We start from the raw sequence: 57,671 nt of genomic DNA on the forward strand, positions 1-57,671 counted from the left end.
ACAGATTTTTATTCCCATAATATCCTCAAAAAATTCAGAAATCCTTTCATAGGGGATAAAATGGTGATTTTTACAGTAAATAGCTGAAGCTAAAATATTTGGACCATACTGAACTGGATATTTTACTGATTCAGGAAAAACAGCTTTATTTATTCTTCCACAGTAAGGACAGGTCTTAATCTGACTTTTGTGTTCTGTAACAATTAGATTTACAGGAGGAATATCAAAGACCTGTCTTTTCTCTTGGGCTTCAACTTCAACATTCTCAAGAGTATGGCCACATTCTTTGCAGCAACTCAAAGAATGTTCTATTACCTACTCAGGATCATCAACCATATCAAGAGTTGTCCCTGGGTGACCATCTTGACCTCCAGGTTTCTTCCCGCTCTTTTTACGGAGACTCTTAGGATTAGGTTTCTCCTTGACAAAAAAATCAGTAGAAGGAGGACGACTGCTGTTACGACTATTTTGGTTTAAACGAGATTCTAAGGCTATCAACCTTTCAGTAAGTTCTTTAATTTGAGTTTCAAGACTCACAATGTAAGCAATAACTTCAGGGTTTGAAGCACACAAAGCAAGAATCTCTTCACGTGTAAGCATGATAACGAAACAAAATAGAATTCAATTTATATCCAATTTTTCCTCGAAAAGAGGAAAAATTGTAGCCTTTAAAAGGCTGCCTGAATAGTTACAAATTTTTTTAAGAAAACCGGGAGCAAAGAGACCGTGAGAGCCACGGGTTAAGAAAAACTGGAAGAGAGACCAAAAAATAAGCACGGAAATTACGGAAACTTATTCCTTATTGTGGATGATCTCGTAGCTTACCTTTCCCCTGTTAATGCACTCCTTCACAAGCTTTTCTCTCTGGGAAAGGGCGCCGGTTTTTACGGACTTGACCTCTGCAAAGACAACCCTGTTCATTTCTCCTTCGGAAAGCCCGTCAAAGATAATAAAATCTACAGGAGTTCCGAGGAATCTAGCGTCTTTGGGGTTATATTCGAAGTCAGGGAAATAAGGGATAAGGTGTTCCGTGACCTTGCCTCGGATTATGGCTTCACTTTTTTCACTGCATCCTGGCGGATTTTTTCTCCTCATCAAGTTTCCATGTCCTGAAGAGGGTATCAGCTTTGTCGGAAACCTGGCGATCCATTTCTCTCGTTTGCCAGGCTTCATGCAGGTCTCTGGCACGGGATTCGACCCTGCCTTTCAGTTTGATGTATTTGACGAGCAGGTAAACTATAAGGAGGGGAAGAAAAAGGATAAGGGTTGAAATCATCCAGTCATCCACAACTATTTCTCCGAGAAGGGTTGGTTTTTTCAATGAGTAATTAAGGACTAAATCAAGGACTAAATCAAGGAATACATCTTGAATAAATCTCGAATAAATCTCAAGGAATAAATCTCAAAGAATAAATCCCAGACTCTATAAATGGCTATAAATATTTAAAAGTTGCAGCAGGGTTTTTCTTTTCTGCTAAACTAACACCTTAAAGTTTCTGCTCTTGAAAATAAATTAATCCCAGTGAAAAATTATCGAATAATTATAGGTATCTATCAGGCATATATTAAGTACAATACACGAAATATAATACAGGAATATGACGGGGATTCATAGTAACGGCTCCGAGGGAAAGGTCCTGGGTGAGGTTCTCGGACTTCGGGACAGCATAGGAGAAATCCAGGCAGCAATTGCTGACTTTGAGGTTGGGAAAAGACTGAATGTAGCCATTATAGCCGAACCCCTTGGGGGAAAGACTACCCTGCTTAATGAAATTGAGAAACTTAATTTAAGCAGAGTGACAAAAATCACTTTTTCCAAGATCGTCCGGGACAAAAAGGAGATTTCCCTTCCCGAAGATACAAAAAGAGTAGTGCTTTTAGATAACTGTCAATTTCTATATATGAGAAGGTCGGGTGGTTTTGAGGTATTTTATGAGTTCCTGCATATGATTAGCTCTCAAAACAGTATATTTATCACCACCTGGAACACTTATGCCTGGAAATACTTAAACGAAGTCTTCAGGCTTGAGAAGTACTTCCCGGTGCAGGTCTTTATTCCTGCTCTCGAAAAAGAGGATCTCAAAGACCTTATTCTAGGAAGGTACGAAGAAGGAGAGATCATATTTGATAGCGGTAATAAGGTAAAAGAAAAAGCTCTCATTTATATAGAAGATTATCCGCTTGAACTGGCCTCGCTGGGCAGGAAAGTTTACATCCCGGTTCTGAAAATAAATATCTCTTACCTTAAGAAACGCCTTCTAAATGAGAAGGAAAAAGAAAGAGAGGAAGAAAAAGAGACTGCCGAAGATCGGGTATTTGGAGAAATCTACCGGGAATCAAAAGGTAACCCTGGTATCGCACTCAGGATCTGGGAACTTGAGATTGATTATCCTCATATAGAACCTGAAGGCGTACGCCATTTTTCATATGACATAGAACTTGAACAGGAAGAGGCTTTTGTTCTGGAACTGATCCTTTCATACCAGGGCCTGAGAAAAAGTGAAATCGTCGACATAGTAGGCTCTATGTTGAGGACGGATGAAATTCTTTTCCAGCTCCTGAACCAGGAACTAATTTTTGAGCATGAGAACGGATCCATTCGCGTCAGACCCGAAGCCCTGCGCAGCGTCATTGCATATCTGGAAAAATTAAGGTTGGTGTGGTAAATGGTAAATGGAGAGGGCGCTGTAGAGACGGGTAGAGAGCAACTTCTTGAAAGCATAAGATCAATAGAGATGCAAACGCTCATAGATATGGTTTTGATTTTATTCGCCGCATACATACTTGGCAGAATAGTCACTATCGCACTTTCCAAATTTTCAGAGAAAATGAGCCGAAGCGGCAGCGTAAAAGTCAAAATGATTATCCCTGCTATAAAATTTGGAATTTATATCATCGCTTTTTTTTATATCCTCAGGGAAATATTCTCAATGTTCGGACCTGAACTGTTTCTCCTGACAGGGCTTGTGGGTGCAGCGATCGGTTTTGGAGTAAAAGACCTTTTTGCAGACTTTGTCGGAGGAGTTGTAGTTACATTTGAAAGACCATACCAGGTTGGGGACAAAATTACAATTGGCAACTATTATGGTGAGGTCACTGATATCGGACTGAGGGCAACAAAACTTGTCACACCGGATGATGATACCGTTACGGTTCCTAACAGCCTGATTTTTAGTGAAGCCGTTGCCAGTGGAAATTACGGGGAATCGGAGATGATGGTTGTAATAGATCTGTACATTGCCTCCGAGTCAGATGTTGAGACTGCAATGAAGATTTTTAGGGAAGTAGTTGTGAGCTCCAGATACGTTTACATCTCCAGAAGTAGCCCTATTACCCTGTTACATAAAGCTCTCCCGTTTTATACAAGGTTAAGAGCCAGAACATATGTAAATGACCTGAGAGATGAATTCGAGTTTGAATCCGATGTACACACAAGAGCCTGGATCGAATTTCAGAAGAACGGTATAAGGGCTCCACAGCTTCATATCCTGAGTATTCCTCCAATAGAGGAAGAGCGCGAATCAAGTGATACAAATCAGAGAAATGTTCGGTTAAACAGGAGAAACAGGGGAGATTCCGAATTCGACACCGGGTCTCAGAGAAATTCCGAACTCTAAGCCTGTTTTATCTAAGAAGGCGGGAAGACCCCCTTCCTCGGTAGATCCGGTAAACCGGATCGAAGCGGGAGGGGATGAAAGCCGTCAAATTACTAATATTCTACAGATGGTGACTCTGTAAATCTTAATATAGTTTCGAGTTGTATTATATACTATGATTTGTGGCTACCGTTATAGGATTTGTCCAGATTAAGACCAGAAAATTCTTTTAGAAAAACATATCTGTAGCTGTAGATTTGTCTATAACAAACTTCTTCACATTAAACAAACATGTATGAAAAATTTAAAATAAGTATATCAGAATTTGACTTGAATAATCACCTCACCGTTCTAAAAAATATCTACCCTTTTTTGAAAGAAGTTAATTCTCAATCTCTGCAACAAGCAAGTAAAAATCTGAATTCAGCATACAACAAATTCTTCAAAGGAAGTGCAGGATTTCCGAAGAAAAAGAGTAAAAAGAATCCTGTTCAGTCATTTCAAATACCTCAACATTACAGGATTGAGGGTAAAAAGATATGGATTCCTAAAGTTGGATGGACGAAAATTAAACTTCATAGAGATATGATACAAGGAAATATGAAAACTGCGACCATATCTCGCACTCCAACAGGGAAATACTATATCGGTATAATTGTAGAAAACGATTTGGAATATCCTGAAAAACAAGAATTCACTCATGCTACTATGATTGGGGTAGATGTAGGAAATATTACTTTTGCTACTCTTTCTACTGGAGAAAAAATAGATCATCCGAAATTCTTGAAATCCTCTTTGCAGATATTAAAATGTTTGCAAAAAAGAGTTTCAAGAAAAGTGATTGGGTCAAATAATAGAAGAAAAGTGGTAAAGAGATTAGCTAAAGTTCATGAATTAATTTCCAATCAAAGAAACGATTTTCAACACAAAGTTTCAAAAAAGCTAGTCAGCGAAAATCAAGCAATAGCTGTTGAAACTTTGAATATTAAAGGAATGATGAGTAATCATCATAGAGCGCAAAGTACCGGAGATTCAGCATGGTATTCTTTCGTACTGAAATTAATATATAAAGCCGAATTGTTTGGAAAGACTATTTTCAAAATCAATCAATGGTTACCATTATCAAAAATCTGTAATATTTGCGGTTATAAGCATCCAAATCTTACTGAAAGTATAAGAGAATGGCAATGTCCAGATTGTAAAACTATACATGATCGGGACGTAAATGCCGCTATTAATATAAAAAATTTGTATTTTCACCGCCGGAACGGCGGGTAGAGCCTGTGGACTCGTTGGCACAAGTCAGGGGAATGAAACAGGAAGCTTCGCCCTCAAAAGCTTGAACCGTCAGGTTCAAGTGATAGGGCGAGGTATTCACCCAGTTGTTTAAATTTCTTATTCAGCCGTCTAAGTTTTTTATTTCTTCCCTTAAGCTTTTAACCCGGCAATATCAAGTTCTTTCCCTTCTTTCTCTGACTGGCTTATGATTGAGAAGCTGCCATCAGTCTCAAGGATAACAGCCCCTACATGTTCCAGATTGGCGTATCCTTGATTCCGTACAGACTGCTCAATCTCGTCTTCGACAACTCTGGAGCGTTTCATAGAGTTTTTAATATACTCGCCATTGTAATACACAAGGGAGGGCTCATTTCTTATTACTCTTTTTAAAGTATTCGATCTTATGGTCAGCCAGGTAATTACATGCTGCATACCTATCAGGACTGTAAAAGCCATTATTCCATCTGCGAGTGCAACATTTTTATTCAGAATAAGTGCTCCGAACGAAGATCCAAGAGCAATTGTAATTACAAAATCAAACGCATTTAGTTTGGAAAGTGTACGGTTTCCGGAAATCCTTAATAAAAGTACAAGTGCAATATATCCCATTACTCCGAGAACCAAAACTCTTCCGAGATCGTTCCAGCTATTGAAAAACACGCCCACTGCTGCAATCTCCTTTTAACTGAGTAAGTTTACAGATGTTGGTTAGGTAATATGTTTCTTTATTGACAGATATTTTTATTTATGTAAATAAATTGTATTGTATCATTGTCTATCCTGGATTTCTGGGAGGTAAGAGAATCTTAAAAATCTGAAAAAAGTCTTATGTTTGGGAAAAAATTGAGGGAAGCTGCAGAAACGGGCTGCATACATCACCCCTCGTCCTGAGCTTTTATAAGATCAATACCTACTGCGGTTCCTACCATAATATCTTCTTCTTTCTCGAGAGCTTCGAGAATACTTGAGATTAAAAGATGGCTGACTGCTCGCCTTTTTCTGGGTTCCACTACATATCTTAACCGCATTTCGATCCAGTTTTCTTCCAATCTCATAAAGAGTTTTGTCTGCACCTCATAGGTTGTAGTAAAATATTTTTCTCCCATGAGAAGGAGCTCAGTTCGCGCCAGGCTTTCGAACTCTCCCACAATCGGGCCTGCAGCTTTGAGGGCAATCTTTTCGGCTTTTTTCCAGTTGCTTCCGTAGATTAATAAAATCCTGACCTCATCCCAGATAAAGGAATAATCCCTGGTATAGTTTTTTATTGTCTGGTTCAGGACAAAGCTGTTCGGGATGTGAAGAATCCTGCCAGTGTATTGGTCTGCATCCACCCATTCCCTGATCTCCATAATTGAGGTACTGAAACTCCCTATGTCCAGTACATCGCCAGTACTGTCCCCGACCTGAATCCTATCTCCGGCTTTAAAGGGGCGGGTCATAATTATCAGAACCCCTCCGGCTATGCTGCGGAGAAGATCCTGAAGAGCAATTGCAACTCCAGCACTCAAAATCCCATAGGCGATAAGCAGGGTGGTTGTTCTCTCAATCCAGATTGCAAAAAGAGCGGCAAAAACAAGAACTGTGACAAGAACAGATACCGTTTTCCTCAGAGTATATCTATCTTTGGCAGTCGAAACTCTTCTAAGGATGAGGCTTCCAGCAAGGGAATTTATTATATAAGCTAGAAAAATTACAATTAAAGACACAAGAAGAGCATCCAATAGGGACCGATCCTCAAAGATATAAAAGCCGGTAAGATACCGGATATATGCAATAAAAAATATCAAAAGCAACAGGATAATAACATTCAGCCGATGGAGAACTCTCATGTAATTAAATATGATGTATTTTATATATCAATATAGTTAGACTTATTAGCTAATTCTATTCAAAACCGTCCCGATAGCCCTGGAACATATTAACCTCAGATTAACAATAGACCACCAGTGTTTTCAATCTTTATCTGATCACACTTTTTGAGTAACCTTTCAAATTAGTAGATAAATCATAAATTTTTAACATAATGTTGTAAGCATTGCTATATTTATTCTAATTACTATATTTATTCATTACCTTTAAATATAATAAATGCAATTTCTGTTTTTCATTCCTCAAGAAAAATTACGACAAAAAGGTAACAGAAGAGATAGTATGACTGATATGGAGGTAAAAAAGCACGAAATAGGGGAAAGGAATACAGACCTTTTCGTGAATGCCCTCAAGACAACAATTCCTGTATTTCTCGGATACATACCTCTCGGAATGGCTTTTGGGTTCCTGCTTGATGGCGCCGGGTACCACTGGATTTATGCTTTCCTTATGAGCCTGCTCGTTTATGCGGGTTCGGGTCAGTTTCTGGCAGTGGCTTTACTTGCTGCAGGAGCGGGGCTTACGGAGTTTCTTGTAGCTACTCTGCTCCTCAACCTCAGGCACGCATTTTATGGATTATCCTTGCTGGAAAAGTTCTCCGGTGCCGGGAAGGTCAAGCCTTACCTTATCTTTGCATTAACTGACGAGACCTATGCCCTTCTGACTACAACCGAAGTCCCAGCAGGCGGGTCAAAGTCAAGGTTTTACTTTTACATTGCAGCTCTCGATCACCTCTACTGGATCACAGGGTCAGTACTCGGGGCAGTGCTTGGCTCCATGCTGGATCTCAACCTTGAGGGTATGACTTTTGTGTTGACTGCTCTCTTTGTGGTGCTGACCATAGAGCAATACTTCAATTCCAGCGTGCGATTCCCCTTTGTAGCTGCGGTGGGGGCAGGAGCCACCTCCCTTATACTTTTCAGCCCTGACAATATGCTGCTGGCTTCAATCATTCTGGGGACTCTCATTCTGATGTGTAGGGAAAAACTGATGCAGGGAAATATACATGTAAATAAAAGAACCAGGAAGCTCCATGCAGTGACAGTACAGCCAGTTATACAGCCTGTTATACAGCCTGTTCAGGACAGTTCACAGGAGGAAAGCTGATGACCGATACCCTGCAAATGCTCGTAACCATTGCGGTAATAGCCCTTGCGACCTTCACTACAAGGGTTCTCCCGTTCCTGTGTTTTGGCTCAAGAGAGCCGCCAGCAATACTTTCAACTATTGAAAAGAACCTGCCTCCAATGATTCTCCTGCTGCTGGTCATCTATTGCCTGAAAGATGTGCAGTGGCTTGTAACTCCTTACGGGGCTCCGGAACTGTTTACAATAGGGGTTGTTGCAGGGCTGCACTTCTGGAAACGAAACGCCATGCTTAGCATCTTTACAGGCACAAGCCTTTACATGGCACTTGTACAGTTCAATGTCTTTTCTTTTCTTTGATTTCCGATCAGGAGGAAAGCCAGGACCGGTCAGAAGTCCCAATCATCACAATTCTTATATGCATCAATTATAATGCCTCTTAAAGCGAAGTGACTTTATATGGCTGAGAAAAAAGTTGACCTGTCTTCAATAAAAAGTAAAGGTTTTCTGCCCCAGAGGCAGGAAAATATGTTTTCAATGCGGCTAAAAGTAGTGAGCGGGAATCTGGACGCCGAAAAACTGCGGGCAATTGCAGACGCAGCCGAGAAATATGGCTCTGGCTATGTTCACATAACTTCAAGGCAGCAGATTGAGGTTCCTTTTGTCAAACTTGAAGACGTGGAAGCAGCAATCAATGAACTTGAAAAACAGGGCATTTCAGGAGGCTCTGCCGGAAAAAAGGTTAGAGCCATAGTAGCCTGTCAAGGGAATAGGGTCTGCAGACACGGGTTGATCGACTGCCAGAACCTGGCACACATGATCGATGAAAAATATTTCGGGGAGGCCGTCCCGAAGAAACTCAAGATTGCAGTAACAGGTTGCCCTTCGGCATGTATGAGGCCTCAGGACAACGATTTCGGGATAATGGGCACGGTAAGACCTGAAATCCGCGAAGAGAACTGCGTCGGCTGCAAGCTGTGTGAAAAGGCGTGTAAGATGGGGGCAATAACAGTCCTTGAAGATAAAGCCCATATAGATACTGGAAAATGTATCCTGTGCGGAGCATGTATTGCAGCCTGCCGGAAAGATGCCCTGAAGGCGGAAAAAACCGGATGCACAATCTTTGTTGGAGGCAGAGCGGGACGCCAGCCCAGGCAAGGGATAAAACTTCTTGAACTTGCGGACGAGAAGCAGCTTTTTTCAATTCTTGAAAAAACCTTTGAATATTACAGGAAAGAGGGACTTGACGGAGAGAGGCTAGGAGAACTCATTGACAGGCTGGGAATTGAAAAATACTTAGATTCAATCGGCTGCGTGTCACACACTGACTATTCATCTTGAAATTCGAATGTTATCAACGTTTTCAGCGCTTCTGTGCAGTCTTCGCATACTCGTTGAATAAGATACGTATAGACAGCGGACTAGATATGCAATGCCAAAAAAGACAGTCAAACTATAAGAAAAAAGCTTATCTCTCTAATATTTAAACAGTATACGACAATTAAATAATAAAAATTATATTTTTACAAGAAGGATTCATGAGAAAAGTAAGTTATGCTCTTGAGAGCATTCCACTTGATTCCTTTCTATCCTGGAGCACTTCTTCAACAACCCTTCGGAAATCTTCATGATCCTCAAATGTAAGATATGCTTCATTTTCCATGTTTAAACCTCGTCAGTATTTCAAAGCTTTTCGTTTCATTCAATTACTTATTTGAACAGTTTTTGGAATATTTCAGAATATTAGCTCAGAAGTAGTAGTAGGGTTTTGAGTCCCTATTCTCAAGTCCCTACCTGCGATCCAACCCATAGATTAAGAGGAAACCCTTTTACCCTTAATCTGTATATCTAAGACAGCATCAATATATATATCATAATTGATGCGAAAGATTGTTTCTAATTTGAAGTTTTGATACAATTGAATAATTGTATTATACCAGAAGTTTTAACGACATTAAAATAAGCCACGTTAAACTATTTTTTGCTTGAAAACAATTTTTGATATAATTTATTTAATATAATTTATGTTATTTGTATATGCTGGAGTTGGGAAGTAATAAGTTGGGAAGTAAAATGGGGTATCTACCAACATAATCTACCACATAAAGAATTTCCTGGGGTCGCTGATCTTTTCTTCGAATTTAATATGTTTGGGGAAGCATAACATTCGAAGAGACTGTATTGGGGGATACAGTAGATACAGCGCCTCTGGACTTCTTCTTATATCGCTTCTTTTTCTGCTTTTTCACTATTTTTACAGGCTCGTTGAGCCTCTCTACGTACCGCTCAATAAACTCCTAGCGTGCAGTCTAATCTGGAAATATTCAGACTATGGATCGATGCTCAATGCTGCTTAAAAAGGTGCTTCTCCGTAGAACTCAATCCCCTGGAATTTGACAGGTGCTACGCAGGTAGGCATCCTTTTCAGGGCTGCGAGAAAGCCAAAGACATAACACTGCATCTTTGTTATAAAGCTGTGCGGCAAAGTCGCCTGAAAAAGAACCTGGTATTTGGGCTCAAATCTATTCTATGTTTTCATTTTTTACAGGAAAATGTTGTCAAACTTTTTTGTGCTGTTTTCACAGTACATCGTCTTTTTTTGTAAAATAATTGGAAAATTCAGGGAAGAAGTTCTTCCCTAAAGCCCTTAAGCTCGCGTAATAACTGCCCTCCGAAATCAGGTAATCTGCAGACTACTCAGTTACCTTTTTGATCACTTTTTCGATTACCTTTCGTATTACTTTTCTAATTTTTAAATTATATTTTCCTATTAACTTTCAGGTTTGGCCTTCCCCGCAAACCAGATCCCTATCGCTCCCAACCCTATCAGCAGTGCAACAAACTGTATGAGCCAGCCAAGGAAAGGAATCTGATATACTATTGCAAATATGACCGCTCCGATAAGGTAATATACCATTTTCCCTGCTTCTTTTTTGAATATCTTATTGTAAATCACTGCGCCCGCAAGCAGTTTGACAGGGACAGTAGCAATGAGTAATGCGAGCGAAAAAAGCAGGATCAGCAAGACAGACAGACTCCATCCGAAAACTGTAATTAGCAGGATTATAGAGAGCACCGGGACAAAAATGAGGAGCAGAAAGCCAACAAGTCCGGCTTTTAACGTTGAGAACCTTACAACTTTCGCAAGTTCTGTTACAAAAACCGGGAATGTATAGATAAGGATAAAGCCCAGGGCAAGAGCTGCCAGTAGTCCCAGAATGAAAGAAAATATGCTGAAACCTTCAGATGCGCCTGTATACTGATCCTGTGCTCTGGTAGTTGTAATATTCAGATTTCCCCCTACATCATCCTCAAGGTCAGAAGGATAGTTTTCGGCTTCAAGTCCGAGATCTCCTCTAAGCTCAAAGTTCTCTCCTGTTTGGAGGGTTCCGGCAGAAACTGACCCATCTCCATTGACGACCCCGTTAAGGGTTATTTCCCCTCCAGCCAGCAAAATATCTCCTTCAACCGTGCTGTCCTGCGAGAGAATAATCTGCCCTCCGGCCACTACCAGGTCTCCACCGACATCCCCATTTACCCGGATAATACCTCCGGCTGCTAGAATGTTTCCTGAAATGTCTCCGTTGACAATCAGTTCTCCGCCGGCGCCGATGAAATCATCCATAACATTTCCGTTTATCTCAAGCCTTGAACCTCCAAGCACAAGGTCCCCCTGGATATCCTGATCAATCCGAAGATTGTCTCCGCCACCGAAAGTGTTCCCTGAACTCGTGTGGATGAGGGAATTTTCTTCATCAATAGCTCCTGCCGAAAAAGGCAGTACAGCAAAAAAAATTATAAGTAAAACAAGTACTGATGACAGCTTCTTTTCCATAAACTCACCTTCTATAGTATATAATAGAATATTTCCAGTATGCCCGGATAGATATCAGGGTATTCTGGCTAACCTGGATAGATATCAGGGTATTCTGGCTAGTATATCCTGGTTTAATGTGTAAAGAGATAGGGATAAAGGGATATGAAAATTCGCTGGAAAAACTAAAAGGTGCTTAAAGGGAAAGAATATAGAAAAAGCCTCCAATCCGCTCCCTGATCCTTATTGACAGAAGCTTTACCAGGAATTATCATGAACTCTTGAGACTTCGTATCTGGATCTTCCTGTTTTTTCTTCTGCCGGATAGCCAATTGCAATTGCCGAAAAAGGGATCATATGCTCAGGAATCTTAAGCAGCTCCCTAATTCCGGTGACAAGTTTTTCAGCCGGATAAATTCCTATCCATACAGCTCCGAGACCCTGGTCGTGGGCAGCGAGCAACATGTTTTCGCTTGCAGCCGAGCAGTCCTGGACCCAGAAATCTTTAAATTTCGGAGCGTTCGGGTCTGCACAGATCAGTAATGCAGCTGGAGCGCCCTTCAACATCATTGCATAAGGGTGCATTTCCGAGATCCTTTCAAGCAGATCACGCCTGTCCATTATGATAAAATGCCAGGGCTGTTCATCCCCTGCTGACGGTGCACTCATACCCGCTTTTAGAATATTCTCAATCATATCCCTGCTGACCGGATCCGGCAAATATTTCCGGATGCTCCTTCTGGTGAAAATCGCTTCCATTGTTTCCATAAATATTGCCCCCATTCGTTAATGTTGCATTATAATGGATAAAACTATTGATAACTAATTTATACCAAATTAATATATAAATTCGATAATATATATTATGATGCAGCAACCGAAATCAGGGATAAAGCTTTGATTTTACTCTTTACAAGTCTGGTGCTAGGGTTGGCGAGATTGAAAGATGCAGGCTAAAGAGCATCAAATCAACGTAATAGATTCACAATAACCTCTGACCTGCAAAGAGATTGTAGATAAAGGAGATCTCTAGCTAAAAAAGCGGCAGATGCTTTAAATCATTATACTGCAGGTAATTACTCTTACGTTACGAGGCTAAAGAAGAAATCTAGCAACGGAAAGTACAGGTACAAAACCGACAGCAGACCCTAGCCAATTAGGTCTTCAACATATTATCAGGCTCTGGACTACTTAAATTTTATCATTGAGAAGGAGACGCGTTGTTACAACCTTTAGTTTAAAATTCTTATAGAGTTAAGCTAGAGGACATTGTTAAGGATACACTCTTAAACCCGCTAAGAGCGATATATGATAAAAGCTACCTGAATAGTTACACAGCTCTGTTTGTTTGCGTATCTTCATAAACTATAAGGTGCAATAATATCTTGGGGTGAATAACTATGAATAAACTTATGGAAATAGTAGTTTATATCTTAGCAGTAATAGGACTTACTTGTGTTGTAAAGCATATACGCATAATGCCTTGCGGAGAAGGTTGCTGTATGTGCGGCTGGCATAAAACAAAAGTAGAGGGGTCTAAAACGAAAGTAGAAGGACTTAAAACAAAAGTAGAAGGGCTTAAAACAAAAGTAGAAGAATTTAAAACAAAAATACACGGCGAAAAAAGAACTGGTTCAAGGTATGGTTCTGATCCGGTACGTTATTGAACCCGACAGCCATATTTGAAGAGTTATTCCAGGCTCCTGGATATGATAATATTTTTGTGATGGGCTCTGCGGAGCCCTTTATAATTTTGCAAAAGAGCAAAAATTATAACAACAATTATTGAGTCAGTATACCAATATTGTAGCCAAAAATATAGAAATTAAATTTTAATGTGAGCAATAGAGCCTTTAGATCTTTAATTTTCAAAATCTGCTCTTTAACAAAACCTTGAATTCTAAATTTCCTGCCGAATGATTCGGTAAAATCTAGCAGCGGAAAGTACAGTACAAAACCAATAGCAGACCCCAGCCAATTGGGTCTTCAATATATTATCGGGCTTCTGACTATTAAAATTTTATCATTGATATAAAGATGGGTTGTTACAGTATTCAGTTTAAAAGTCTTCTAGATTTAAGCCAGGACATTGTTAAAAATACTCTTTTTAACCTGCTAAGAGCGCTATACGATGACAGCTCTATTTGTTTGCGTATCTTCATAAATGATAAGGTACAATAATATCTCGGGGTGAATAATTGTGCATCAATTTATGAAAGCAGCAGGTTATACCGTAGCAGCATTAGGTGTCGCTTATGTTGTAAAACACATGAAGCATCGCAAAGAAGGTTCGCGTGGGTGGCATAAAATAAAAGTAGAAGATGAGAAAAAGACTGGTTCAAGATATGGTTCTGATCCGGTCCGTTATTAAGCCCAGCAGCCATATTTAGAAGGATTATTCCAGGCTTCCAGGATATGATGGATATTTTTGTAGTGGGCTCTACGGAGCCCTTCAATATTTTGCAAAAGAGCAAAAATTACAACGACAATTGTTGGGTCAGCATACTAATATCGTAGCCAAATAATTTAAGAAAATAAAAATTAAGGAATTTTCTAAGCAGGTCTTAATAAAGGTGACTACGAAAAATTTATAGAGGCTGTTTTTCTAAGTCTGGATAACTACCACTTAACCTGCTCAATTACAGTGGTGCGATCTATAGTTTCCTGGGGAGCAGGGATTGAGATCATTTTCGTAGCTGAAAATACCATTCCATCTGATCCTTTATTGCTTATTTTTTTAGCAGGAACCCCTGCAATTGAAATCCCTTTTTCATAGAATGATTTGTTTACTACAGAATTTGCCCCAATTGCAATATTATCAGCAATTTCTATGTTTCCAAAGATTTTGGCACCCGGGCCAACATATACGTCGTTTCCTATTTTTGGCGCCAAAATAATGCTATCTCTACCAGATCCTATATTAGTACAGGCATGTATTCTGCAGTTCTCTCCAACTCTGGCAGCCTTATTTACAACGATAGTTCCTCTATGGGCTATGCATAATCCAGGACCAAAAACATTTATTGGGATACTGAACCCGAGGTGGATGCTTATTCTGTGCAACCTGAAAAATATATATTTTGAATACAGTTTATGAATTAAGGACTTTTGACAGTTATTGTAATATTCAGCCTTTCTTAATAATCTCTGAAACTTCCATATATCATCACCGATTAGTTTAGGCCTTTTATAATTCTTGCCTAAAGATAATCTGTCTGCTTCAATGTATAAATCGTAATCCCTTTTTGATTTAATAATAGATATCCCCTCACCACATTATTATTTCTACAGTTTGAAGTCTCATACCTGGTTTCTCAGTTTAAGCGTACAAGTTCAAAAGTAAAAACCCAAAAATACTGAAGCCCGCTTTAATCTCACCCATTGAGAATTTCAAAATCGCTTTCGCGATCAGAAACTCATTGATCAATTAATACAAAATTCAATGTTTTACCTCTTTGAATTTTAAATACTTTTTATGATATTAACGTTTAACATTATTTAGAGTTGCTCAGTTTATAGAAACTTACGAATTAGATACTGATTTAAACACAAATTAAGCTCGTAAATTGAGATTGTAAACTAAGCTCGTAAATTCAGTTTGGAGGCGTTAAATATTATTGTGAAATTTTTCCTTCTTTGTCCGGATATGAGAATCATCTCTTTGAAAACTATCCAAATTTGTAGCTTCTCGTAGCTGACCCTAAAGACTATATATCATAATATTTGAATATCTTTTGTAGTTAATTGTAAAATATGGTGACAAATGTTATTAAATATTTCCTCTTCACAATATTTATTATAAAACTTTATTTTAAATAATAGATTGATTAATAATAGTGCTAATAAATAGATATTTTTCATCCTGATGCCTTAATTAAAGCCAGAAAAATATTAAAGATAGATGATAAGAAGGCAAAAAACATCAGAAAACTCTGATTATCAGTATGCTACCTGAGGCAAGCATCCCATGGACTTAGTTTGCGTATTAATTTTTGAGCCCCTAAAACAGAACAACAATCTTTTTTCTCTGTCATCGCGGAGAATTTAATAAATTTCGTATTAAATCTCCTGTAACACTAACCAAAACTCCAGAGCCTGCTTCACAGGCACCTATCAATTAAATAACTCAGGAGAAACCAGTTATTGCATTATATTAAAAAATAAAAACGAATTTCATGCAGTATATTACATGAACCGTTCGAATCTTTCTTTCCTTGCCTTACAAATAGGACAGACTCCCGGAGCCTCGTCCATGGCACAGAGATATCCGCAAACCTTACATCTCCATACCGGTTTTGAAAGTTCCCCTGAAAATTCCATAGTATCCATCATCTCCTCTCTTGCAGCTTCCTCAGCTCTCATGGCTTCTCTTTCTTCACGAGGAGGGCGCCTCTCAGGAATTGATTCAACCCTTCTTTCTCCTCGGATGACATCGTCAGACACATAAAGTGCACAGTAACAGGCTCCGTAATCGTTCAGATCCGGATCCCGGTAATAACAGGGACAGATAATATCCAGATCCTCTTCTTTGTTGTTAGCAGACAGCCTGCATGGGCAGGACCAGTAACCGTAACGCGCCTCGTTGCCGAGCAGTCCCCGTACGAGGTCTTTTGTGAACTCGACGTCAGGGTTCAGGTGATAGCCTGACTTTTCAACCTCATTTCTCAGCCGCTTATAGACGATATCTACCTTTTCTTCAGATATGTCTTCTTCAGAAGCTTCCTCTTCTTTCAACTCAACTCCCCCTTAAAAGCCAAGGCTTTCCCGGATCTCTTTTTCTTTAAAACCCACAATTGCCTTTTCATCATTTATAATAGTCGTTGGGAAAGAAACTGAGGGGTTAAAACGCCTTACTTCCTCGACGGCATCGTCTTCTTCATCTCCTTCGAGCCTGTCCACGTAAACGTACTCAAAATCCACACCCAGATCGGTGAGCAGTTTCTTTGTTTTTTTACACCATACACAGGTGCTCAGCCCGTACATTACGACTTTACCCCTGTCAACTCCGGAAATATGGTTTCCTTTCTCTTTATTCTTGTTAAACAGATCCACTTAATAAACCCCCTGGCAATAATTAAATTAGCCGGCGTTTGATAGCGTTTTATTTAAGACAGAGTATTGCTCTGAAGTCCGGCAGTAAATAAAAAAACCTGCCAGATATTAGATTCTATAAACTCCTTATCAGAAAATGTCGGATAAAGTATATAAAATTGAGATATACTAAGGCTCTACTCACCGTACAGACTTCTTACCCTTTTCAGGGCCGGAATGAACCTGACTTGTTTTTCCTCTCACCAGAGATGCGAATACTCCGATAATGCAGAATATCGTAAACAAGATAAATGCATAATGCAGGCTCGAAATAAATTGGGGATAATACTCAGGTGTGATTTCTACCGGGCCGATGACAACCGCAAAGATCATCATTGCAATACCCATCGAGAGCATCTGGCCAACTAGCCTCATAGTCCCGTTCATTCCTGATGCAACGCCGTAGAACTTTCTATCAACCGAGCTCATGATAGCATTCGTATTAGGGGATGAAAAGAGCCCGAAGCCTGCGCCGAGTATAAGGAGGATGATAACCAGGTACCATATGGGAGTCTCATCTGTGAGGAAAATAAGGAGAAAAAGCCCAAAAGAAGTGATTGCCATCCCTGCAGATGCAACAATGCGCGGCTCAATCCTGTCAGAGAGCCTCCCGGCAATTGGCGAAATCATAGCCTGGACAACCGGCTGCGCTACAAGGATCATTCCAGCATGTTCCGGCGTGAATCCTTTTGTGTACTGGAGATCGAGGCTCAAGAGAAAGGTCACTGCAAAAGTTGCACTGTAGTTAATAAGCGCAGATAAGTTCGAAAGGGCAAAAACCCGGTTTTTTGTGAGGAGCCGGATGTCAAGAACAGGAAAAGGTACCCGCATTTCATAAAGGGCAAAGACGATCATCCCGACAATTCCGGCTGCTATGAGAACAGCCCCTTTAACATCAGGAAGAATTGAAAACCCATACATAAGAGCAACAATTGCCACGCTGTAGATGACGGATCCTGTCAGGTCGAATTTCTCTCCTTTGCACTCAAGCCAGTCACCTTTCAGCTTCCAGAGAATAAGAAGAACAGCTATGATGCCGATAGGAACATTTACAAAGAAAATGCTCCTCCAGCCGAGATAATGCGTCATCATGCCGCCAAGGAAAGGACCAAGAGAAAGCCCAAGATAGACTGCAGTAATATAAATCCCGAGAACTTTTCCGCGCTCTCCGGGCGGGAAAACAGAAGTAAGGATAGCAACCCCGGTCCCGAAGATCATGGCACTCCCCAAGCCCTGGAAAATCCGGATTCCGATAAGCATTTCAGTTGAAGTTACCATGGTCATTAACAGGGACGCAAGACTGAAAATAGCAATGCCGTAGAGAAATACCTTTTTCCTTCCGTAAATATCTGCAATTTTTCCGAACGGGACAAGAAAAACTGCTGAAGATAGGAGGTACGCGGTTGCAACCCAGGAAAGGTCGATCGCGTTCATGTGAAATTCCGCGCCGATTGTAGGCAGGGCAATATTTACTGCCGACCCGTCAAAGGGTGTGATAAATCCGGAAAGTATCGCGATCAGGAGTACAACTCGTTTTTCTGCAGTAACGTCAGGACTATCAGCAGTACGACAGATTTCCGGAATTTCAGCAGATGATCCGGTTTTTCTCATTTCTTTTACCATATGTATCACTGATCAGAAGAGCATAATTTCCTATCTGGAGAGTCTGGAGATTGCAGCAGGTTTATCACGGGATATGACTTTAAGCAGTAATACTTTTCCTCAGGATATTTTCATCAATGTTGGCTAATCAAGAAACTTAGTATAACCTGCTTGTTATTAAATATTGTACCATTCAACCGGATTTTGAACAAAACCTCAGATTACTGAATGCCGATTGTATAAGTTATGAATGAAAAAACAGGATTCTTTGACCCGGAAAATGAACCTGAGTTTTGTAAAGTCTGATAATTTATATCAATCCTTATCAATCTGTTGATATCATTCCAAGGTACCCGAAAATAGCATCCTTAGATTTTACCCCTACGCTAAAATAATCTAAATTCAATGTGCCAGCCAGGTAAACATTTTTACATTTTTCCTTAATTTAGAAATTCCGTTTTTAGATTTTTTACTTTTGGCTTTTTAGCAGTTTTTCATGTTGTTTTCTCTTCCTTTTTTTCGCGGGAAAGTTTCCTCTCCTGCGTCGAGAGTGACAGGAACGACTCATTATAGTGAATAAGGTTACACGGGTCAGAAAATTTGTACTCTAATCCTTTTTGGGACTCTTGAGCAAAGTTCATTGCTATGAGCCATAAATTAGTCCTCTTGAGCGTAGCGAAAAGGACCGCGTACTCCCGAGGCGCAATTCGGGCGGGATAGAATAATCGATCAAAATGAGAAAAGCAAATTAAGTTATATAAGTAAAATAAACTTATCCTAAGGGCAGATTAAAAGCTTTTTCCGGTTGGTAAAAGTAAATCTTAAAAACTTGGAAAAGCAGCAGGATAGCGAGATAAGTAGTAATAAGAAAAAATAAATGGACTATTTCACAAGTTAAGACAACAAGATTAAGCCCGGGGCAATGAGATTAAGTTTATAAGATATTAATGATTAAGGGATTCGACTAGGTTTACACAGATATTATAGAGGTCATAGACTTACAATGAATGAAATCATTACCTGGATACTGATTGTACTTTGCCTGACACAGTCTGCTATTTTTTCAGGGCTGACGATCGGTATTTTCGGCCTTGGAAGACTGAGGCTTGAGATTGAAGCCGAAGCAAATAATAAAGATGCAATTAAAATCCTGCAGGTCCGGCGTGATTCCAATTTCCTGCTTACGACTATGCTCTGGGGGAACGTAGGCGTAAATGTACTTATTGCTCTGCTTACAGATTCCGTAATGGCAGGAACCTCAGCTTTTCTCTTCTCTACCTTTGGTATTACCTGTTTCGGAGAGATTGCGCCTCAGGCTTATTTTTCCAGAAACGCGCTTGCGCTTGGGGCAAAGCTGACTCCTCTTGTCCGCTTTTACCAGATGCTGCTCTATCCGGTTGCAAAACCAACAGCTCTTATTCTTGACTGGTGGCTTGGCAGAGAAAAACTTGAGCTTTTCAGGGAGCAAGCTATGAGAATCATGCTCGAAAAGCATATAGAATCCGGAAAGTCTGATATCGGTACTTTTGAAGGGATCGGAGCCCTGAACTTTCTTTCCATTGATGATGTCAACATTTCTGACGAAGGTTCCATAATAGACCAGAGGAGCATCATCTCTCTCCCCGTAGAAAATAACCGTCCTGTTTTCCCTTCATTCAAAAGGGAACCTTCCGATCCTTTCCTGCAGAAAATAGAAGCATCCGGAAAAAAATGGGTAATCGTCACCAACCCGGCAGATGAGCCTGTAATGGTGCTCGATGCGGACGGCTTCCTGAGGGATGCGGTCTATAAGAAAGGTCCTTTCATTCCGCTTTCTTACTGCCATTTCCCTGTAGTGGTAAAATCTCCCAAAACCAGGCTTGAGAAAGTAATCCGACAGTTCAAGGTATATCCGCAGTACCCTGAAGACGATGTGATTGATCAGGACCTGATTCTGTACTGGGGTGAGGAAAAGCGTATAGTAACAGGGTCGGATATCCTGGGCCGTCTGCTCCGCGGAATTGTGGTAGAATGTGAACTGGGATCGGGGTGTGAGATACCTGTTCCTCCTTCACAGTCCGGAATCGTCAGAAGGACAGTTTTGAGGAAAGGAAAGAGAGGAGAAACCAGAGAGTCGAAGAAGTAACAAAAAGGTCACTAAAGAGGAAATCTTTAGTGAGTTTGAGGCAGCTTTTGCTATTTGTTTTTCTTTAAAAATTCCGATGGCAGGTGGCAGGTAAGATCAATATGAATATGCTGAAAACACGGAGGCTTCTTTTCGTTTTACCTCCTTTTTCTCAGGAATTTTTTCCTTTGTTTCTCTTTTCAAAAGAATAGGAAATTCAAAGGTATTACAATGCAGTTTTGCCTGAGTTTAACAGCAGCGAATCTTCTTTGCCCATGCCCCTGATCCTTCTCATCCCCTTACCTTTCTCATCAACAGTTATTTCCTTTCCTTAGAAAAAGATTCTTCCGTGAGGTTTAAAGGGCTCATGGCTTGTTTCAGGAGACCTGTGCTGTAAATAGTTTTAAATTATAATCCATCCAATACCTGAAAAATGTCTTATTTCTTTGAAATAACCGCTGTCCTTGTTCTTATCGCACTCAATGGCATCTTTGCTATGTCAGAATTTGCCATTGTTTCAGCTAAGAAAACCCGCCTCAGGCAGCGGGCGGAAGAAGGAGATACACAGGCAGCTGCTGCACTTAAACTCGCGAATGAACCCACTCCGTTCCTCTCGACGATCCAGATAGGAATCACCCTGGTGGGTATCTTTGCCGGTGCATTTGGTGGAGCCACAATAGCAAAAGGACTGGCGAGCTATCTTCGAGAATTCCCTGCTCTTGTTCCGTACAGCAGTGCGCTCAGCATTACGCTTGTAGTGCTCGTAATCACCTATCTGACCTTAGTCTTTGGAGAACTTGTTCCAAAGCGGCTTGCACTTAATAACGCGGAAACAATTGCCTCTCGCGTTGCAAAACCTATGTTCTTCTTTTCTCTCATAGCAAAACCGCTGGTAATTATTCTAAGTCATTCAACCGAGGTCGTGCTACGGTTAATGAGGGTCCGGAAGACAACCGGGCCACCGGTAACAGAAGAGGAAATCAAGATTATGATTGAGGAAGGAACCGAAGCTGGAGTATTTGAAAGAGCCGAACTGAGTATGATAAAAGGTGTTTTTGATATTGGTGACCGCCGCGTTGAGTCCCTGATGACGCATCGCACTGATATTATCGCGCTCGATTTGAGCGATCCCGCCGATGAGAACCTGCGGAAGATGATTGGAAGTGGTCGATCCAATTTTCCGGCATACGAAAGAGATCTGGACAATATTGTCGGTATGGTATCCGTAAAGGATGTCCTGGCAAGACTTGTTGAAGGCGGTCCCGCCGATATCAGAGTCTCGGTCACGAAACCTCTCTTTGCACCAGAAGCTATTACGGTCCTGAAACTCCTTGAATCGTTCAAGGAAACCGGCGTACATGTTGCCCTGATAACTGATGAATATGGAAGTATCCAGGGCATTATTACCCTGCATGATATTCTTGAAGCTATAGTGGGTGATGTCCATACCCTTGGCGAGCCGGTAGAAACCCAGGTGGTGGCTCGAGAGGATGGTTCCTGGCTTATCGACGGGGATACACCCATTGAAAATTTAAAGGAAGTCTTATCCGTGCATTCCTTTCCAGGAGAGAAAGAGGGGTATTACCGGACTATTGCCGGGCTGATCCTGTTCATCTTGCAGCGGATCCCTAAAACAGGAGATCATATCGAATTCAGGGGGCTGCGCTACGAGGTAGTTGACATGGATGGCAATCGAATAGACAAAGTGCTGGTCACGCAAATTCCCACTTCAGGAAAGATAGAAGAAAACACAGAGCAAAAAAGAAGCAAAGAGTAAAAGTCAAAGAACAAAAAAGAGTGATTATAAAAAAGAAATAAAGGTAAAATGAAGTAGAGATCACTCTTTAGTTACTCTTTCTCTTTAGTTACTCTTTCTCTTTAGTTACTCCTTATATGCAGGGAAGGTCACAACACCAATTTCCTGAAGAGGCGAGCCCACTGCAAAGTGGTAGAGGTCCTGGTACTCAAGCCCTTTAAGCCCAAGAGTTTCGTGCAAAGGGTCGTCGAAAAAACATCCTATCCCGCAGCCCCTGAAACCGCGAGCTTCTGCTTCAAGATATAGTAGCTGTCCCAGGATTCCGCATTCCCAGAAAAGATAAGGGTACATCCATGAGCCGGATGTTTTCAGAGGCTCTTCGAACTCAGAAAGCATACAGGCAGTAAAACAGGCATCTGCCGCCTTTCTCTGCGCACATGAAAGCTGGGCTGCAAAATCGTGCAGTTCCTCTTCCACAAGCATGTAAAGTTCAAGATCATAAGGGCAGCTTTCAGGCTTTTCCCACAAAAAATCCGACCTGAAGGCGGTTTTAAACTCCTCTTTTTCTCCGGGCTTCCGCAGGAAGATATAAAGACCGGGAAGAAGCCCCTTTACCCTGTTTACAAAAAGGAGGAGGTGTGCAAAGGGCCCGAAAGCAAGCGTCTCGAAAAACGGGTTTTTATCTGGAAGGGTTTTCCGTAATATGCCGTAGAAACTCTCTTCGTCCATGTAAGCACTGTTATTCATTTCCAGGGCACTTCTCCGCCTGTGAATCACACTACGGAGAGGGACTGTATCCAGACCTGAATGAATTCCGTAGCCGGAAATCGTTCCGGATAAAGCTGTAGCTCGCCTTTCAGGCTTTAGTTCCGGTTTTCTTTCATTGATATGGGAAGTTTCTTCCTTTCTGGTTATTGAAGCAGCCTTTTCAATGGCAGCCCATTCTACATGTGCAGGGCTCAAACGGTTCGGAACCCCGTTCCAGGAAAACTTTTCAAAATCAGGAAGTGCAGATGAAGAAATCTTGCCTGACGGACATTCCTTTCCTGCAGGATAAACTGCAAGCAGACAGGCAGGATCCTCTTTTTCAGGGCCCTGTCTTCCGAAAACGCCCAGAAGTTTTGCTATGTCCTCTGAACCCATATCCACAAGAAGGCGTGTTCTCCAGCCAAGTCCTGCTGCAGCAAAGGTAAGGGCAGCAATGGCATGTCCGAGGTCATGGTTTGCATACCTGAAAGCCCGGATGCCATATTTCCACGCAACCCGCCAGTAAATTGAAGTAAGCCCTATGAAAAATGTGCCTTCCGGAAATCCCGAACTCATCTTTTCCCAGGTTTCCCTGGAAAATTCTGCTCTTAATTCGAGGGCATGCGGCAAAGGAGAATAATGGCATACCGAAGGTTTTCCCAGAAGTTCCGGGACCGGACCGGAAATAAGGTAAACCTCTGTTGGGTGAAGGTTTCCGCTTGAAGGATTGATGCGAAGAGTCCATCTTGCCCACCCTGATTTTTTCCATACTGAAAGAGCGAAGCTATCAAAAAAAAGTTGAGAAATGTTATTCCTGTTCAGCCCCGAAGGCTCCAATTTCTCCGGAGAAAATACCTGTTCATAGGCAGGAAAAAGTTCGGACCTTATATCTTCTTCACTCCAGGTATCGAGCTTTAGAACTGGAACTCCCTTGTAGTTGAGAAAAGGGTCTGGCTTTATCTCCATTTCAAGAAGTCGAGGACCGGGAGCATAGGCTTTAAAGCCATGCTTGCTAGCCTGATGATAAGACAATATAGATTCAATTTCTTCGTTCATAACAGGGCACCAGCTTTTTACTATCTCATAAGTTACTATCCCATAAGTTACAATCTGGAGATTATGGCTTTTACTGATAGCCGATAGATTGCATTTTCAGGTCCATTGTTTGAAATTATAACTCGCAGTTTACATTCGGGCTCAAAATCTATGGCTCGCTGTTTGTAGAAATTATACATTTCGAAGATTATACGTTTCGAGGATTACACATTTCGAAGATTATACGTTTCGAAAATTATGTCTTCGAGGTATCATACTTTCAAGATATCATGCCTTCAAGGTACCATGCTTCACATTTAGAGGGATCATGCTTTTTTCAGGGCTTTAAGGACGGCTTTTCCAAAGGCTTCCGCACTTTTAGGGTCCCGTCCTGTCACCACCTTGCCCGAAACTACAACATCACTGTCTTTATAGACAGCCCCATGCTCGTTAAGTTCGTTTACGGTATCAGGGCTATTAAAAACAGTGCTTTCTTTACCTTTCAGAATGCCTGCTCTTGCCAGAACAACAGGAGAAACACAGATTGCAGAAATCACTATTTTCAAAGAGTCTGCTTTTTTTACGAGTTCGCGCAGATACTGGTTGTCCCAGAGAAACTTTCTTGAACCTGGTCCTCCGGAAATGACAATTGCATCATAATCTGCAATCCTGGCTTCGGATATCCTGAGATCAGGTTTGATCGTCCCTCCCAGTGTCCCTTTTGCAGTTTCCGTAAACTCGGCTGCGACCGTAACTTTTGCCCCTGCAGCTTCAAATATCTGCTTTGGAACAAAGCATTCTTCGTCCCTGAACTGCTCCTGAGCAATAACAAGCAAAATCCTTTTACCTTTATATTCGGGTTCTGTCATCTGGCTACCTTCCTTTAAATATAAAAAATAAGATTTCTGGTTATCCAAATTTAAAATCAATAGAGGCTGAAGAAAGATAGATTACTGAGAGACAGGATTTGATGTCTCATATCAAATCCTTCAATGTATCCGAAAAGATCGAAACCAAACGTTGATAGTTTCCTCACCTGAGAACTGAAGTAGACATGCAGTCTTACTCAGATATTCATTAACTCAGATACTAATTAAAGAACACTGCAGTAACCCACCCATGTAAGAATATATTCTTGAAGATATAAAGGGATGTCTTTTAGAAATAAAAGATTTTTATGGGAGAATTAAAGGTTCAAACATTTCAGGTTAAAACAAGATTTAGTGAAATTGCCAGATCTGCGGAATTGCCGGATCTGCGGAATTGCCGGATCTGCGGAATTACCAGATTCAGCGGAATTTACATATTTTATGTTCTGATATTAAAAATTTGAGTACATCAAACATTAATTGAATTAAAGCCCTGATACCAGAAGATATATTCCTGCTGAAATGCCTGCCCCAGCAAAGGTTGCAACAAAGTTTACTCCGCTGTTTGAGAGCAGCCCTCTCTTTTGGAGAGTAGCCCCGAGAAGACTGTCTACGTTTGTTCCAAAAAAGCCTCCTGCAGTTGTAACAAGGACTGAAAGCAGAAGGTCGTCAGATATCCCAAGAACATAGCCTAACACGCCTATGATTGCAGAACCGAAAATTGCAGCAAGTTCGCCAAGTGGGGAAACAGCCCCATCGGCTCCGGGTTCCGAAAGCTTGAGAGTTGTGATCATTCTGGGCCTTCCTTTTGCCGTGGTTCCTATCTCACTCGCTAGAGTATCGCCCGTAGCGGTTGCAACAGTACCCATATAGGCATAAATAATCGGAAGGCCCTGTTCCGGAAAGATGCCGTACGCTACTGCCAGAACAAGGGCTGCGGTACTGTTCGAGAATACGTTTTCATAACTCCTGATTCCGTCTTTTGCCTGAGCAATGCCGATTGATTCCTTGTATGCATACTTGTACCTGGTAAACCCGCCTCCCAGGATGAAAAAAGTAAGCAGAAGCAAAAACCACTGAAACTCACTAAAAACAATTATCAGGACTCCGAGAAGGGCAGCACTGAGAAGGGCAGAAACGTCGGCAATTTTCGCCCTGTAAGCCAGCGCGCCTAGGAAAAGGGAAAAGGCAAGAGCTACAAGCATTTTCTCAGGAGGCACCCAGTACCTGAACTCCTCAAAAATCCACATCGTCATCCCCGCCCCTACAGGCACCGGGATATTTCGATCTATCTTTGAAGGAATGGACTCAAAAAGTGAGCCTGTAACTGCTCCAATGACAGCTATGAAAAAGATAAAGTTATACGAGACTGGAAGCTCCTGCCAGTAGACGATCCAGCTTGCTGAAAGAAATGCCGCAATAATCCTGAGTGCAAGAAAAATCGAACTCCACATTAATGAAAAACTTTTCTTTTTCATCCTGCTTCTTTTGGATTCTAAATCAGCTGTGAAACCTCTTTCCGAAAAAAAAGAGCTGTGATTTCCTACAGCTGCAACTGCAAAGGCGGCGAGGACTATATAAAATGGGAATGTGTACGATAGGTCTTTAGTAACTGCAGAAACAAGCAGCATCAGCGTAAGGGAAAAAGAAAGGCTGACTGCATCCCTGCTGCAGGAAAGAAACTTTCCGGAAAACCTCAGTCCCAGGAAAAGGATAAGAGAAAGAAGGAGGAGGAGATCTACCCCTGCAAAAGGAGCTATCAGAATAAGCAGGAGATACAGTATATGCATCACGGGAATTCCGTGAAAGGAACACCCATTTTCGAGAAGGGGGGTAGCTCTGTTCATTATAGGACATCTTTTGTTTTTTATTCTTCCTGAGAAGCTACATAGAATAGGCTTTTCTTTATAAATAGATAGTTGTTTTTCCTTCAGACAAGTGTTTAAAAATGAAACAAGACTTAAAAATATTTATATATTATTAACTTAGGCTCGGAAAACTTTTTGCGTCAACTCTGGCGGTTATTCAAAGGGCGGAGTAACTTTTTGCCATCAATTTCACTCCAAATACACTTGCTGCTAATTTTGTATCTCAGAGAGTATTTTTCACCTGCGATCAAGAGAAAGCTTTTCGCGAATCTTTTTTAAGTAGTTTTCGGTCTTCTTTTGCTATAAGAATCATATGGTTAAGGATAAGTGTATTAGCAAGCAGACAGATAATTATTGCAGTTAACAAATCCAGAATGGTTGAGATCTAACTTTACTCTTGTTGTGAGGGGAAAATAATGAAAAACTATGACCTGATTGTGATAGGTACGGGTTCCGGAATGAACTATGTGAACTCTATTATCGATTCGAACCCAAAGATAAAAGTAGCTGTTATAGATAAGGACGATCCCGGGGGGATCTGTCTGACACGAGGGTGCATCCCTTCAAAACTTCTGCTTTACCCTGCAGAGCTTATCAGGGAACTTGAGACAGCTCCGCTTTTCGGGATCAAACTCGAGATAAAAGATATTGACTTTCGCATGATTATGGGGCGGATGCGCAGGAATATAGGGGAAGACATCGAGATGGTCAGGCAAGGGTTAACCGAAGGCACTTACCTTGACTATTATCCCGAACCTGCCGAATTCGTTTCTCCGTATACCCTGAAAGTTGGAGAAGAAACTCTTCACTCAGAGATGATCTTCCTGTGCACGGGCTCAAAGCCTGCAGTCCCACCTGTAAGAGGGCTTGAAGAAACCGGCTATCTTACAAGCGATACTGTGCTTGAACTCAACGAATGCCCGAAAAGCCTTGCCATTCTCGGAGGAAGTTACATAGGAGCCGAGTACGGGCACTTTTTTTCAGCCATGGGAGCTGAAGTCACGGTTATAGGGAGAAATTCACATTTCCTTCCCCAGGAAGAACCTGAAATCTCCGAACTTGCAAGGATAAAGATGTCGGAATATATGCGTATCCTTACAAATCACGAAGCTATAGAGGTCAGAAAAGAAAATAACGGGCAAAAAACAGTTATTGCAAAGGAGAGGGATTCGGGAGAAGAGACCAAAGTTACTGTAGACGAGATCCTCGTAGCAACAGGCAGAGTCCCGAATACTGACATTCTCCACCCCGAAAGGGCAGGAATTAAGACAGATATCCAGGGCTGGATTTTAGTTGACGAGTATCTTGAAACATCCCAGCCAAATATCTGGGCTTTCGGAGACGCAAACGGAAAATACCTGCTCAAGCATGTAGGAAACTATGAGTCCGGAATAGTTTACCTCAATGCGATCATGAAAGAAAAAGTGAAGGCAGACTATCATGCCGTACCGCATGCAGTGTTCTCCTATCCGGAAATTGCAGGCGTAGGGATGTCAGAAAAGGAAGCCCTTGAGGAATACGGTGAAAATAGGGTAGTCATCGGCTTTAAGCTCTTTGAAGATACGGCAAAAGGAGCTGCTATGGAAGCCAGAGATTATTTCGTGAAAGTTATCCTGGACAGCCTGGAAGAGAAAATCCTGGGCGCCCATATTATAGGTCCTCATGCCTCGGTCCTGATCCACCAGATAATTCCTCTCATGTATACGCCATCGAGAAGTGCAAAGCCAATTATACGCAGTATGGACATCCACCCATCTCTCAGCGAAGTCGTCACCAGAGCCTTTTATTCCAGGCTGTCCCCTGAACACTACCATCATGTCATGAAGCACCTCGGGCTTGAGGACTGAAAAGCTTAGTTTGAAGGTTAAATCTCAGTTTTAAGGCTAAAAACCGCTGAGAGGACGAATCAAGTACTGAAAGACGGACCGCCAGACAAACCGGCGGGGCGTTCTACAGTCTTTAGATTGAAAACTGGCTTCAGAGGCTAAAGAAAGTGTTTCAGGGCTTTAAGCCCTGTACGTTGCAGCCCACTCCGGCTTTTCCGGCGGGTTTTTCTCCAGCATTTCTCTCCATTTTTCATCGGTTAGTCGGTCGGACATGGGCTGTTTGAATTCGTAATAGCTCATCACTGGCCCTGCAGCCAGGAAAATCCTGCCGTCAGGAAGCTTATAAGCCACAATCACCATATCCACGTACCCTGTCCCTTCCTCAAGCACAAGTTTATCATTTGGTTCCGTGTGGACATCTGCAACAAGAGTAGTTTTCCTGGCTTCTTCGTCGGCATCCACGCTCATTTTGATAATTTCTCCAAACTCGAAGATGTAATATTTGTCCTCTTCCGTAAGTTCCTCATTTTTAAGTTCCTTTTCGGAAATCTCGATAAGTTTTTCCAGGGTGCTCTCGAGGCTTTCAAATCTTCCTCCTGTATCTTCATCAAGAGCATCCATTTCTTCAAGCCCGTCTGCAGTCATCCGGTTGAAAGCCAGCAGCCTGTTATAAAATTCAGGCACAGGTTCCACATATCCCACGGGTTTATCGCCAAATACAGGAAGTCCCTCCTCAATTCCATAACTTTGCTTAGCATAGAGAATTGTATCGTGTCTCAGTTCAGTCCACGAGGCCAGCGAGGTGCTCAGTTCTTTGTCCTGCCAGGCATCGGTTTGCATAAAAGTCGGGTATCCTGAATAGTAGTCTTTCAGAAGGGGCTGGAGGGAATAAAGCCAGGACCAGTAAAGGTTCCTGTTCCAGTCGGCTGCGCTGAAGTTCGAAAACTCCGAATCCAGTTCCCCGTACCGGAGACTATAATTTTGATAGCTGGAATCATTCAGTTCATCAAGCCAGTAAACAGCCCTTTCCGAGCCAAGAAGGGCCATAGCATCAAGCCCGCGAGGGAAGCCCCTGTTGTTTCCGTATTCGGAGTATCTATAGGTAAAAGGCACATGTTCCTGATTTCCGGTGTACTCATTAGTATAGGGGCCGGTAAGCCTGGAGAAAATGTAAGAGTCCGGGACAAAACGTTGTCCCATGAATCTGAAACCTTTCGTATCCTCAAGGAGTTCATCGGCCTGCTCAGCTGTTAGAATAAGCTCATGGGTTCCGCTTCCTGTGCCTCCGTAGATCTCCGGGCTCCGGTATCCGGCAAGTTCTACTTTTAGCTCTTCCATCGTTGTTGCATTAAAATTCCTTGACTCGTTTCCAAATACCGTCTCCATCGCTTCCATATATTCATAAGGTCCAAGATCATCAGAGACGCCGACATAAAAAGCAGTGATTGCGTAAATCCTGTCCCATTTTGTAAGGAGATCCAGGTTGTCTTCGAGCCGGGAAGTGATCAGGCTTGCCTGGATGGTCTGGATGCGGGCTTCTTTTTCCGGGTCTTCAGCCTGGATCAATTTGCCTTTAAGCAGCATGCTCATCCTGCCGTGCCATATAAAGGCCTTAAAGTAATTCTTCAGGATTTCGGAGCGGGTATAGTGGCCTCTTGGCACGTACTGAGAATAATCTTCTTTATAAAGGAAAGTCGGAGAGGGAGCAAAGCCTTCGTGAGCTTTGATAAGACTTAGTTCAGCTTCGACATCATCTTTTACAAACGCAGGAATCTCAAACTGATACTTTTCCCTTGCTGCAGGGTCAAAGTACGTTCCTGCTTCCTGGTCGTAAGGATTTTCAATCTCCTTCATTTGCTCCTCTTTGGGCTGGAGCAGGCTCAAAGCAACTGCGAAGTAGGCTGCATTTCTTCTTGCGGCCTCCTTTTCTTCCCCTGAAGCTCTATTATGATCCTCTACGGATGCGTTAAGCAAGGCATTATCAAGCTCCCATAAAAGGTCGTACAATTCATTTTGCTCGACCTGGCTCATGCTATCGTCAAACTGGACGTGGTAGAGATGGAGAAGGGTATCCGAAGTTATAAAAATCAGCTGTCCTTCGTTTCCAAGTCTGTTATACATAGCAGTGATATCTTCTTCCTTCGGATTGTAAGGGTTGGATATCACCACAAATCCATTTTCCTTCAGCTTCTCCAGGGCTGCCTCATCTGTCAAAAATCTCTGCGAAAACTCTTCGTAATTCATAATATCCGATTCTTTCAGGGGCAGGTCGTACTGGGGAGCTTTCAGCTCTATATCCAGGGCTTCAAGCCTGTAGTTTCCCGCAAGAGGGGAACTTCCTGCTTCAAAACCGGAAAGATTTACTGCTTCAGCTTTCAAATAACCTGTCGAAGAGCTTCTATCATTGTCCACTTCTTCTTTCTGTTCTGTCCCGTTCTCACCTTTTAACACGGAACTTTGCTCCAGGCATCCTCCTGTAAAAAGGGAGACTAAAAAAATAAGAAACATCAAAAGAGTTACAACTGTCTGAGTTCGATTCTTCATTATTTCATCTCGGTCGCTTTGGATCAGTATTTAATTCGAATTTTGCTCGCTCAGAAAGGTGGGGTTTTACCTTCTAAGTCCAGGGTTCAGATTATTCCTGTTTTGCAACCGAAGACCTGTATATGGGGTCAAACATTTTAAAAAATTATCTTTTCCATATGTTATTCTCATTACAATATTTCAATCTATTCAAAATCCGGTTAAGTGTGATCCAACTAAAAAATTTGATAAATAAAAAGCTGAAAGAAATAAAAGCTGCCTAAAATATACTTTCCTAAGAACACCTTATTCAAGGCTTATCTTACATTTATTGTCCAGGTTTTTAATCTTCTTTCAGGATTTTGCTTCTTTTTTTGACTGGCCGTCAGACAGGCTGGCGTGAGCGACCTGTAATATTGAATTAAAAACGGTTTTGGGGGTCAAGGTAAACATTTTTCGGGCCAGGTAAAGCGTTTCTCTATAGAATCGGTTTCTTCATTAACCTTATCGGTTCACCGCTTTATTTCTCCTACCCTGGCGGCAGGCTCTCTATAGCTTTACGCAGTTATTTCTTTATCAGGTCAAAAACCCACCTGCTAACGCCTGGAGCAACATTTCCGGTGCGCCTGTAAAATTCAACCTCGAGCCCCATTTTTTCATACTCTTCGATCAATTCCGGGATCTGGTTCTCGGTTTTGAAAGTGTAAAAGTGGATATAGCCTCCCTTTTTTATAAGCCCTGAAACCTCACCGAGAAAATGGTCCATGCCGTAAGGAGTTGGCACAATTGCTCTGTCAAACCCATTTTTTGGAACCTGAAAACCTGCAGCTTCTTCTGGTTCGGAGCAGGCAGGTACACGAGAGAAAATTGTACCCTCGGTCTCAACTGCGTTTCCGATCTCATTATCAGGCTTTAAAGAACCTTGATGGCGGTTTAAATAACCCGGATGGTGAAGAACGCATTCAGCATCTCCCTGAATAACGGTCACCTGTCCCTCAAGCCTGTTCAGTCGTATGTTTTCTTTCAGGCAGGCACAGGCGTCAGGATTTATTTCGATTGCATAAACCATTGCCCCTTTTCCTGCAGACGGGAGAACAAAGGGTCCCACTCCTGCAAAAGGGATAAGAACATATTCACCGGGGAGAACTTTTGAGGCTATACGTGCTCTTTCCCAGTAAAGCCTGGGATTGAAAAAAACTTTCCTTACATCCATTCTGTAAACGTAGCCGTTTTCCCTGTGAAAAGTTTCTGCAGATTCCCCTGAAAGAAGCTCAAAGTGAGCCACCCTGCGCTCCCCCTCAAGCTTGCTGATTTTATTAAGCACAGCTCGTGTATTGCCTCTCATTGAAAGAATTTTCGAGACAATAGCCTCTCTATAAGCTTCAAGCTCCGAGGGAATTGAAATTACTGCAACGTCCCCTACATAGTTAAAGCGTTTTGGAACCAGGTTGAGAAGGGGTTCTTCAACTATTCCTCTCATAGCATCTCGCAGGGTCACTCTATCTCGAAAACTCATTCCATCATGCCTCTCTCAGAAAGATCAGGTACCTTTCATTCATTCAGGTTCTTTCTCAGGATAATTAATTATTCAGGCATCTCATCTTTCCAAACATTTATTATATTTCGCTTTCAATCTCTAACTTTCAGTCTATTAAGTGCGTTATAAGTTGCGTTATTAGTTGTGTTTTTTTCTGTTGAAAGACAGTGCAAGATGTACAGAGTGATCAAGAGAATTGAAGTATCAAGAGAATTGAAGTATCAAGAGAATTGAAGTATCAAGAGAATTGAAGTATCAAGTTAATTGAAGTATCAAGTTAATTGAAGTAAAAAATAGAAATTACGAAAAAAGAGAATTCAGATTGCAAAAAAATAAAAGAGCCAAAATTATATAAATAAAAGGGTTGAAATTACAAAAGCTACAAAATGAAACAGAACCTGAAAAAAAGAAGAAGCGAAAAAGAGATACAAGTTGGTCCTGAGTACACACAGGAAAATTAGATGAAAATAATTATAGAAACTCCCAAATACAGTTTTTCGAAATACCGAAGAACAGAAAATGGATATGAAAGAGCTTTCTTTTCTCCCCTGCCCACCATCTTTAATTATGGTTTCATAGAAGGCACAAAAGGACCTGACGGCATGGAAGAAGATGTTGTCGTGCTAGGACCCCGCCTGCCCACGGGAAGCACCTTTGAAAGAGAAGGTTTTGACGGGATTGTAAGGTTCCTTGACGATTCTATTCGGGATGACAAGAGACTGATACATATCAGCGGTTTTTGCTCTCCATCCCTGCTGGCCTTCTATTTCAGGCTTTATGCCCTTTTCAAAATCTTTCTATATGCTTTTCGTGAGGGAAAAATTACAAAATGCCGGTTTGAAGGCATTCTACTAGAAAAATCAAACTGATTTAGATAAATTAAGCTGCTGCTTCAGTTTCTCTTTTTGTTTCGGATATTGCCTGCGAATCTGAAAACTAAACCATAAAATGTTTTCAGCTTAGATCTTCTATAGTTCTCTATATTGTGAGACTTTTAATATTTTCTAATGTCGTCAAAAATTTATCATTCTTCTCCAGATGCAGTCAATCAAAAAAAGCCATAAAAGAGTAAAAAATCTTAAGATTTAAGTTGGAGATTAGATTACGAAAGATACAACCCATTTCTTTACGTTCTAATCTCCGGTAAAACACCTACTAATATGCCTTGCCATGCTCGAATTCAGGCAGGGATTTCTTTTGCCAGGATATAAGCGACCATTCCAGAGTTTAACTTGCTTTCCCTTGAAACCTTTTTCTCAATCTCTTCAGTGGCTTTACCTTCGATTTTCATATCCTTAATCTTTTCAATTACTGAAGAGGGAATTGAGTAATATTCGGTTATATCTTTCCTGTGCCCCCAGACATCCCCTTCGATAAGCTGGACTCTCTGCATCTGAAGGAACATTTCTATGGATTTTGAAACGGTACGCATGTATGATTTAGGTAACTGGATTACCTCAATCTTCGGGCATGTTTCAACCAGTCCAAAGATGTCTTTGTTTGAAGGTCTGAAAGCCAGGTGAACAAGACGCTCATTTGGATTTAATGTAAAGATTTCTTCTCTCGAACTAACCACTCTTATTCTCATATTTTTTCTCCCCACTCTTAAGTTCTTTTTTGATTGTACTTTGATATAATGTACACATACTTACTATAAATAGTTATTTCATTGAACTAATATTATTTTGATAGTATTCCGAAGACCCTAATCATATTAGATTTACCAAATTGATCTAAAAAAGCCAAAAATGGAATAAAAATGGTTTTTTCAAATTATTCTTTCCATTTTTACTTTAATTTTCACTCTCTTTCATATTATAGTTTCTTATAATTATTGGCGCAACTATTTTCAATTGTTACTTATTTCAGCTTCAGGTTTATAATGAAACTTTCTTCTTTTCAATTTTTAAGTTCATTTGAAATTCTCAAAAATCTTACTTTTACTTATTAGTTTTTTGTGTCTAAATGTAGTGTCTGTGCAAAGGTCCGCTTGATCCTTTTCACTTACACAAGTTTTCTCAAATTATAGAATTTCTACGGCTGCAAGATTCAGAAGATAAGGTATAAAAGGTATCATTAAGTACAGTAAAATTAATTATAAAATGTTGAGTGAAAAGAAGACGGAAAACAAATAGGAAGTAAGGAAAAGTTATATTCAACAGCTATAGCTTCAACAGCCTGGATTTTACTTTTAGTTCTCATTTTTCTACGGCATCGGCAGCTCCTGTACGAAGTAATCAGCTCACGGTAAATGAAACTCAGATCACAACTAATGCATCAGATCAGTACAATCCTGCGATCTACGGTGACGGGATTTCGTTGCGCCAATCGATCCATACTAGATTGGCGCAACGAAAAATTGGATCTCTACATGTACAACCTTTCTACTTCCAAGGAAACTCCAATTCCCATAAATGGAATCATGCCCTATAATCCTGTAGTCTATGGAGATAGGATAGTTTGGGGAGATGTGATTATCCCAATGAATATCCGCATCCTGTTATCTATTTGTACGACTTCCCCACTCCCAAACAAACTCAGATCTCCGCAAGCGAGTATTTTTCAGACAAGGTGGAGGTTTTTTCATAGAATATATCTTCTGTCCTTGCCCGCTGTATAGTTAATATTCGGGATCAGGATTCCAGGTGCACCTGATATTTGTTTTTTCTATTATTTGTGGTGGAAGAATGGCTCAAGGCGCTGCAAAGAATAAATAAGAAAAATCATTCCGATTGCCCCGCCTGTGGTAATAACAACCGGTTTTTCGTCAGCTACCTGATCGTTCAGAAATTTCGAGTGTGGTTATTTTTTCATGTCAGGCGAGAAGTATCGAAACCTTTTTAAGTTCACAATTGTTACTATGCTCAAGTTCACAATTGTTAATTTATCCAGGTTCACAACTGTAAGCAGTGCTGCTTACCGGAAATTTGCCGGGGTCATATAGCATTACTTCAATTTTATCGAGTGCATAAATATGAATACCGAACTGAGTGCAACTGTCAAGGCAGAACTGCTGAGTATAGGGAGTGTCAGGATAGATCCTGCGCTTCTGCCTGTGCAGCTCAAAAGTCTGGCTACAGCCGGGCCCGGAGCAGGTGTTTCTTCCATTTTTTTCAGGTCAGGAGAACGACGGGTACGCCTTACGATTAATGAGCTTTCTCCTTTGCGTGCGGTGGCAAAGGATGGAAAAGTAGTCTTGATTAAAGGAGACAATGTGATTGCCAGAGGCATGCTCGAGCACCCACTCTGCCACTGCCCGGAACAGGCATACATCACACTGTCCGAAAAATGTGTATACGATTGCAAGTTCTGCCCGGTGCCGAAAATGGAGGGCGGGATAAAAGACAGTAAAAAGGTACACAGAATGGTCGCAGAAGCTTATGCAACAGGTGAACTGAAGGCAATTTCCCTTACCAGCGGGGTAGCGGTCTCGCCAGAGAAAGAAGTCCAGAGAATGGAGGACATCGTAAAGCAGCTTAAGCGTGAATACGATCTGCCAGTAGGGGTTTCTGTCTATCCCACAAAACATTCCTCGGAAAGACTCTACGCTGCAGGGGCATGTGAGATAAAATACAATGTTGAGACTATGGACCCTGAAATTTTCCGCCGCGTCTGTCCGGATCTTTCCCTCCAGATAGTGCTTGATTCGCTCGAAAATGCAGTGGATTATTTTGGCAGAAACAGGGTCTCTTCGAACTTTATAATAGGACTTGGAGAAAGCGACGAAACTGTCCGAAAAGGGCTCAAGCAGCTTACGGACCGGTATGTGATCCCTATCCTCAGGCCCATATCACCCCATCCTCTAAGAAAAGATGCAATAAGCATCCATCGACCGAGTGCTAATAGGCTTCTGAAACTTGGAGGTGTGCTGAAGGAGATGCTTGACTGCCAGTCCCTCTGTGCAGAAAAATCGCAAACAATGTGCCTCCTCTGTACTGGTTGTGATCTTACGCCTCATAGAGATCTTTGAAAGCGTGATTGACTTGAAAGCGTGATTGATTTGAAAGCTATGATTGATTTGAAAGCTATGATTAACTTGAAAGCCGTGATTAACTCAGATTTGAATATTGATTATTCCGGTTCATGATCTAGAGATCTCAGCCCTCTTTTTTGTCCTTATTCATAATAACAGATCTTAACAGCTCTTCAGACAATTCTTGAAAAAAGATATAGTTTCAAATTAGTCTATTAGTTTAAAATTAGTCTATTCTTTCCTTTTTATTTAGTTTTTTAGCCTATTATGGATATATTTTGTTAATATTTGGGCTTAGAGGGACAAAATAGCGCGATTTACGGAAATATTTATAAAACTCGGATCTGAACAGTTGAGTACATGACACAGCAATTTACTCTTACCATAGAATCTGGAAAGAACAGACTTGGAGAACAGGAAGGGTTTGACAGGATAGAGATCAGGCCCGGAGATACTCTGTCAATAGTGGGTCCGACAGGTTCAGGAAAATCGGCTTTAATCAATGACATTGAAACTCTTGCACAGGGAGATACCATAACAGGACGAAGGATTCTAATCAATGGGGAAGAACCTCCCGAGTCGTTTGTACGGGAGCCCGCCTTCAAACCTATTTCCATGATAACCCAGAATACACGCTGTCTGGCTGACCTTTCCGTCGAAGAATTCCTGCTTATGCACATAAGGGCACGGAAACCTGGCAGGGAAGATCTGCTCGACGAAACAATAAATCTTGCAAATACATTTACCGGAGAAGAGATCAGCCCTGAAAGCCGGATGAGCGGTTTATCCGGAGGTCAGACCCGGTCTCTTATGATTGCAGATGCCCTTGTAATCGGGGACACTCCGATACTTCTCCTTGACGAGATTGAAAATGCAGGGATCTTCAAAGACCGCGTTATCCAGTCTCTCCATGGAGGAAATAAGGCTGTTATCCTTGTAACACACGACCCTTACCTGGCTCTTACAGCAGGCAGGCGCATAGTAATGAGACATGGAGGAGTCGCCTCTGTGATCGAACCGACAGGCAAGGAGCAGGACCTTATTGAAGACCTTGCCTTAATTGAAGACAGAATGCATCAGATCAGAGAAAAGCTCAGGCTTGGAGCTTCTTTTTCCTCTGGTTCTCCTTCTGGTTCTTCAGTCAGTTCTTCAGCCAATCCTTCAGAAGTTTTGACTGATGTGGTTGAACAGGGGATGGTCTATAAATGAAGCTCCTAATAATTGCAGGCCCTCCCAGCGGAGGAAAAACTGCTGTAGTCCGCCAGATCATAAAGAATCTGCCTGAAGGCTCACTTCCTGCCTTCCTGAAAATCGATGTTGTGCATGCAACTGAAGATGAAGAGCTTGCAGAAGAGTTTGGCATTCCTGTCAAAAAGGTATATTCCGGAGATGTATGTCCTGACCATATGGGAATCCTGGTCCTTGACGATGCATTGCACTGGGCTGAGAACCTGTCAAGAAATATTCTGATAGTCGAAAGTGCAGGGCTCTGTCTCAGGTGTACTCCATACACAACTTACTCGCTTGGAATTGCAGTTGTAAGCGCGATCTCAGGAACAAATTCACCTTTCAAAATGACACCTCTTCTCGCTCTTGCAGATGTGGCAGTTGTTACAAAAACCGATCTTGTATCACAGGCAGAAAAAGAGGTTTTCAGGGAAAGCATCAGAAAAGTTGTCCCGGGTATTGATATTGTAGAGACAAATGCAATTCAGGGAACCGGGCTCAGATATTTGATTAGGAGAATTGTCAATCAACCCGAAATAGGATCGGACCCTATCATGCTCAGAGGCTCCCCTCCTCTCGGAGTATGTACGGTATGTATCGGCAAAAAAGAGATTGGGTGGAAAAACCACTTTGGAGTCATCCGGCCGCTTGATATGCCAGAGCCCCTGTACAGAGGTGACTGATTGTGATTGAATGGAATCCCCCGGGTAAAGACTGTGGAGCCTGCGGTTCTCAGACCTGTTCTGTTTTTGTTAACCGGCTTGGAGCCGGGCTGGCAGAGCCGGAATTATGCCCTTTTTACAGTAAAAACAATATGTATAGTCAGGACAATATCCTGAGTCAGGATAACATTCTAAGCCAGAATAATGTTCTAAGCCAGGATAATGTTCTAAGCCAGGATAACATTTTAAGCCAGGATAATGCTTTGAGCCGCGAGAGCCTTTTGAGCCGGGAAAATCTTGCAATCCAGGCTAGAAACATCACTTACTCAGGTGTAGATGTTGTCGGAAAAGAATATGACTTTGTTCTTCTTCCGTTTTCTGGTGAGCCTTCAGCACGTAAATTCATAGTACCGTTCAGGGCAGACATTGTAGAAAAATGGGATATTAAAAAAGGAGATCTTGTAACCGGTCGTCCGGCAGGTCCCGGATGCCCTGTCTATCATGCTTTACGGGTCCTCAGCGCAAATCCGGTAACGGGTGTAATTGAATGCCATACTGTTGGACCCATGGCTGCAAGAACAGAAGACGTGCATGACGTTCAGGCGTATCATGTCCACGCTTTTGAAGGAATTGCAAGTACTGTAAGAAAACCCCCTGTCTTCGGAACCCGCCAGTATTTCCTGCCTAGCAACTGCATGATAGGGCTTGCCCATACTGCTCTTGTAAACATGAGTTTTCAGAAACCTTCAGGACTCCACGTCCGGCTTGAGGACATAAGGATATTGTGAAGGTCTTGAAGAGATAGGGAAATACAAGAACGGGATACTATGAAGACCATTGAAGAGATAAACCGGAAAATCGCCAATAATGAGGCGATAATCCTGACTGCTGCAGAACTCAAGTCCATGGTGCGTGACGGACAAAAGGTTACCGTCGATGATGTGGATGTGGTCACTACCGGAACCTTTGGCGTGATGTCCGGTACAATGGCAGTTATAATGGTACCTGTAGCCGAAAAATGCAGTTTTGAGAGAGCAGATGCAATCTGGCTAAACGGTGTGCCTGCCCAGCCCGGACCCTGCCCGAACGAACGGCTTGGGGTTGTTGACCTTGTGGTAAACGGGACAGCCCGGGCAGATGATCGGTACGGCGGAGGGCACCTTTTCCGGGACTTTGTGAAAGGAAAAGAGATTGAAGTCCTCGTAGAAGCACACGGCAGAAGATATGAAAATCAGGTTATGCTTGATGACATCGACTTTGCCAGGATAATCACTACAAGGCTCGCATTTAAAAATTACCACGCACTGATAAACCCTACTTCCTCCACGATCAACACCATCTTCTCTGTGACAGGCCTGACAGGTCCTTTTAAGGAAACAACGGTATCAGGATGCGGTGAAATAAACCCTCTGCAAAACGATCCTTCCCACAGGATAATAGGTGTGGGTACAAGAGTTCTTTTAAACGGCGCATCCGGTTATATTATGGGGAAAGGGACCAGAGCCAGCCCTGATAAACCGAATGTCTCAGCCTATGCAGAAATGAAAGACATGGACCCGACGATGATGGGTGGGATGAAAACCACACACGGACCTGAATGCCTGACATCTCTTGCGGTTCCTATCCCTGTCCTTGATGAAGACATCCTCTCAGGATTAAAAATCCTGGACCAGAATGTCCCATTACCCGTATCAGACATAAACGGGCGTACTTCACATTCAAAAGTAAATTACGGGCATATCTGGAGAGATACCGACAAAGTGATCCTTGTCGAAAAAGATAGATGCCTGCACCACCCGGATTGTGCCGCAATGCGCACCTGTCCCACGGAAGCAATCTCGAATAATTTCGTCATCAATAGAGACCTTTGCATTAACTGCGGAACCTGTACACTCCAGTGTTCTGAAGGAGTATTCCGTGCAAGACTTGGGTCCATAGAACTGGCTGAAGGAACTGTCCCTATATCATTGAGGCAGTCTGACAGGGCAAGGGCAGAAAGGCTCTGTACGATGCTTAAGAATCGTATTCTGAAGCACAAGTTTACACCAACACAGATGATGGAACCTCTTTGATAGAGAGGTTTTTATTCCCTTTTTGATGCGGTCTTTCAGCCAGATATCGCTTTTCAGGCTTAGTGGACACATATTTTAAGATCTAATGGCCGTACAACGTTACTAGTACTGTGATTCCAAAGTATATTACAATCCTGAATTTTGAATAGACCTATAGGTCAACGAATTTCCCACTACTGAACAAGGGGCTTGTTTTGGAATCGATGCACTAGCTTACTATGTGGTTCTTGTCACGCTCGACGCAGGAGAGCGGCCTTTCCCTCAATAAAATGGAGAAAAAAGAAGAGAATAGGTAAATAAAAATAGGTAAATAAAAATAGGCAAATAAGAATAGGGAAATAAAAATAGGTAAATAAGAATAGGCAAGTATAGTCTACGTCTGCTTTTATTACTTTTGTTACTTTTTCAAGTTTATTTTTATTTTTCTTCTTTTCACTTCTTTTTGTCTTTAACTTTTTAAACTTTTTCAGGAATAAACGCCAGACAAGCTGGTGCAGGCGCTGATATTTACTTGTGGATCAAAACCGGTTCCCGGATTACATAGAAGTATTTTTGGGAATGATGAGGATATCTCCCCAGAATTTCACTGTAGATTCAGTATCATTCTTATTAGAGCGGGTTCGTTTTCGGGACAAAAAGTATTTTACCGATAAGTGCTCTTTCCAGTGTATTCACAATTGTGAAGTCAAATTCAAGATTTAAAGTTTCTGGAGCTGGCAAGGCAGAGTTACCCAAATCAGGCGGTCGGTATATATCCATGCAAAGGGAACGTTTATACGATGCGTTGATCGAAGAACTTTCCAGAATTAAATGCCTGCTTATTTCATATTCGAAATGTTTTATTCCGGAGGATAGGCAGTATCTTACTTATATTTGTAAAATTTGTAAACTACTTGCGCCAAAAAGCTCCGCGAATACTCGAAACCTTAAAAGATACAGAAGCGGTAGCATGGATGAAGTGTTATGAATATTGAAGATTGTTTGGCTGACTTCCGGATACCTCAGTACCTCCATTACATGGATAGTGCTGCGACCAGCCTTATCCCTGAGCCTGTTATAGCTTCCATGAACGAATACGACCTGCAGTACCGTGCTAATGTAGGCAGAGGGATGCACAGGCTGACAAGGGTTGCGACACAGAGGTACCAGGACGCACATGATATTGTCAGCAGTTTTATTGGTGGGGATGAAGGCATAACAGTCTTTACCAGAAACACTACAGAAGCCATCAACACGGTTGCAGCCGGACTGGACTGGCAGCCCGGAGACCGGTTAGTTACAACAGTTATGGAGCATCACTCTAACCTGCTTCCCTGGCTCCGTCTGCGTCAAAAAGGTGTCGAGATAGTTATTCTCCAGCCGGGTCCGGAAGGCATTTTTGATACAGAGGTTTTTAATGAAGCAGTTACTGCTGACACAAAACTGGTTGCAATAAGCCATGTTTCAAATGTGCTTGGTACCGTACAGCCTGTCCGCGAGATTGCTGGTATCTGCAAAGAGCGTGGAGCATATTTTCTGGTTGACGGGGCGCAGTCTGTCCCTCATTTTCCTGTGAATATTCAGGATATGGGATGCGACTTCCTGTGTTTTTCAGGGCACAAGATGCTTGGCCCAACCGGTACTGGTGTGCTGTGGATGCGAGATGCGGTTCTTTCTCCACTCATGGTAGGGGGAGGCACAGTTGATGACGTGGTTATTGAAGGTGTAATTACTGAAAATGCAGACACTGAAGATGCCATCACCGAAGGATATACCCTGACTGAAGGTTATAAGCGATACGAAGCCGGCACACCGCATATCTCTGGAGCAATTGGGCTGGCGCAGGCAGTGAAATATCTTGAAAACCTGGGGATGGATGCTGTCTTCAGGCACGAACAGAAGCTAGCATCACGTCTTCTTGCAGAGCTTGTCGGAATAGATAATGTCACTGTTTATGGGCCGCAGGACATAAAAAACAGGATTGGTGTAGTTTCTTTTACCATAGACAGGATTCACCCTCATGAAATAGCCTATTTGCTTGACGAAAGAGCGGCGGTTCTTGTCCGTTCCGGAGATCACTGCTGTATCCCATTAATGAAGTATATGGGGCTTGAAAACGGCACTGTGAGGGCTAGCCTTTATCTGTACAATACTTTAGAAGAGATAGACCTGCTTATTGAAACAATCGAAGAAATAGCTCGTATAGTGTAAGGAATACAGTGCAAGGAATACAGTGCAAGGAATACAGTGCAAGAAGTATTGCCAAGGAGTATTGTGCAAGGAGTATGATGTGATGTACAGAACTGTCCCCTGTATAAAGTATGATAACGGGTCAATGGTCCCGTCGTCACATGAAGTCGTAATGGAAGTGCCTCTTGCAGTCTTCGTCAACGGCCGCCACGCTCTAACTGCAATGATAAGCCCGACGATGCTTGAAGAGTTTGTAACAGGATTTTTATACATAGAAAAGATCATCCGTAAACTTGAGGACATCGAATCGTTGCGTATAGAAGAAAACAGAGAAAAAGACAAAGAAAAAAACAAAGAAGAAAATAGAGAAAAAAACAAAGAAGAAAATAGAGAAAAAAGTAAAGAAAAGAGTAGAGATATAAATAGTGTCGGTACCCTGAGTGCCAGTGTCCTGACAAAAAATCCCTCTTCGATCATGCTTTCAGGTAAAACAGTTCTTTCAGGATGTGGCGGCGACACTTCATACCTTGATGCTGACAGGCTTCCAAAAATTAAGTCGGATCTGGTCACTGATGTTTCGATAATAAAGAATATAATGAAAGAAACACTGGTTTCAGACATTCATGCCAGAACAGGCGGCATACACATTGTAGGTCTTTTTGGGCCTGATGGAAAGATCTGTATAATAGAAGATATCGGCAGACACAACGCTCTTGACAAGGTAATAGGTTACGGATTGAAGCATGATGTAGACTTATCGAGGACAATTGTAGCCTGTTCGGGAAGGCTTTCTTCTGAAATGGTAAGGAAATGCCTTATGGCAAATATTCCTGTTATCGCATCCAGAGGTGCAACCACGACGCTTGCTATAAGCATGGCAGAGCAAGCCGGTCTTACAATTATCGGTTTTGTCCGGAGCCAGAAAATGAATATTTATACAGGCGTGGAAAGAGTCAGGAATCAGGAGTAAGCTTGATTAAAATTCCTTAATGCTTATTATAATCCCTTAATGCTTTACTGTGAGTTTTTAACTATGAGTCTTTAACTATGAGTCTTTAACTATGAGTCATTAATGCTTAACAAATAAGAGTCCTAAGAGTCCTGACCATTTTCCAGATGAAGATTTACTAAGCAATATATAATACTTATTTTTATCACTCATAACTTTAAACCACGCAGAATTTAAAATGCCTATCGAGGAATACTAATGAAAAACCCGCTAAAAACAATAAGGGAAACAAAACCCCTGATCCACCATATCACTAACTGGGTAACTATTTACGACTGCGCAAATATAACAAGAGTTTTTGGTGCGCTCCCTGTAATGGCGCATGCTCCTGAAGAATGTGCTGATATGACAGGAATATCATCCGCGCTCGTGCTGAATATAGGGACCCTTACATCTGAAATAATTGATTCCATGCTTATCTCCGCTGCCGCTGCAAACGAAAAGAAAATTCCTGTAGTACTTGATGCAGTCGGAGTTGGAGCTACGAAATTCAGGGATGAGATGGCTGCAAAAATCCTTGGCTCTGTCCATATTGACATAATCAAAGGCAACTATTCCGAGATTGCAAAACTGGCAGGTGAAAATGCTGAAACAAAAGGCGTTGAAGCAACTTCTATTAGTGCCGACCCCGAGAAAGTTGCGAAAGAGTTTGCAAAATCAAGCTCTTCTGTCGTGGTAATGACCGGAAAAGAAGATATAATAAGTGACGGAAGCAGGACCTTTATTGTAAAGAACGGGAATGAGTTAATGGGGTCAATTGTCGGGACCGGATGCATGGCTGCATCCATAATCGGTTCATTTGCTTCGGTAAATCCGGACTACTGTGATGCGGCTAAAGACGCTTTATGCTATTTTGGGGTTGCAGGAGAACTTGCAGCTGAAAACTCAAAAGGACCTGGAAGTTTTAAGGTTAACCTGTACGACGAAGTGTTCGATATGTCCGATGAAAAAGTAAAGGATATGATGAAAGTCGAAGAAAGGTGAACCTGAAAAAAGGGCATTCTGGCGGTTTGTTTGATTGGTTTGGATACTATTTCAGGGCACTGTGAATAGCATCTACCTATCGCTTCTGTTCCGCGCCCCGGCGACTGGAGCCGGCCGCCTTTGAATAAATGAAATTATAAACATCTGGAACTGAAAAGCCGATTGACACTGAAAAGACAATTGGTACTGAAAAGACAATTGGTACTGAAAAGACGATAATCACAATACTAACAATTTAGCGGTTGGTTTACTAATTTTTAAATTTAATTATTTTTAAACACACGTGTTAATGGGTTGAAGTGTAATGGATCAGAAAAACTGCAATCAGAAAAATTCCGATAAAATGAATTTTAATCAGAAAGATCTATCCCAGAGAGATCTCTCCCAGAACTATTCTCTTTTAAAAGAGATCGATTTTTATCTTGTGACAGACTCCGGGCTCTCAAAGAAAGGGACTTTATCCGATGTAAAGGAGGCAGTTGAAGCAGGCTGCAAGATTATTCAATACCGCGAGAAAAACAAGAGTACAAAAGAGATGATTGATGAAGCATCCGAAATCAAGAGAATCTGCAGGGATAGAGCAATTTTTCTCGTAAATGACAGAATTGACGTTGCTTTAGCAGTTGATGCGGATGGAGTTCACATAGGCCAGGATGATATGCCGATTGAAACTGCAAAAAAACTTATGGGCCAGGACAAGGTAATCGGTCTTACTGTCCACAACGTTGATGAAGCAATCGAAGCAGAAAAAAGTGGAGCTGATTATGTAGGTCTCGGCTCAATATTTGATACTGCTACTAAAAAAGACGCAGGAAAAGGGATTGGGCCTGTCAGAATAAGAGACGTCAAAAACGCGATAAGAATCCCTGTAGTTGCTATTGGCGGAATTAATAAAGAGAACTGCAGGACCGTTATTGAAAACGGTGCTGACAGTCTTGTTGCAATCTCTGCAATTGTATGCAGCGGCGATGTAAAAAAGGAAACCAGAGAGTTCATTAATATTATTCGGGAAGTAAAAAGCCCAAGTAGTCCATAATCACTCAGTTTATAGATAGATTCTATATGATAGATTCCAGAACGCCCGAAAATCTAATCTTGTGTTTTTCTCTTCTGCGCAGTACAGGGCTGGAGCCGGCCTGTCAGCAATGAAAAAAGAGTAACAAAAATAATTGGTACTGCTACTAAACGAGATCAAATATTTTGGAAAAAAATATTTCCCGGCCTAAGAATATTTCCCTTGACCCAGGAAACCGCCTTTTATTCCACTATTTACAGGACGCCTTCGCCAGCTTGCCTGGCAGCCCTTTCCAAAAAAGAAAGAACTACGAAAAAAGACCTAAAGAATATTTGGGAATGCCTTTCAGATATAATTTAATTCCATTGGTCATCGGTTAAGATATTTTATCACCTTTATGCTATCGATTTTATGGCAGAAATTGGCCTCAAATTTTAACATATTTACCTGAAATCGATATCCTGCTCCAGTTCAAACATCCTTTAAATTTTGGACATTTATCCTGGGAATGGATACAATCTATCATGATTCCTCACTTAACCGAAGACGCATGAATTTAATTCTACTTAGTTTAGCAAATTAGAGTTTTTAGTGTGTTTTAACTTACTAATTTTTCTCTTCTTTTTGGGAAAGGCCGCTCTCCTCCGTCGAGCGTGACAAAAAAGGTTCAGTATAGCGAATAATGTTGTATGGTCAGGAGTATTTGTGACTTAAAACCATAAGTTAGTCCTCTTGAGCGAAGCAAAGCGTAGCGAAAAGGACCTCGTGCTGTTGCACTTGCAGTGCAACTCCCAGGAAATCTCTGATTTCCTGTGATCCCGAAGCGAAACTCGGGAGGCGAAACTCGGGAGGCGAAACTCGGGCTACTGAGTATGCAATTTGGGATTAGCACTTATCTCTGGAATGCCTGTCTGCTGACACTATCCCATTTCCAGGGCTCGTCAAGGATATTGACAGTAACATTTTCTACACCGTTAATGCTCAGGACCTTTCTCTTTACCTGAGTTTTAAAATATTCGATCATGGGACAGGCACTTGTTGTCAATACAAGGTTTACGTCTACATTTGCCCCGTCCACGATGACTTCTTTGACAAACCCCAGGTTGACGATATCTACTCCAACTGCAGGATCGATCACGTCTTTTAGCAGGGAATAAATTTGCTTATTTCCTTTGAGCACGTTTTTTTGCGAGGTTATTACGGATATAGGGGTTGACATGGGCGCGGATATAGGTGAGGATTCTTCATGAGCCTGAAGCCGATCCTCTAACCTGCTCAACCGATCAAGCATCTGGCTTATTACAGTAAGCGCGGGATCCGGTAACCTATCGTGATCCAGTTGCCCAGATGAAGCTGGCTGCGGGCCTGCAATCCTGGCAGGGACTCCGACTACGGTAGCTTCGGGTGGGACTGACCGGATCACAACCGAGCCAGCGCCTACTTTAGCACCTCTTCCTAGCGTAATTGGGCCGAGCACGATTGCGCCTGAGCCGAGAACCACGTCATTTTCAACAGTCGGGTGGCGCTTTTTCCTCTCAAGGGCTGTGCCTCCCAGTACAACTCCCATGTATATGAGGACATCATCGCCTACCTCGGCAGTTTCTCCGATCACCACTCCGGACCCATGGTCAATAAATACCCGTTTTCCTAGCTTTGCTCCTGGATGGATTTCAATGCCTGTGAGCGCCCTTGAGATATGGGATATCAAACGGGCAAGGAAAAAGAAATGTTTATTCCAGAGAGAATGCGCTATCCGGTGCATCCAGATAGCGTGCAGACCCGGATAGCAGCAGAGTACTTCAAGTCTGGACCTTGCTGCCGGATCTTTTTCAAAAACTGTCCTGATATCTTCCCTGATTCCCATTTGAATCTTCCGGTACCAGTTGTCAAGTTGATCAGTCAAACAGATCAGTCAAATAGACGAGTCAAACAGATCAGTCAAATAAATCTGTGCTCAGATAACGCTCTCCCGTATCCGGTAAGATAACGACAATCATCTTTCCGCTCATCTCTTCTCTGGAAGCCACCTGAAGTGCAGCATATGCAGCCGCACCTGAGGATATTCCCGCCAGGATACCTTCTTCCTTTGCCAGCCTTCTGGCTGTGGCAATGGCATCATCTGCATTTACTTTGATTATTTCATCAACAAGGTCGAGCTCGAGCACATCAGGAACGAAGCCTGCACCTATTCCCTGGATCCTGTGCGGGCCTGGCTTTCCGCCGCTAAGGACAGGAGACTCTAAAGGTTCAACTGCAATCGCTTTGAAATCAGGCTTCCTCTTTTTGAAAATGCTGGCGACACCTGTAATTGTGCCTCCTGTTCCCACACCTGCTACGATTGCATCTGCTTTGCCATCCGTATCTTTCCACAGTTCTTCAGCAGTTGTCCTGCGGTGGACCTCAGGGTTTGCAGGGTTCTGAAATTGCTGGGGTATATAGTAAAGAGAAGGATCTTCTGCAGCCATTTGTTCTGCTTTATTGACTGCCCCTTTCATCCCTCCAGGGCCGGGGGTAAGGACGAGGTCTGCTCCCAGAGCTTTCAGCAGTTTTCTTCGTTCTACAGTCATTGTCTCAGGCATGACAAGGATGAGCTTATAGCCGCGGGCAGCGCATACGCCTGCAAGTGCAATGCCTGTGTTGCCGCTTGTAGCTTCAATAATTGTGGTGCCCTCTTTGATTCTCCCCTCACGTTCGGCTTCTTCGATCATTGCCAGTCCGATCCTGTCCTTTACACTCCCCATCGGGTTAAAGGACTCCACTTTAACCAGCACATCCGCATGCAGACCTTTTGTTATGTGGTTCAGCCGGACAAGCGGCGTATTGCCAATTGTCCGGGTTATATCGGAATATATTCGCCCCATACCATTCACCTTCTTCTTGCAGTTTGCTTCTTTCCGGATTTCCTATATTTCAATTCGTTCAAGCCCATATTTAAACGGTCGATAGTGTATGTTTTTTCATGCAGACTCATTATCAGGGATTCGATAATCAGGGATTCGATAATCAGGGATTCGATAATCAGGGATTCGATAATCAGGGATTTTATCACCCTGGATTCCGTGATAATTTGCCTTAAGTGCTTCAACCTGCAGAGAGTTTGAAAGCCTGCTCCGCCAACCATGTAACATACAATAATTTACACGAAAATTCACAATTGTGAAGTTAGTTAATCTTATGTTATCCTGGATATATAGTTATCGAGAAGTTTCCATAATTAAAGACTTGAAAATAGGTCTGAAAACGATACCTGAGCCATTAAAAAGAGACTTTCACAGGCATTTGTATCAGGTTCCTTGTGATTCTTTCTGGTTCTATTCCAATCTATTTTGTTGCTATTTATTCTTTAGGACCACAGGTGCTTTTGCAGTTACTCTCAATTCCTCTTGCACTTACGCAAATCTTACAGATCCTTACTACAAAGTCGTCGACCGTATTGTCAATCAGGTCCTGAGCAAGTTTTTCGATCAATTCTTTTGTCTCGCCCTGGAACTCAATCCTGTATCCTCTTTTTCCCGAAATATACTGGGAAACTGCCGACGGGGCAATCCCCAGCAGCTTTGCGGAAGCCGCCTGTGACTGTCCTTTATTTACAAGTTCGATTGCAAGACTGGACCTTATTGCTGGGACCAGATCCCACACAATTTTCTGACACGGAGTTTCCATTATCACCATCATTTTTTTAGATTTTACAATTGAGAACGAATATATCTTATATACATATATATTTATTATCATTGAGAGAAATAATAATAATAAGATTGAGGCGCGAAGTAATAATTCGAGTAAACTTTCCAATTTCTGAGATTTCACCGTTTTTATCTGACCTTTTTTATCAGGATATTTTCCAGGATAAAAGTTAAATAGTCACAATTGTTATAAGCCTTCACAATTGTGAAGGTGTCAGTGTGACAGTTGAAAACAGGACCATTTACATGGATAATTCGGCTACAACTCCTGTAAGAAAAGAAGTTGTTGAAGAGATGCTTCCCTACCTGACAGAAAACTTCGGAAACCCTTCTTCTATTTATGATCCGGGAAAAATCTCAAAACATGCAATAGAAAAAGCAAGAAAGAAGGTCGCAGATGCTATCGGGGCTGAAGAGAACGAGATTTATTTTACATCCGGGGGTACGGAATCCGATAACTGGGCAGTAAAGGGGATAGCCTTTGCAAACAGGCACAAAGGAAAGCACATAATCACAAGCTCTATAGAACATCATGCCATCTTGCACGCCTGTTCATGGCTCGAAGGACAGGGATTTGAAGTTACTTACCTTCCGGTCGACAGATATGGAATGGTATCGCCTGAGGAGCTGGAAAACGCCATCAGAGATGACACCATACTAATTACCGTAATGCTTGCAAACAATGAGATCGGGACGATTCAGCCTGTCGAGGAAATCGGAAAAATCGCAAGGGAGAAAAGGATATATTTCCACACGGACGCGGTGCAGGCAATAGGTCACGTTCCTATAGATGTCAAAAAAATGAATCTCGACCTCCTGTCCCTTTCAGGGCATAAGTTCGGAGGGCCTAAGGGGTGCGGGGCGCTTTACATAAGAAAAGGGACAAAAATTGAAGCCCTCCTCCACGGCGGGGCTCAGGAAAGAAAGCGCAGGGCAGGCACGGAGAACGTCCCTTCCATTGTGGGCCTTGGGAAAGCTATAGAGCTTGCAACAGGCGAAATTGAAGAAACAAATAAAACACTTCTGGAGATAAGAGAGCGCCTGATTGATGGGCTTCTGAAGATCCCTAAAACCCACCTCAATGGGCATCCTACACAGAGGCTTGCAAACAATGTAAATGTCACATTCGAATACATAGAAGGGGAGTCTCTCCTGCTGCTCTTGAACGCAAAAGGGATTTTCGCATCAACAGGGAGCGCATGCAACTCCACATCCCTTGAGCCCTCGCATGTGCTTACAGCCTGCGGAGTTCCGCACGAGATTGTTCACGGTTCCCTCAGGTTGAGCCTTGGGAGGATGAATACTCACGAAGATGTGGACAGGGTGCTTGAAGTTTTGCCTGAAATTGTTCAAAAGCTAAGGAATATGTCACCATTGACCCCTCAGGAATACAGGACTTTTTGAAATAGACGGGATTAATCTGGATAAAAAGTTCATGATGACTCGAATAAAGAAAATTCAGCTATTTGAACAAAAAACTTCAGCTATTTGAGCAAAAAAAGGACCCGGCCAGGTAGCGTTTTAGAGATTTGAGAATAGAAAAACAGTGCAGGAGGACAATTCATGGATTACAGCGTTAAAGTGATGGACCATTTTTCAAACCCCAGAAATATGGGAAGCATTGAGAACAGCGACGGAATAGGAGAAGTTGGGAATGCAAAGTGCGGGGATATAATGAAAATCTTCCTTAAAGTAGAGGAAGACCGGATTGTTGATGTGAAGTTCCAGACCTTCGGGTGCGGGGCTGCAATTGCATCAAGCAGTATGGCAACCGAACTTATTAAAGGAAAAACGCTGAAAGAAGCTTGGGAACTCTCAAATAAAGCAGTTGCAGAGGCGCTTGACGGGCTCCCTCCTATAAAGATGCACTGTTCGATGCTTGCAGAAGAAGCAATCCATGAGGCAATTAACGATTATCTACGGAAAAAAGGACTTGAACCGTGGACAGAATGAGCTGCAGCATGTTTGAAAAATAGTCAATTTGAATAAGAAGCTATCTATAAACTAAAGTCACTTTGAAATGAAATCTTTTTAAAAAAGGAACTATTAAGGAAAACGGAATTATTATGGAAGATCAGTTAATTGCAGAAGAAATAAAAAGACTCAAAAAAGACAGAAATGCGATAATTCTTTCCCATTTCTATACACGTAGAGAAGTACAGGAGGTTGCGGATTTTGTAGGGGATTCTCTTTCTCTCTGCAGGGCAGCTGTGAATTCAAAAGCCGATATTATAGTTTTTGCAGGCGTCCATTTCATGGCAGAGTCCGCATCGATCCTTTCTCCTGAAAAATCAGTTCTTTTGCCCGTCCCGGATGCAGGCTGCCCTATGGCAGATATGGTCACTGTAAAGGCTCTTAGAGAAGAAAAAGAAAAACACCCTGACGCAGCAGTTGTCTGCTACGTAAATAGTTCAGCTGCCGTAAAAGCGGAATCGGATATTTGCTGCACATCTGCAAATGCAGTAAATGTCGTAAATTCAATTGAGAACCGGGAAGTTATTTTTGTCCCGGACAAAAACCTTGGTGCATTTGTGTCCCTTCATACTGACAAAAAAATCCACCTCTGGCCCGGGTTTTGCCATGTTCATGACAACATCAGCGAGGATGACATCCAGAAATTAAAAAATGCTCATCCTGATGCAGAATTTCTTGCACACCCGGAATGCAGGCCCGAAGTCCTGCTCCTTGCAGACCAAATTCTCAGCACCACCGGAATAGTAAAGCAGGTGGAAAAATCAGACTCCGGAGAATTTATAATCGGCACTGAGAAAGAGCTTTTTGAAAAATTAAAAAGAAAGCATCCGGATAAAAAATTCTATCCACCTTCTGAGAAGGCTCGTTGCTATAATATGAAAAAAATCACCCTCGAATCCATTCTGAACAGCCTTGAGAATATGGAATATGAAATCCATGTCCCTGAACATGTAAGGGTGAAAGCAAAAAAAGCGCTTGACAGGATGGTTGAGATCAGCGGAAGTTAATTAAAGAAAGGATGGGAATCCCCCTTACTTACAAACGATCTTACTTCTTCAGGGGACATTTTCTAAATTTCTAATTTTTTCTTTTCCTTTTTTTCTTTTTTCTTTTTTCTTTCATTTTTCGACTGGCTGCCAGCTTGCCTGGCGGGAGTATTTTATAATACCGGGATTTAAAAGTGGCTGGTCTGGTAGGTATTTGTAGGTATTTATTCCTGGCTGGCAGACCTGTTACAATCTAAGATTTTATTAGAATGTAACCATAGGGCACCTTTTTCTGCTAACAGGAAACAATATCAACCGATCAACAAGGGACTACTTTTCGGGCGTGATATCTTTTTTCAGTAAACAGATACTTATTTATTTCAGCGATAATTATTTATATTTATATCACAATTGTGAAGATGCAATCACAATTGTGAACATATATAAAACACAGATTTGTCAGAATGGCAGAGTGGTTATGCTTCCGGCTGCAACCCGGAATTATGTGAGTTCAATTCTCACTTCTGACTTCAAAACAGCTGAAAAGAGAAAGGAAAAAGGGAAATGTGTTCTGGAGATAAAATGACGAGTTCTGGAGATAAGACGAGATGACCAACGAAAACGGGAATAAGGAAAAAGGGAATAAGGAAAAAGGGTTGAGGAAAAGAGCCCTTGAAAATCCGGGCATTTCTACCCTTGCGGTACATGCTGGTGCAAAGCCTGACCCTGCAACAGGAGCAAGATCAGTTCCGATTTATCAGACAGCAGCGTATGTATTTAATGATACCGAACATGCAGCTGACCTTTTCGGGCTTCGAAAAGAAGGCAATATTTATACGCGCCTGATGAACCCTACAACCGACGTCTTTGAAAAAAGAATCACTGCCCTTGATGGGGGCATAGGAGCCCTTGCAACAGCTTCCGGAATGGCTGCAATTACAACAGCTCTTCTTACTTTTACAAGACCCGGAGACGAGATCGTTTCAGGGGACAAGCTCTATGGGGGAACCTACGAGCTTTTCAATTATACATTCCCCAAACTCGGAAGGACCGTCAAATTCGTAGATTCGGGCAGCCCCGAAGAATTTAAAAATGCAATCTCTGAGAACACAAAAGCCCTGTACGTAGAATCAATCGGAAACCCAAAACTTGATGTCCCTGATTTTGAAAAGCTTGCAGAAATTGCCCACGAAGCAGGAATCCCTCTTGTTGTGGACAATACGGTAGCTCCCGTGATATTGAGGCCAATAGAGCACGGCGTGGATATAGTAGTATACTCTGCAACGAAATACATAGGAGGGCACGGGACCTCCATAGGGGGAATAATCGTGGATTCCGGAAATTTTGACTGGAGTCCTGAGAAATTCCCTGAAATCTGCGACCCTGACCCCGGATACCACGGCTTGAAATATAAGGAAGCCTTCGGGAAGGCAGCTTTTATTGCAAAAGCAAGGGTGCAATTCATGAGGGACACCGGGGCCTGCATTTCACCTTTTAACTCGTTCCTTTTCACACTGGGGCTTGAGACGCTTCCCCTGAGAATGAAAAAACACTGTGATAACGCCCTTGCAGTTGCAAAGTTCCTGCAGGACCACCCAAAAGTTTCCTGGGTCTCCTATCCCGGACTCGAGTCTCACAGGAGCCATGAGCTTGCAAAGAAATACCTGAAATCCGGCTACGGTGCAATAATTGGGTTCGGAATCAAAGGCGGAACCCGGGAGTCCAAAAAGTTCATTGAAAGCCTTGAGCTCTTTTCTCACCTTGCAAATATAGGAGATGCTAAAAGCCTCGTAATCCACCCCGCATCAACAACCCATGAACAGCTGTCAGAGGAAGAAAAGAACGCATGCGGAGTAACTGAGGACTTTATCAGGCTTTCCATAGGAATCGAGGATGAAAAAGATCTTATTTTTGATCTGGAGCAGGCACTTGCAGAGGTTTGAAAGGTCTGAAGGGTTTGAAAGGTTTGAAAGGTTTAAGCGAGAGGTTTAATCATGGCAATTTCTTCCGGAAGCTCCTCTTTTAAAAATATTTTTTTGGGAAAAAAAGGTCAAAGCGTCGGGATAGTCCGTCCAATGGACTATAAAATCCCTGGAGCCTTCAGGCTTGAGAGCGGAAAGACCCTTTATGGCGTCAGGATAGAATACGAAGTGTACGGGAAGATGAATTCCGATAAGAGCAATGTTATCCTGATCTGCCATGCCCTTACAGGAGACGCACACGCTGCCGGATTCCATCAAGGTGACAAAAAACCCGGCTGGTGGGACATTGTAATCGGCCCCAATAAAGCGTTTGACACTGAGAAATACTGCGTAATCTGCTCAAACATACTCGGAGGCTGTAAAGGCTCTACAGGCCCTTCCTCCATAGATCCTGAGACCGGAAAAATTTACGGCATCTCATTTCCCGTAATTACTATAGGGGACATGGTAAATGCCCAGAAAAAACTGGTTGAGCACCTTGGAATAAAACAGCTTTTTGCGGTTGCAGGCGGCTCCATGGGTGGAATGCAGGTGCTCCAGTGGACAGTCAGCTACCCCGAGATGGTAAAAAAAGCAATTGCAATAGCGACCACAGCATCCACAACCCCCCAGCAAATAGCATTCGGAGCAATCGGCAGGAAAGCCATAACCGATGACCCTAAATGGAACGGAGGGGACTATTACGGAAAAAAGATACCTTCCCAGGGGCTCGCACTTGCACGCATGATAGGGCACATTACATACCTGAGTGATGCTTCGATGCAAAAAAAGTTCGGAAGACTCGAACGAGATGCGGTGGCAGCAGGCGTCACAGGCACGACAGGCACGACAGGCACGAATTTGTCTGAACTTTCTCCTGAGCTCTCCCATGATTTTGCCCCAAACTTCCAGGTCGAGAGCTACCTGAATTACCAGGGAGATAACTTCACAAAGCGTTTTGATGCCAATTCATACCTGTACATTACAAAAGCCGTGGATTATTTTGACCTATCAAAAAATGGTTCTCTTATAGAGGGCTTTTCCGGAGTTACTGCAAAGTACCTTGTAATCTCCATATCTTCAGACTGGCTCTATCCCCCTTACCAATCCCAGGAGATCGTATCGGCTCTTACTGCAAACGGAGTCGATGCCAGGTATGAGGAAATCAGGTCCCAGTACGGACACGATGCCTTCCTGCTTGAAGAAGGACAGCTAAGCTACCTGCTAAGGAGCTTCCTCTCGCAGATCCTTGTAAGTGATGTCATGAACCGGAATTTCTACACGGTTTCGAGAGACGAAACAATCGAGCATGCATCAAAGCTGATGGTGAAAGAACGTATAAGTCACCTGCCTGTCATATCCGAGGACGGAAAGCTTGAAGGCATAGTCACTTCCTGGGACATTACAAAAGCAGTAGCCTGTAAAATCAATGAGCTGGATGAAATAATCACACGGGATGTAAAGTACGTATACGAAGGGGAAAGAATTGAAAGCGCATCCTCAATAATGGAAGATTATTCAATCTCTGCACTTCCGGTCATTGACTCTGAGAACCGTGTAATAGGCATTGTTACAAGCGACAGCATAAGTGCTCTTATTTGTAAGTAAATGTAAAAATGAGTATTGATAAGTCAATGTAAGGAAGTAAGAGTCTATCCGAAAAGTCAGTAATGCATGTTGAAAAGTCACAATAGGTCTATAACATCAGAGTATCCGTTTCAGTTTTACATATTGCCTATGCGAAAGGTACAGCAGGTAACCGCTTTTCGGATAGGCTCTTACTTGTGGACAACCCACTTAACCGAAAACGCATGAATAACAATTACATGCTATAGGTGAAAAATCTAATTAATGTCGATTATTGCGAAGATACGATTTGTTTCTTACCGCATCAATAATTTGATCTCGAAAATATTCAAGCATTTCTAATACATCTTGATGTAAGATAAAGAATTCTTCCTTCCCTATACAATATCTCTCTCCATGTACAATCTTATTTCTTGATTCAAGTAAAGTAAAATTGATCATGTGTTTTTTAAGTTCATATCGAGAGTTATTTAACCCTAATGTAAATAACACATCTTCAAGTATATCATAATTCAAATTTGAAGTTGTCTCAATTCCATTCTTATGTGGGAGATCAACCGCATTTAACGACTCGTTTCGCAAAATATTTACAACTTCATAGTGAATAATAGTTTTACTTGTATTCCCACAGCTTTTAAGTCTTTGTTTAAGTGCCAGAGTAATGAAATTATCAGTCATATCTTCATAGTTTAATTTCTTTTGTTTCAGATAATTAATGTACCAATTTCCTGAATTGCTAATGTAGCCTTGCCAGTGAGCATAAAGCATTGTTACCCCTACGCGAAGATAGGTGTCTATATTTTTAGGAGGTGCCAAGTATAACGAACTGACTATGAAACTTAGCTCTTTTCTTCTCCAAGCAAAGTCAGCATCTAAAAGCTCAAACAACTTTTCATCTGTTAGAATCTTCATATTCTCGAAATCCTCTGGCAAATAATAAGTTGAAAAAATATTATCAGGCACTATCTCATAACCAACGTTTAAGGCATAAAGATTTTTTTACCAAGTGGTACAATTGCCGATATCCTGATATTAAAATTGACTCCACTACCGATATTACCCAAGTAAGTCGCATCAGACCATAGAGAACTTGCTCTCTTTGTTAGACTTTCGATTAATGCCTCATCAATTGGTTTTAAGCTCCAATTCTCTATATTCGATCCAATTCCGATTCCTACTGCTTAACTGGCATGGGAAGACCTGCATAAATTGATACTTGATGAAAATTCTGATGTTAGAGGAGGTGCCGCTAAGGCCATTGGTGCTGCTTTTTCACATTTGCCAGATAAACAACAAGCTTGGAACGATTTACATGAACTAACCTACGATGATTCTGAATATCGTGAATACGTAAATTGGGATATCGCCTCTGCCATTGGTACTGCTTTTCTATGTTTGCCGGATAAAGAGCAAGCTTGGAACGATTTATGCAGGTTAGCCATTGATGAATGTTGTGAAGCAAGACAGAAAGCTATTGAAGTTTTAGGCTTTGCATTTATTCATGTGCCAAACAAGCAAAAGGCATTAAACGACATATATGAACTCACCAAATACGGAGACGAAGAAGACAGTGATATTACAACCTACGCGTATCATTCTCTTGGAAATATCTCTTTATTTAAAGCATCACAATGCAAAGACGTAGAAGAGTATAAAAGAGAATTAGAGCAAGCAATTGGTTTTTTTAAAAAAGCAGGACAGACTAATTGGTGTGAAAATCCATCGCGATTTAATCTATGTTTGTTTGGGGCTTTACATACAATGCT

The 57,671-nt window shown here is 41.9% G+C and carries 47 protein-coding genes and 2 pseudogenes (1 of these 49 running past the window's edge); 27 read left to right on the forward strand and 22 right to left on the reverse strand.

Annotated features, from left to right (window positions below):
- The 3 genes and pseudogenes from FXV91_RS08900 to FXV91_RS19755 all read right to left on the reverse strand — a co-directional run.
- Positions 1–600, reverse strand: a pseudogene (locus tag FXV91_RS08900) (IS66-like element ISMma13 family transposase); the annotation flags it as partial.
- Positions 601–792: 192 nt separating this feature from the next.
- Positions 793–1,095: a Holliday junction resolvase-like protein gene (locus tag FXV91_RS19750; RefSeq protein ID WP_255680018.1), complete on the reverse strand. Its 303-nt coding sequence runs from the start codon at positions 1,093–1,095 to the stop codon at positions 793–795.
- Positions 1,064–1,288, reverse strand: a complete 225-nt coding sequence (locus FXV91_RS19755; protein ID WP_345945493.1) for a Holliday junction resolvase-like protein — start codon at positions 1,286–1,288, stop codon at positions 1,064–1,066. The genes FXV91_RS19750 and FXV91_RS19755 overlap by 32 nt, the downstream gene beginning before the upstream one ends.
- A 310-nt stretch (positions 1,289–1,598) precedes the next feature.
- Between FXV91_RS19755 and FXV91_RS08910 the strand changes: the two genes are divergently transcribed.
- The 3 genes and pseudogenes from FXV91_RS08910 (at position 1,599) to FXV91_RS08920 (ending at position 4,986) form a co-directional block, all read left to right on the forward strand.
- Positions 1,599–2,666: a hypothetical protein gene (locus FXV91_RS08910; RefSeq protein ID WP_229390234.1), complete on the forward strand. Its 1,068-nt coding sequence runs from the start codon at positions 1,599–1,601 to the stop codon at positions 2,664–2,666.
- Entirely contained in the window at positions 2,667–3,617 is a 951-nt protein-coding gene (locus FXV91_RS08915; protein ID WP_229390235.1) for a mechanosensitive ion channel family protein, read from the forward strand.
- A 202-nt stretch (positions 3,618–3,819) separates the two neighbouring features.
- Positions 3,820–4,986, forward strand: a pseudogene (locus FXV91_RS08920) (RNA-guided endonuclease TnpB family protein).
- 38 nt (positions 4,987–5,024) lie between these two features.
- Here the strand turns inward: FXV91_RS08920 and FXV91_RS08925 are convergent.
- Both FXV91_RS08925 and FXV91_RS08930 read right to left on the reverse strand, forming a co-directional pair.
- Entirely contained in the window at positions 5,025–5,540 is a 516-nt protein-coding gene (locus FXV91_RS08925) for a YetF domain-containing protein (protein ID WP_229390236.1), read from the reverse strand.
- Between the two features lie 209 nt (positions 5,541–5,749).
- Positions 5,750–6,595, reverse strand: coding sequence for a mechanosensitive ion channel domain-containing protein (locus tag FXV91_RS08930; protein WP_229390237.1), 846 nt, complete (start codon positions 6,593–6,595; stop codon positions 5,750–5,752).
- A 430-nt stretch (positions 6,596–7,025) separates the two neighbouring features.
- Between FXV91_RS08930 and FXV91_RS08935 the strand changes: the two genes are divergently transcribed.
- The 3 genes from FXV91_RS08935 (at position 7,026) to FXV91_RS08945 (ending at position 9,169) form a co-directional block, all read left to right on the forward strand.
- Entirely contained in the window at positions 7,026–7,850 is an 825-nt protein-coding gene (locus FXV91_RS08935; protein WP_229390238.1) for an AzlC family ABC transporter permease, read from the forward strand.
- On the forward strand, positions 7,850–8,188 hold the full coding sequence (locus tag FXV91_RS08940) for a branched-chain amino acid transporter permease (RefSeq protein ID WP_229390239.1): 339 nt from the start codon (positions 7,850–7,852) through the stop codon (positions 8,186–8,188). Before FXV91_RS08935 ends, FXV91_RS08940 begins: the two co-directional genes overlap by 1 nt.
- A 99-nt stretch (positions 8,189–8,287) precedes the next feature.
- The gene (locus tag FXV91_RS08945; RefSeq protein ID WP_229390240.1) at positions 8,288–9,169 is read left to right on the forward strand and encodes a 4Fe-4S binding protein; all 882 of its coding nucleotides are present in this window, start codon (positions 8,288–8,290) and stop codon (positions 9,167–9,169) included.
- Between the two features lie 1,429 nt (positions 9,170–10,598).
- Here the strand turns inward: FXV91_RS08945 and FXV91_RS08950 are convergent.
- Both FXV91_RS08950 and FXV91_RS08955 read right to left on the reverse strand, forming a co-directional pair.
- Complete coding sequence (locus FXV91_RS08950; RefSeq protein ID WP_229390241.1) at positions 10,599–11,663, reverse strand: FapA family protein; 1,065 nt, start codon at positions 11,661–11,663, stop codon at positions 10,599–10,601.
- A 237-nt stretch (positions 11,664–11,900) separates the two neighbouring features.
- Positions 11,901–12,410: a nitroreductase family protein gene (locus FXV91_RS08955; RefSeq protein WP_229390242.1), complete on the reverse strand. Its 510-nt coding sequence runs from the start codon at positions 12,408–12,410 to the stop codon at positions 11,901–11,903.
- A gap of 632 nt (positions 12,411–13,042) precedes the next feature.
- On the opposite strand from FXV91_RS08955, the gene FXV91_RS08960 reads away from it, so the two are divergent.
- Positions 13,043–13,309 carry a hypothetical protein gene (locus tag FXV91_RS08960; protein ID WP_229390243.1) on the forward strand — a complete coding sequence of 89 codons (267 nt, stop codon included), beginning with the start codon at positions 13,043–13,045 and terminating at the stop codon, positions 13,307–13,309.
- Positions 13,310–13,842: 533 nt separating this feature from the next.
- Entirely contained in the window at positions 13,843–14,013 is a 171-nt protein-coding gene (locus FXV91_RS08965) for a hypothetical protein (RefSeq protein WP_229390244.1), read from the forward strand.
- A 248-nt stretch (positions 14,014–14,261) separates the two neighbouring features.
- Here FXV91_RS08965 and FXV91_RS08970 read toward each other — a convergent pair whose 3' ends face one another.
- The 4 genes from FXV91_RS08970 to FXV91_RS08985 all read right to left on the reverse strand — a co-directional run bounded on the left by FXV91_RS08970 (position 14,262) and on the right by FXV91_RS08985 (position 18,356).
- A complete protein-coding gene (locus tag FXV91_RS08970) occupies positions 14,262–14,705 on the reverse strand; it encodes a serine O-acetyltransferase (protein WP_229390245.1) in 444 nt (147 codons plus the stop codon).
- A 1,122-nt stretch (positions 14,706–15,827) separates the two neighbouring features.
- Entirely contained in the window at positions 15,828–16,376 is a 549-nt protein-coding gene (locus FXV91_RS08975; RefSeq protein WP_229390246.1) for a ferredoxin-thioredoxin reductase catalytic domain-containing protein, read from the reverse strand.
- Positions 16,377–16,388: 12 nt separating this feature from the next.
- The gene (locus FXV91_RS08980) at positions 16,389–16,694 is read right to left on the reverse strand and encodes a glutaredoxin family protein (RefSeq protein WP_229390247.1); all 306 of its coding nucleotides are present in this window, start codon (positions 16,692–16,694) and stop codon (positions 16,389–16,391) included.
- Positions 16,695–16,874: 180 nt separating this feature from the next.
- Entirely contained in the window at positions 16,875–18,356 is a 1,482-nt protein-coding gene (locus FXV91_RS08985; RefSeq protein WP_229390248.1) for an MFS transporter, read from the reverse strand.
- 982 nt (positions 18,357–19,338) lie between these two features.
- Here FXV91_RS08985 and FXV91_RS08990 point away from each other — a divergent pair.
- Both FXV91_RS08990 and FXV91_RS08995 read left to right on the forward strand, forming a co-directional pair.
- Entirely contained in the window at positions 19,339–20,460 is a 1,122-nt protein-coding gene (locus tag FXV91_RS08990) for a CNNM domain-containing protein (protein WP_229390249.1), read from the forward strand.
- A gap of 412 nt (positions 20,461–20,872) precedes the next feature.
- Complete coding sequence (locus FXV91_RS08995) at positions 20,873–22,216, forward strand: hemolysin family protein (protein WP_229390250.1); 1,344 nt, start codon at positions 20,873–20,875, stop codon at positions 22,214–22,216.
- Positions 22,217–22,321: 105 nt separating this feature from the next.
- Here the strand turns inward: FXV91_RS08995 and FXV91_RS09000 are convergent, their stop codons facing one another.
- From FXV91_RS09000 to FXV91_RS09010, 3 genes are all read right to left on the reverse strand, one after another.
- A complete protein-coding gene (locus FXV91_RS09000) occupies positions 22,322–23,998 on the reverse strand; it encodes a nitroreductase family protein (RefSeq protein ID WP_229390251.1) in 1,677 nt (558 codons plus the stop codon).
- A gap of 305 nt (positions 23,999–24,303) precedes the next feature.
- Positions 24,304–24,846: a DJ-1/PfpI family protein gene (locus FXV91_RS09005; protein ID WP_229390252.1), complete on the reverse strand. Its 543-nt coding sequence runs from the start codon at positions 24,844–24,846 to the stop codon at positions 24,304–24,306.
- Between the two features lie 485 nt (positions 24,847–25,331).
- Positions 25,332–26,693 carry a TIGR00297 family protein gene (locus tag FXV91_RS09010; RefSeq protein WP_229390253.1) on the reverse strand — a complete coding sequence of 454 codons (1,362 nt, stop codon included), beginning with the start codon at positions 26,691–26,693 and terminating at the stop codon, positions 25,332–25,334.
- A gap of 437 nt (positions 26,694–27,130) precedes the next feature.
- On the opposite strand from FXV91_RS09010, the gene FXV91_RS09015 reads away from it, so the two are divergent.
- Complete coding sequence (locus tag FXV91_RS09015) at positions 27,131–28,561, forward strand: dihydrolipoyl dehydrogenase (RefSeq protein WP_229390254.1); 1,431 nt, start codon at positions 27,131–27,133, stop codon at positions 28,559–28,561.
- A 159-nt stretch (positions 28,562–28,720) separates the two neighbouring features.
- Here the strand turns inward: FXV91_RS09015 and FXV91_RS09020 are convergent, their stop codons facing one another.
- Positions 28,721–31,084 (reverse strand): DUF3160 domain-containing protein, encoded by a 2,364-nt coding sequence (locus FXV91_RS09020; protein WP_229390255.1) that lies wholly within the window; start codon positions 31,082–31,084, stop codon positions 28,721–28,723.
- Positions 31,085–31,628: 544 nt separating this feature from the next.
- Positions 31,629–32,579: a class I SAM-dependent methyltransferase family protein gene (locus FXV91_RS09025; protein WP_229390256.1), complete on the reverse strand. Its 951-nt coding sequence runs from the start codon at positions 32,577–32,579 to the stop codon at positions 31,629–31,631.
- Between the two features lie 482 nt (positions 32,580–33,061).
- Between FXV91_RS09025 and FXV91_RS09030 the strand changes: the two genes are divergently transcribed.
- Entirely contained in the window at positions 33,062–33,469 is a 408-nt protein-coding gene (locus tag FXV91_RS09030) for an inorganic diphosphatase (RefSeq protein WP_229390257.1), read from the forward strand.
- Between the two features lie 311 nt (positions 33,470–33,780).
- Here FXV91_RS09030 and FXV91_RS09035 read toward each other — a convergent pair whose 3' ends face one another.
- A complete protein-coding gene (locus FXV91_RS09035; protein ID WP_229390258.1) occupies positions 33,781–34,188 on the reverse strand; it encodes a DUF1699 family protein in 408 nt (135 codons plus the stop codon).
- A 1,386-nt stretch (positions 34,189–35,574) separates the two neighbouring features.
- On the opposite strand from FXV91_RS09035, the gene FXV91_RS09040 reads away from it, so the two are divergent.
- The 9 genes from FXV91_RS09040 to thiE all read left to right on the forward strand — a co-directional run bounded on the left by FXV91_RS09040 (position 35,575) and on the right by thiE (position 45,732).
- On the forward strand, positions 35,575–36,570 hold the full coding sequence (locus FXV91_RS09040; protein ID WP_229390259.1) for a radical SAM protein: 996 nt from the start codon (positions 35,575–35,577) through the stop codon (positions 36,568–36,570).
- Positions 36,571–36,933: 363 nt separating this feature from the next.
- Positions 36,934–37,782 (forward strand): ATP-binding cassette domain-containing protein, encoded by an 849-nt coding sequence (locus FXV91_RS09045; RefSeq protein ID WP_229390260.1) that lies wholly within the window; start codon positions 36,934–36,936, stop codon positions 37,780–37,782.
- Positions 37,779–38,483: a GTP-binding protein gene (locus tag FXV91_RS09050; RefSeq protein WP_229390261.1), complete on the forward strand. Its 705-nt coding sequence runs from the start codon at positions 37,779–37,781 to the stop codon at positions 38,481–38,483. The genes FXV91_RS09045 and FXV91_RS09050 overlap by 4 nt, the downstream gene beginning before the upstream one ends.
- Before the next feature lie 2 nt (positions 38,484–38,485).
- Positions 38,486–39,250, forward strand: coding sequence for a (Fe-S)-binding protein (locus FXV91_RS09055; protein WP_229390262.1), 765 nt, complete (start codon positions 38,486–38,488; stop codon positions 39,248–39,250).
- A 39-nt stretch (positions 39,251–39,289) separates the two neighbouring features.
- The gene (locus tag FXV91_RS09060) at positions 39,290–40,534 is read left to right on the forward strand and encodes a methanogenesis marker 16 metalloprotein (protein WP_229390263.1); all 1,245 of its coding nucleotides are present in this window, start codon (positions 39,290–39,292) and stop codon (positions 40,532–40,534) included.
- 963 nt (positions 40,535–41,497) lie between these two features.
- The gene (locus tag FXV91_RS09065; RefSeq protein ID WP_229390264.1) at positions 41,498–42,724 is read left to right on the forward strand and encodes a cysteine desulfurase; all 1,227 of its coding nucleotides are present in this window, start codon (positions 41,498–41,500) and stop codon (positions 42,722–42,724) included.
- Positions 42,725–42,806: 82 nt separating this feature from the next.
- Entirely contained in the window at positions 42,807–43,673 is an 867-nt protein-coding gene (gene fdhD / locus FXV91_RS09070) for a formate dehydrogenase accessory sulfurtransferase FdhD (RefSeq protein ID WP_229390265.1), read from the forward strand.
- 237 nt (positions 43,674–43,910) lie between these two features.
- Positions 43,911–44,696, forward strand: a complete 786-nt coding sequence (gene thiM, locus FXV91_RS09075; protein WP_229390266.1) for a hydroxyethylthiazole kinase — start codon at positions 43,911–43,913, stop codon at positions 44,694–44,696.
- A gap of 343 nt (positions 44,697–45,039) precedes the next feature.
- Positions 45,040–45,732 carry a thiamine phosphate synthase gene (gene thiE, locus FXV91_RS09080; protein WP_229390267.1) on the forward strand — a complete coding sequence of 231 codons (693 nt, stop codon included), beginning with the start codon at positions 45,040–45,042 and terminating at the stop codon, positions 45,730–45,732.
- A gap of 871 nt (positions 45,733–46,603) precedes the next feature.
- Here the strand turns inward: thiE and cysE are convergent.
- The 4 genes from cysE to FXV91_RS09100 form a co-directional block, all read right to left on the reverse strand.
- A complete protein-coding gene (gene cysE, locus FXV91_RS09085) occupies positions 46,604–47,575 on the reverse strand; it encodes a serine O-acetyltransferase (protein ID WP_229390268.1) in 972 nt (323 codons plus the stop codon).
- Between the two features lie 70 nt (positions 47,576–47,645).
- Positions 47,646–48,572 (reverse strand): cysteine synthase A, encoded by a 927-nt coding sequence (cysK, locus tag FXV91_RS09090; RefSeq protein ID WP_229390269.1) that lies wholly within the window; start codon positions 48,570–48,572, stop codon positions 47,646–47,648.
- 5 nt (positions 48,573–48,577) lie between these two features.
- On the reverse strand, positions 48,578–48,832 hold the full coding sequence (locus tag FXV91_RS09095; RefSeq protein WP_229390270.1) for a hypothetical protein: 255 nt from the start codon (positions 48,830–48,832) through the stop codon (positions 48,578–48,580).
- A 215-nt stretch (positions 48,833–49,047) separates the two neighbouring features.
- Positions 49,048–49,374, reverse strand: coding sequence for a transcriptional regulator (locus tag FXV91_RS09100; protein ID WP_229390271.1), 327 nt, complete (start codon positions 49,372–49,374; stop codon positions 49,048–49,050).
- Between the two features lie 269 nt (positions 49,375–49,643).
- Between FXV91_RS09100 and nifS the strand changes: the two genes are divergently transcribed.
- From nifS to FXV91_RS09125, 5 genes are all read left to right on the forward strand, one after another.
- On the forward strand, positions 49,644–50,801 hold the full coding sequence (gene nifS, locus FXV91_RS09105; protein WP_229390439.1) for a cysteine desulfurase NifS: 1,158 nt from the start codon (positions 49,644–49,646) through the stop codon (positions 50,799–50,801).
- Positions 50,802–50,960: 159 nt separating this feature from the next.
- Positions 50,961–51,350 carry a Fe-S cluster assembly scaffold protein NifU gene (nifU, locus tag FXV91_RS09110; RefSeq protein ID WP_229390272.1) on the forward strand — a complete coding sequence of 130 codons (390 nt, stop codon included), beginning with the start codon at positions 50,961–50,963 and terminating at the stop codon, positions 51,348–51,350.
- A 113-nt stretch (positions 51,351–51,463) separates the two neighbouring features.
- Positions 51,464–52,378, forward strand: coding sequence for a quinolinate synthase NadA (gene nadA, locus FXV91_RS09115; RefSeq protein WP_229390273.1), 915 nt, complete (start codon positions 51,464–51,466; stop codon positions 52,376–52,378).
- Positions 52,379–52,965: 587 nt separating this feature from the next.
- On the forward strand, positions 52,966–54,300 hold the full coding sequence (locus tag FXV91_RS09120) for an O-acetylhomoserine aminocarboxypropyltransferase/cysteine synthase family protein (protein ID WP_229390274.1): 1,335 nt from the start codon (positions 52,966–52,968) through the stop codon (positions 54,298–54,300).
- A gap of 51 nt (positions 54,301–54,351) precedes the next feature.
- The gene (locus FXV91_RS09125; protein WP_229390275.1) at positions 54,352–55,926 is read left to right on the forward strand and encodes a homoserine O-acetyltransferase; all 1,575 of its coding nucleotides are present in this window, start codon (positions 54,352–54,354) and stop codon (positions 55,924–55,926) included.
- 240 nt (positions 55,927–56,166) lie between these two features.
- Here FXV91_RS09125 and FXV91_RS09130 read toward each other — a convergent pair whose 3' ends face one another.
- Complete coding sequence (locus tag FXV91_RS09130; RefSeq protein WP_229390276.1) at positions 56,167–56,868, reverse strand: MAE_28990/MAE_18760 family HEPN-like nuclease; 702 nt, start codon at positions 56,866–56,868, stop codon at positions 56,167–56,169.
- 246 nt (positions 56,869–57,114) lie between these two features.
- On the opposite strand from FXV91_RS09130, the gene FXV91_RS09135 reads away from it, so the two are divergent.
- Positions 57,115–57,671, forward strand: the 5' portion of a protein-coding gene (locus FXV91_RS09135; protein WP_229390277.1) for a hypothetical protein. The gene runs 340 nt beyond the window's last position; 557 of the gene's 897 nt are visible here — the first part of the coding sequence; the start codon lies at positions 57,115–57,117; its stop codon lies off the right edge, out of view.

The sequence above is a fragment of the Methanosarcina sp. DH2 genome, from assembly GCF_020804225.1.
Classification (GTDB): Archaea; Halobacteriota; Methanosarcinia; order Methanosarcinales; family Methanosarcinaceae; genus Methanosarcina.

What these genes read in the sequence shown, in the direction of transcription:
- nadA (WP_229390273.1), top strand. Translation starts at nt 51,464, where the DNA reads ATGGAAGATCAGTTAATTGCAGAAGAAATAAAAAGACTCAAAAAAGAC.
- FXV91_RS09045 (WP_229390260.1), top strand. Translation starts at nt 36,934, where the DNA reads ATGACACAGCAATTTACTCTTACCATAGAATCTGGAAAGAACAGACTT.
- FXV91_RS08915 (WP_229390235.1), top strand. Translation starts at nt 2,667, where the DNA reads ATGGTAAATGGAGAGGGCGCTGTAGAGACGGGTAGAGAGCAACTTCTT.
- FXV91_RS08995 (WP_229390250.1), top strand. Translation starts at nt 20,873, where the DNA reads ATGTCTTATTTCTTTGAAATAACCGCTGTCCTTGTTCTTATCGCACTC.
- FXV91_RS09010 (WP_229390253.1), bottom strand. Translation starts at nt 26,693, where the DNA reads ATGAACAGAGCTACCCCCCTTCTCGAAAATGGGTGTTCCTTTCACGGA.
- FXV91_RS08990 (WP_229390249.1), top strand. Translation starts at nt 19,339, where the DNA reads ATGAATGAAATCATTACCTGGATACTGATTGTACTTTGCCTGACACAG.
- cysK (WP_229390269.1), bottom strand. Translation starts at nt 48,572, where the DNA reads ATGGGGCGAATATATTCCGATATAACCCGGACAATTGGCAATACGCCG.
- FXV91_RS09095 (WP_229390270.1), bottom strand. Translation starts at nt 48,832, where the DNA reads ATGGTTGGCGGAGCAGGCTTTCAAACTCTCTGCAGGTTGAAGCACTTA.
- FXV91_RS09065 (WP_229390264.1), top strand. Translation starts at nt 41,498, where the DNA reads ATGAATATTGAAGATTGTTTGGCTGACTTCCGGATACCTCAGTACCTC.
- FXV91_RS08950 (WP_229390241.1), bottom strand. Translation starts at nt 11,663, where the DNA reads ATGGAAAAGAAGCTGTCATCAGTACTTGTTTTACTTATAATTTTTTTT.
- nifS (WP_229390439.1), top strand. Translation starts at nt 49,644, where the DNA reads ATGGATAATTCGGCTACAACTCCTGTAAGAAAAGAAGTTGTTGAAGAG.
- FXV91_RS09015 (WP_229390254.1), top strand. Translation starts at nt 27,131, where the DNA reads ATGAAAAACTATGACCTGATTGTGATAGGTACGGGTTCCGGAATGAAC.
- FXV91_RS08955 (WP_229390242.1), bottom strand. Translation starts at nt 12,410, where the DNA reads ATGGAAACAATGGAAGCGATTTTCACCAGAAGGAGCATCCGGAAATAT.
- cysE (WP_229390268.1), bottom strand. Translation starts at nt 47,575, where the DNA reads ATGGGAATCAGGGAAGATATCAGGACAGTTTTTGAAAAAGATCCGGCA.
- nifU (WP_229390272.1), top strand. Translation starts at nt 50,961, where the DNA reads ATGGATTACAGCGTTAAAGTGATGGACCATTTTTCAAACCCCAGAAAT.
- FXV91_RS08910 (WP_229390234.1), top strand. Translation starts at nt 1,599, where the DNA reads ATGACGGGGATTCATAGTAACGGCTCCGAGGGAAAGGTCCTGGGTGAG.
- FXV91_RS09100 (WP_229390271.1), bottom strand. Translation starts at nt 49,374, where the DNA reads ATGGAAACTCCGTGTCAGAAAATTGTGTGGGATCTGGTCCCAGCAATA.
- FXV91_RS09050 (WP_229390261.1), top strand. Translation starts at nt 37,779, where the DNA reads ATGAAGCTCCTAATAATTGCAGGCCCTCCCAGCGGAGGAAAAACTGCT.
- FXV91_RS19750 (WP_255680018.1), bottom strand. Translation starts at nt 1,095, where the DNA reads ATGAGGAGAAAAAATCCGCCAGGATGCAGTGAAAAAAGTGAAGCCATA.
- thiE (WP_229390267.1), top strand. Translation starts at nt 45,040, where the DNA reads ATGAATTTTAATCAGAAAGATCTATCCCAGAGAGATCTCTCCCAGAAC.
- FXV91_RS08935 (WP_229390238.1), top strand. Translation starts at nt 7,026, where the DNA reads ATGACTGATATGGAGGTAAAAAAGCACGAAATAGGGGAAAGGAATACA.
- FXV91_RS09035 (WP_229390258.1), bottom strand. Translation starts at nt 34,188, where the DNA reads ATGAGAATAAGAGTGGTTAGTTCGAGAGAAGAAATCTTTACATTAAAT.
- FXV91_RS08960 (WP_229390243.1), top strand. Translation starts at nt 13,043, where the DNA reads ATGAATAAACTTATGGAAATAGTAGTTTATATCTTAGCAGTAATAGGA.
- fdhD (WP_229390265.1), top strand. Translation starts at nt 42,807, where the DNA reads ATGTACAGAACTGTCCCCTGTATAAAGTATGATAACGGGTCAATGGTC.
- FXV91_RS09005 (WP_229390252.1), bottom strand. Translation starts at nt 24,846, where the DNA reads ATGACAGAACCCGAATATAAAGGTAAAAGGATTTTGCTTGTTATTGCT.
- FXV91_RS09000 (WP_229390251.1), bottom strand. Translation starts at nt 23,998, where the DNA reads ATGAACGAAGAAATTGAATCTATATTGTCTTATCATCAGGCTAGCAAG.
- FXV91_RS08940 (WP_229390239.1), top strand. Translation starts at nt 7,850, where the DNA reads ATGACCGATACCCTGCAAATGCTCGTAACCATTGCGGTAATAGCCCTT.
- FXV91_RS09040 (WP_229390259.1), top strand. Translation starts at nt 35,575, where the DNA reads ATGAATACCGAACTGAGTGCAACTGTCAAGGCAGAACTGCTGAGTATA.
- thiM (WP_229390266.1), top strand. Translation starts at nt 43,911, where the DNA reads ATGAAAAACCCGCTAAAAACAATAAGGGAAACAAAACCCCTGATCCAC.
- FXV91_RS08945 (WP_229390240.1), top strand. Translation starts at nt 8,288, where the DNA reads ATGGCTGAGAAAAAAGTTGACCTGTCTTCAATAAAAAGTAAAGGTTTT.
- FXV91_RS09020 (WP_229390255.1), bottom strand. Translation starts at nt 31,084, where the DNA reads ATGAAGAATCGAACTCAGACAGTTGTAACTCTTTTGATGTTTCTTATT.
- FXV91_RS09125 (WP_229390275.1), top strand. Translation starts at nt 54,352, where the DNA reads ATGGCAATTTCTTCCGGAAGCTCCTCTTTTAAAAATATTTTTTTGGGA.
- FXV91_RS09060 (WP_229390263.1), top strand. Translation starts at nt 39,290, where the DNA reads ATGAAGACCATTGAAGAGATAAACCGGAAAATCGCCAATAATGAGGCG.
- FXV91_RS09030 (WP_229390257.1), top strand. Translation starts at nt 33,062, where the DNA reads ATGAAAATAATTATAGAAACTCCCAAATACAGTTTTTCGAAATACCGA.
- FXV91_RS09025 (WP_229390256.1), bottom strand. Translation starts at nt 32,579, where the DNA reads ATGAGTTTTCGAGATAGAGTGACCCTGCGAGATGCTATGAGAGGAATA.
- FXV91_RS08985 (WP_229390248.1), bottom strand. Translation starts at nt 18,356, where the DNA reads ATGGTAAAAGAAATGAGAAAAACCGGATCATCTGCTGAAATTCCGGAA.
- FXV91_RS09120 (WP_229390274.1), top strand. Translation starts at nt 52,966, where the DNA reads ATGACCAACGAAAACGGGAATAAGGAAAAAGGGAATAAGGAAAAAGGG.